Annotated in this window: 53 protein-coding genes and 1 pseudogene; 21 read left to right on the top strand and 33 right to left on the bottom strand. The window is 73.4% G+C overall.

Going from position 1 to position 54,376, the window contains the following annotated elements; genetic code table 11:
* On the top strand, positions 1 to 417 hold a 417-nt coding region (locus tag ACWEQO_RS31470; RefSeq protein ID WP_452986064.1), incomplete at its 5' end, for a hypothetical protein.
* A gap of 46 nt (positions 418 to 463) precedes the next feature.
* On the opposite strand, the gene pgm is transcribed toward ACWEQO_RS31470, so the two are convergent.
* From pgm to ACWEQO_RS31435, 7 genes are all read right to left on the bottom strand, one after another.
* On the bottom strand, positions 464 to 2,104 hold the full coding sequence (gene pgm, locus ACWEQO_RS31465) for a phosphoglucomutase (alpha-D-glucose-1,6-bisphosphate-dependent) (RefSeq protein WP_361460396.1): 1,641 nt from the start codon (positions 2,102 to 2,104) through the stop codon (positions 464 to 466).
* Positions 2,105 to 2,209: 105 nt separating this feature from the next.
* The gene (locus tag ACWEQO_RS31460; RefSeq protein WP_452986063.1) at positions 2,210 to 2,638 is read right to left on the bottom strand and encodes a hypothetical protein; all 429 of its coding nucleotides are present in this window, start codon (positions 2,636 to 2,638) and stop codon (positions 2,210 to 2,212) included.
* Positions 2,635 to 3,543, bottom strand: coding sequence for an STM4011 family radical SAM protein (locus ACWEQO_RS31455; protein ID WP_452986062.1), 909 nt, complete (start codon positions 3,541 to 3,543; stop codon positions 2,635 to 2,637). Before ACWEQO_RS31455 ends, ACWEQO_RS31460 begins: the two co-directional genes overlap by 4 nt.
* A gap of 10 nt (positions 3,544 to 3,553) precedes the next feature.
* The gene (locus tag ACWEQO_RS31450; RefSeq protein ID WP_452986061.1) at positions 3,554 to 4,927 is read right to left on the bottom strand and encodes an STM4012 family radical SAM protein; all 1,374 of its coding nucleotides are present in this window, start codon (positions 4,925 to 4,927) and stop codon (positions 3,554 to 3,556) included.
* Positions 4,924 to 5,745, bottom strand: coding sequence for an STM4013/SEN3800 family hydrolase (locus ACWEQO_RS31445; RefSeq protein WP_361460405.1), 822 nt, complete (start codon positions 5,743 to 5,745; stop codon positions 4,924 to 4,926). Before ACWEQO_RS31445 ends, ACWEQO_RS31450 begins: the two co-directional genes overlap by 4 nt.
* A 31-nt stretch (positions 5,746 to 5,776) precedes the next feature.
* Complete coding sequence (locus tag ACWEQO_RS31440; RefSeq protein ID WP_452986060.1) at positions 5,777 to 7,003, bottom strand: STM4014 family protein; 1,227 nt, start codon at positions 7,001 to 7,003, stop codon at positions 5,777 to 5,779.
* Positions 7,004 to 7,010: 7 nt separating this feature from the next.
* Positions 7,011 to 7,970 (bottom strand): STM4015 family protein, encoded by a 960-nt coding sequence (locus ACWEQO_RS31435; RefSeq protein ID WP_361460387.1) that lies wholly within the window; start codon positions 7,968 to 7,970, stop codon positions 7,011 to 7,013.
* A gap of 221 nt (positions 7,971 to 8,191) precedes the next feature.
* Here ACWEQO_RS31435 and ACWEQO_RS31430 point away from each other — a divergent pair, with 221 nt between their 5' ends.
* The 4 genes from ACWEQO_RS31430 (at position 8,192) to ACWEQO_RS31415 (ending at position 10,774) form a co-directional block, all read left to right on the top strand.
* A complete protein-coding gene (locus tag ACWEQO_RS31430) occupies positions 8,192 to 8,518 on the top strand; it encodes a hypothetical protein (protein WP_361460386.1) in 327 nt (108 codons plus the stop codon).
* 61 nt (positions 8,519 to 8,579) lie between these two features.
* Positions 8,580 to 9,668 carry a DUF6745 domain-containing protein gene (locus tag ACWEQO_RS31425; protein WP_361460384.1) on the top strand — a complete coding sequence of 363 codons (1,089 nt, stop codon included), beginning with the start codon at positions 8,580 to 8,582 and terminating at the stop codon, positions 9,666 to 9,668.
* Positions 9,669 to 9,773: 105 nt separating this feature from the next.
* Positions 9,774 to 9,923: a hypothetical protein gene (locus ACWEQO_RS31420; RefSeq protein WP_361460382.1), complete on the top strand. Its 150-nt coding sequence runs from the start codon at positions 9,774 to 9,776 to the stop codon at positions 9,921 to 9,923.
* A gap of 152 nt (positions 9,924 to 10,075) precedes the next feature.
* Positions 10,076 to 10,774: an adenosylcobinamide amidohydrolase gene (locus ACWEQO_RS31415; protein WP_452986059.1), complete on the top strand. Its 699-nt coding sequence runs from the start codon at positions 10,076 to 10,078 to the stop codon at positions 10,772 to 10,774.
* Positions 10,775 to 10,800: 26 nt separating this feature from the next.
* Here ACWEQO_RS31415 and ACWEQO_RS31410 read toward each other — a convergent pair whose 3' ends face one another.
* The 8 genes from ACWEQO_RS31410 to ACWEQO_RS31375 are packed head-to-tail and all read right to left on the bottom strand — an operon-like array spanning position 10,801 to position 18,494.
* Positions 10,801 to 11,682 carry an SDR family oxidoreductase gene (locus tag ACWEQO_RS31410; protein WP_452986058.1) on the bottom strand — a complete coding sequence of 294 codons (882 nt, stop codon included), beginning with the start codon at positions 11,680 to 11,682 and terminating at the stop codon, positions 10,801 to 10,803.
* Positions 11,679 to 12,194, bottom strand: a complete 516-nt coding sequence (locus ACWEQO_RS31405) for a hypothetical protein (protein ID WP_452986057.1) — start codon at positions 12,192 to 12,194, stop codon at positions 11,679 to 11,681. Before ACWEQO_RS31405 ends, ACWEQO_RS31410 begins: the two co-directional genes overlap by 4 nt.
* 35 nt (positions 12,195 to 12,229) lie before the next feature.
* Complete coding sequence (locus ACWEQO_RS31400) at positions 12,230 to 13,879, bottom strand: phytoene desaturase family protein (RefSeq protein WP_361460375.1); 1,650 nt, start codon at positions 13,877 to 13,879, stop codon at positions 12,230 to 12,232.
* The gene (locus ACWEQO_RS31395) at positions 13,872 to 14,378 is read right to left on the bottom strand and encodes an SRPBCC family protein (RefSeq protein ID WP_361460373.1); all 507 of its coding nucleotides are present in this window, start codon (positions 14,376 to 14,378) and stop codon (positions 13,872 to 13,874) included. The genes ACWEQO_RS31400 and ACWEQO_RS31395 overlap by 8 nt, the downstream gene beginning before the upstream one ends.
* A 58-nt stretch (positions 14,379 to 14,436) precedes the next feature.
* Positions 14,437 to 15,354, bottom strand: coding sequence for an oxygenase MpaB family protein (locus tag ACWEQO_RS31390; protein WP_452986056.1), 918 nt, complete (start codon positions 15,352 to 15,354; stop codon positions 14,437 to 14,439).
* A gap of 49 nt (positions 15,355 to 15,403) precedes the next feature.
* Entirely contained in the window at positions 15,404 to 15,670 is a 267-nt protein-coding gene (locus ACWEQO_RS31385; protein ID WP_361460371.1) for a hypothetical protein, read from the bottom strand.
* A gap of 35 nt (positions 15,671 to 15,705) precedes the next feature.
* Positions 15,706 to 16,293: an AMIN-like domain-containing (lipo)protein gene (locus ACWEQO_RS31380; protein ID WP_452986055.1), complete on the bottom strand. Its 588-nt coding sequence runs from the start codon at positions 16,291 to 16,293 to the stop codon at positions 15,706 to 15,708.
* The gene (locus ACWEQO_RS31375) at positions 16,290 to 18,494 is read right to left on the bottom strand and encodes a SpoIIE family protein phosphatase (protein ID WP_361460369.1); all 2,205 of its coding nucleotides are present in this window, start codon (positions 18,492 to 18,494) and stop codon (positions 16,290 to 16,292) included. The genes ACWEQO_RS31380 and ACWEQO_RS31375 overlap by 4 nt, the downstream gene beginning before the upstream one ends.
* A gap of 380 nt (positions 18,495 to 18,874) precedes the next feature.
* Here ACWEQO_RS31375 and ACWEQO_RS31370 point away from each other — a divergent pair.
* Positions 18,875 to 19,186: pseudogene (locus tag ACWEQO_RS31370) on the top strand (MMPL family transporter); the annotation flags it as partial.
* An 84-nt stretch (positions 19,187 to 19,270) separates the two neighbouring features.
* On the opposite strand, the gene ACWEQO_RS31365 reads toward ACWEQO_RS31370, so the two are convergent.
* Together ACWEQO_RS31365 and ACWEQO_RS31360 are read right to left on the bottom strand one after the other, a co-directional pair.
* Positions 19,271 to 21,217, bottom strand: a complete 1,947-nt coding sequence (locus ACWEQO_RS31365) for a DUF1996 domain-containing protein (RefSeq protein ID WP_452986066.1) — start codon at positions 21,215 to 21,217, stop codon at positions 19,271 to 19,273.
* Between the two features lie 346 nt (positions 21,218 to 21,563).
* Positions 21,564 to 22,196, bottom strand: coding sequence for a GNAT family N-acetyltransferase (locus ACWEQO_RS31360; RefSeq protein ID WP_361460367.1), 633 nt, complete (start codon positions 22,194 to 22,196; stop codon positions 21,564 to 21,566).
* 103 nt (positions 22,197 to 22,299) lie between these two features.
* On the opposite strand from ACWEQO_RS31360, the gene ACWEQO_RS31355 reads away from it, so the two are divergent.
* Positions 22,300 to 23,409 (top strand): YihY/virulence factor BrkB family protein, encoded by a 1,110-nt coding sequence (locus tag ACWEQO_RS31355; protein ID WP_452986054.1) that lies wholly within the window; start codon positions 22,300 to 22,302, stop codon positions 23,407 to 23,409.
* A 48-nt stretch (positions 23,410 to 23,457) separates the two neighbouring features.
* On the opposite strand, the gene ACWEQO_RS31350 is transcribed toward ACWEQO_RS31355, so the two are convergent.
* Positions 23,458 to 23,910 (bottom strand): flavodoxin family protein, encoded by a 453-nt coding sequence (locus ACWEQO_RS31350; protein ID WP_361460364.1) that lies wholly within the window; start codon positions 23,908 to 23,910, stop codon positions 23,458 to 23,460.
* A gap of 144 nt (positions 23,911 to 24,054) precedes the next feature.
* Here ACWEQO_RS31350 and ACWEQO_RS31345 point away from each other — a divergent pair, with 144 nt between their 5' ends.
* Positions 24,055 to 24,732, top strand: coding sequence for a class I SAM-dependent methyltransferase (locus tag ACWEQO_RS31345; protein ID WP_361460363.1), 678 nt, complete (start codon positions 24,055 to 24,057; stop codon positions 24,730 to 24,732).
* Here ACWEQO_RS31345 and ACWEQO_RS31340 read toward each other — a convergent pair.
* The 5 genes from ACWEQO_RS31340 to ACWEQO_RS31320 all read right to left on the bottom strand — a co-directional run bounded on the left by ACWEQO_RS31340 (position 24,704) and on the right by ACWEQO_RS31320 (position 32,939).
* On the bottom strand, positions 24,704 to 25,045 hold the full coding sequence (locus tag ACWEQO_RS31340; protein WP_361460362.1) for an ArsR/SmtB family transcription factor: 342 nt from the start codon (positions 25,043 to 25,045) through the stop codon (positions 24,704 to 24,706). The two genes, ACWEQO_RS31345 and ACWEQO_RS31340, sit on opposite strands and share 29 nt — an antisense overlap.
* Positions 25,046 to 25,230: 185 nt before the next feature.
* Positions 25,231 to 26,967, bottom strand: a complete 1,737-nt coding sequence (locus ACWEQO_RS31335; RefSeq protein WP_452986053.1) for a SulP family inorganic anion transporter — start codon at positions 26,965 to 26,967, stop codon at positions 25,231 to 25,233.
* A gap of 167 nt (positions 26,968 to 27,134) precedes the next feature.
* Positions 27,135 to 27,740 (bottom strand): Rv1733c family protein, encoded by a 606-nt coding sequence (locus tag ACWEQO_RS31330; RefSeq protein ID WP_361460358.1) that lies wholly within the window; start codon positions 27,738 to 27,740, stop codon positions 27,135 to 27,137.
* A 226-nt stretch (positions 27,741 to 27,966) separates the two neighbouring features.
* The gene (locus tag ACWEQO_RS31325; protein WP_452986052.1) at positions 27,967 to 32,334 is read right to left on the bottom strand and encodes an HAD-IC family P-type ATPase; all 4,368 of its coding nucleotides are present in this window, start codon (positions 32,332 to 32,334) and stop codon (positions 27,967 to 27,969) included.
* A gap of 23 nt (positions 32,335 to 32,357) precedes the next feature.
* Positions 32,358 to 32,939, bottom strand: a complete 582-nt coding sequence (locus ACWEQO_RS31320; RefSeq protein ID WP_452986051.1) for a hypothetical protein — start codon at positions 32,937 to 32,939, stop codon at positions 32,358 to 32,360.
* A 294-nt stretch (positions 32,940 to 33,233) separates the two neighbouring features.
* On the opposite strand from ACWEQO_RS31320, the gene ACWEQO_RS31315 reads away from it, so the two are divergent.
* From ACWEQO_RS31315 to ACWEQO_RS31295, 5 genes are all read left to right on the top strand, one after another.
* Positions 33,234 to 33,986 (top strand): nucleotidyltransferase family protein, encoded by a 753-nt coding sequence (locus ACWEQO_RS31315; protein WP_361460353.1) that lies wholly within the window; start codon positions 33,234 to 33,236, stop codon positions 33,984 to 33,986.
* Positions 33,983 to 34,270 (top strand): hypothetical protein, encoded by a 288-nt coding sequence (locus ACWEQO_RS31310; RefSeq protein WP_361460351.1) that lies wholly within the window; start codon positions 33,983 to 33,985, stop codon positions 34,268 to 34,270. Before ACWEQO_RS31315 ends, ACWEQO_RS31310 begins: the two co-directional genes overlap by 4 nt.
* Positions 34,267 to 35,031, top strand: a complete 765-nt coding sequence (locus ACWEQO_RS31305; RefSeq protein WP_361460349.1) for a metallophosphoesterase family protein — start codon at positions 34,267 to 34,269, stop codon at positions 35,029 to 35,031. Before ACWEQO_RS31310 ends, ACWEQO_RS31305 begins: the two co-directional genes overlap by 4 nt.
* Before the next feature lie 392 nt (positions 35,032 to 35,423).
* Positions 35,424 to 36,815: a carbohydrate-binding protein gene (locus ACWEQO_RS31300; RefSeq protein ID WP_452986050.1), complete on the top strand. Its 1,392-nt coding sequence runs from the start codon at positions 35,424 to 35,426 to the stop codon at positions 36,813 to 36,815.
* 157 nt (positions 36,816 to 36,972) lie between these two features.
* Positions 36,973 to 37,509, top strand: a complete 537-nt coding sequence (locus ACWEQO_RS31295) for a hypothetical protein (RefSeq protein WP_361460345.1) — start codon at positions 36,973 to 36,975, stop codon at positions 37,507 to 37,509.
* Positions 37,510 to 37,583: 74 nt separating this feature from the next.
* Here the strand turns inward: ACWEQO_RS31295 and ACWEQO_RS31290 are convergent, their stop codons facing one another.
* The 4 genes from ACWEQO_RS31290 to ACWEQO_RS31275 all read right to left on the bottom strand — a co-directional run bounded on the left by ACWEQO_RS31290 (position 37,584) and on the right by ACWEQO_RS31275 (position 41,094).
* Positions 37,584 to 38,147 carry a hemerythrin domain-containing protein gene (locus ACWEQO_RS31290; protein ID WP_361460399.1) on the bottom strand — a complete coding sequence of 188 codons (564 nt, stop codon included), beginning with the start codon at positions 38,145 to 38,147 and terminating at the stop codon, positions 37,584 to 37,586.
* A 119-nt stretch (positions 38,148 to 38,266) separates the two neighbouring features.
* On the bottom strand, positions 38,267 to 38,800 hold the full coding sequence (locus ACWEQO_RS31285) for a DoxX family protein (protein WP_452986049.1): 534 nt from the start codon (positions 38,798 to 38,800) through the stop codon (positions 38,267 to 38,269).
* 136 nt (positions 38,801 to 38,936) lie between these two features.
* Positions 38,937 to 39,260: a hypothetical protein gene (locus ACWEQO_RS31280; protein WP_361460342.1), complete on the bottom strand. Its 324-nt coding sequence runs from the start codon at positions 39,258 to 39,260 to the stop codon at positions 38,937 to 38,939.
* Between the two features lie 175 nt (positions 39,261 to 39,435).
* Positions 39,436 to 41,094, bottom strand: a complete 1,659-nt coding sequence (locus tag ACWEQO_RS31275) for a catalase (RefSeq protein ID WP_361460340.1) — start codon at positions 41,092 to 41,094, stop codon at positions 39,436 to 39,438.
* A 518-nt stretch (positions 41,095 to 41,612) separates the two neighbouring features.
* Here ACWEQO_RS31275 and ACWEQO_RS31270 point away from each other — a divergent pair.
* Positions 41,613 to 42,233 (top strand): L-threonylcarbamoyladenylate synthase, encoded by a 621-nt coding sequence (locus ACWEQO_RS31270; RefSeq protein ID WP_361460338.1) that lies wholly within the window; start codon positions 41,613 to 41,615, stop codon positions 42,231 to 42,233.
* A gap of 22 nt (positions 42,234 to 42,255) precedes the next feature.
* Here the strand turns inward: ACWEQO_RS31270 and ACWEQO_RS31265 are convergent, their stop codons facing one another.
* Positions 42,256 to 43,266: a TauD/TfdA dioxygenase family protein gene (locus ACWEQO_RS31265; protein ID WP_452986048.1), complete on the bottom strand. Its 1,011-nt coding sequence runs from the start codon at positions 43,264 to 43,266 to the stop codon at positions 42,256 to 42,258.
* A gap of 155 nt (positions 43,267 to 43,421) precedes the next feature.
* Here ACWEQO_RS31265 and ACWEQO_RS31260 point away from each other — a divergent pair, with 155 nt between their 5' ends.
* Positions 43,422 to 44,252: an aldo/keto reductase gene (locus ACWEQO_RS31260; protein ID WP_452986047.1), complete on the top strand. Its 831-nt coding sequence runs from the start codon at positions 43,422 to 43,424 to the stop codon at positions 44,250 to 44,252.
* A gap of 76 nt (positions 44,253 to 44,328) precedes the next feature.
* Here the strand turns inward: ACWEQO_RS31260 and ACWEQO_RS31255 are convergent, their stop codons facing one another.
* Entirely contained in the window at positions 44,329 to 44,658 is a 330-nt protein-coding gene (locus ACWEQO_RS31255) for a DoxX family protein (protein WP_452986046.1), read from the bottom strand.
* A gap of 374 nt (positions 44,659 to 45,032) precedes the next feature.
* Between ACWEQO_RS31255 and ACWEQO_RS31250 the strand changes: the two genes are divergently transcribed.
* Both ACWEQO_RS31250 and hemC read left to right on the top strand, forming a co-directional pair.
* Positions 45,033 to 45,809, top strand: a complete 777-nt coding sequence (locus ACWEQO_RS31250; RefSeq protein WP_361460333.1) for an NPP1 family protein — start codon at positions 45,033 to 45,035, stop codon at positions 45,807 to 45,809.
* 117 nt (positions 45,810 to 45,926) lie between these two features.
* Entirely contained in the window at positions 45,927 to 46,862 is a 936-nt protein-coding gene (hemC, locus tag ACWEQO_RS31245) for a hydroxymethylbilane synthase (protein WP_452986045.1), read from the top strand.
* Positions 46,863 to 46,869: 7 nt separating this feature from the next.
* On the opposite strand, the gene ACWEQO_RS31240 is transcribed toward hemC, so the two are convergent.
* Complete coding sequence (locus ACWEQO_RS31240; protein ID WP_452986044.1) at positions 46,870 to 47,391, bottom strand: hypothetical protein; 522 nt, start codon at positions 47,389 to 47,391, stop codon at positions 46,870 to 46,872.
* Between the two features lie 556 nt (positions 47,392 to 47,947).
* Here ACWEQO_RS31240 and ACWEQO_RS31235 point away from each other — a divergent pair.
* The gene (locus ACWEQO_RS31235; RefSeq protein ID WP_361460328.1) at positions 47,948 to 48,742 is read left to right on the top strand and encodes an RNA polymerase sigma factor SigF; all 795 of its coding nucleotides are present in this window, start codon (positions 47,948 to 47,950) and stop codon (positions 48,740 to 48,742) included.
* On the opposite strand, the gene ACWEQO_RS31230 is transcribed toward ACWEQO_RS31235, so the two are convergent.
* A complete protein-coding gene (locus ACWEQO_RS31230) occupies positions 48,690 to 49,028 on the bottom strand; it encodes an ANTAR domain-containing protein (RefSeq protein WP_452986065.1) in 339 nt (112 codons plus the stop codon). The two genes, ACWEQO_RS31235 and ACWEQO_RS31230, sit on opposite strands and share 53 nt — an antisense overlap.
* Before the next feature lie 249 nt (positions 49,029 to 49,277).
* On the opposite strand from ACWEQO_RS31230, the gene ACWEQO_RS31225 reads away from it, so the two are divergent.
* Positions 49,278 to 50,081, top strand: coding sequence for a VOC family protein (locus tag ACWEQO_RS31225; protein WP_452986043.1), 804 nt, complete (start codon positions 49,278 to 49,280; stop codon positions 50,079 to 50,081).
* 52 nt (positions 50,082 to 50,133) lie between these two features.
* On the opposite strand, the gene glgX is transcribed toward ACWEQO_RS31225, so the two are convergent.
* Positions 50,134 to 52,278 carry a glycogen debranching protein GlgX gene (gene glgX / locus ACWEQO_RS31220; RefSeq protein ID WP_361460322.1) on the bottom strand — a complete coding sequence of 715 codons (2,145 nt, stop codon included), beginning with the start codon at positions 52,276 to 52,278 and terminating at the stop codon, positions 50,134 to 50,136.
* Positions 52,275 to 52,787 carry a pep a2 gene (locus ACWEQO_RS31215; protein WP_361460320.1) on the bottom strand — a complete coding sequence of 171 codons (513 nt, stop codon included), beginning with the start codon at positions 52,785 to 52,787 and terminating at the stop codon, positions 52,275 to 52,277. Before ACWEQO_RS31215 ends, glgX begins: the two co-directional genes overlap by 4 nt.
* Before the next feature lie 402 nt (positions 52,788 to 53,189).
* Between ACWEQO_RS31215 and ACWEQO_RS31210 the strand changes: the two genes are divergently transcribed.
* Complete coding sequence (locus ACWEQO_RS31210) at positions 53,190 to 53,537, top strand: DUF5133 domain-containing protein (protein ID WP_452986042.1); 348 nt, start codon at positions 53,190 to 53,192, stop codon at positions 53,535 to 53,537.
* Between the two features lie 75 nt (positions 53,538 to 53,612).
* On the top strand, positions 53,613 to 54,376 hold a 764-nt coding region (locus ACWEQO_RS31205; protein WP_452986041.1), incomplete at its 3' end, for a maltotransferase domain-containing protein.

Below are 54,376 nucleotides of genomic sequence, written 5' to 3'. Positions count from 1 at the left end.
GCCCGCGACCGGATCCGTACGCGACCGCCGCGTACGTCACCGTCGTCCACCTGGACGAGGTGGCGTACGACGATCCGGCACGGTTGCGACGCGGAGGGGCAGGAGGACGACACCACGGCCTTCGTCGGTGACCTGTGGCACCCCGAGGACCCGTGGGAGGGGCCGTCGTGGCGGAACCTGGACGGCAGGGCCAGGGTGCGCCGGGTCTGCCGGGTGATCGGCACGGCCGCCGCGATCGCGGTGGCCGTGGGCGCCTGGTCCCTGCTGTCCACCGGGGCGGGCACAGCGCGCCAGGAGCCCGGAGAGACCGTGCTGCAGCAGTCGGAGGACATCCCCGCGGAGCTGCCCACGGCGACGTCGCCGCCGACCGGGCTCGCCTCTCCCGCCCCGACCGCGTCGGAGCTCCGGACGGGCTGACGCGCGGCCGGCCCCTCGCATCGAGGAACCGGCCGCACGGGACCGCTCAGCCGCCCAGCGCCGACAGGACCACCGCCTTGGCCTCCTCCTGCACCCGGCGGAGGTGGTCGGGTCCCTGGAAGGACTCGGCGTAGATCTTGTACACGTCCTCGGTGCCCGAAGGGCGGGCCGCGAACCAGGCGCTGTCCGTGGTCACCTTGATGCCGCCGATGGACGCGCCGTTGCCGGGGGCCTCGGTGAGCACCGCGGTGACCGCCTCCCCGGCGAGGGTGTCGGCGGTGACCTGGGCCGGGGAGAGCTGCGCCAGACGGGCCTTCTCCTCCCTGGTCGCCGGGGCGTCGATCCGCTCGTAGGCGGGCTCGCCGAAGCGCGCGGTGAGAGCGGCGTAGTGCTCGGAGGGGGTCTTTCCGGTGACCGCCGTGATCTCGGAGGCGAGCAGCGCGAGGAGGATGCCGTCCTTGTCGGTGGTCCACACCGAACCGTCGCGGCGCAGGAAGGAGGCGCCGGCGGACTCCTCCCCGCCGAAACCGAGGCTGCCGTCCGCCAGCCCGTCGACGAACCACTTGAAGCCGACGGGCACCTCGACCAGTTCGCGCTTCAGGTCGGCGGCGACACGGTCGATCATCGCGGACGACACCAGCGTCTTGCCCACACCGGCCCCGGACGGCCACTGCTCGCGGTGTGCGTAGAGGTAGTGGATGGCGGTGGCGAGGTAGTGGTTGGGGTTCATCAGGCCGGCGTCCGGGGTGACGATGCCGTGCCGGTCGGCGTCCGCGTCGTTGCCGGTGGCGATGTCGAAGCGGTCCCGCTGCGCGATGAGGGAGGCCATGGCGTGCGGCGAGGAGCAGTCCATGCGGATCCTGCCGTCCCAGTCCAGGGTCATGAACCGCCAGGTGGGATCGGTGAGCGGGTTGACCACGGTGAGGTCCAGGCCGTGCTGTTCGGCGATGCGGCCCCAGTAGGCGACGGACGCCCCGCCCAGCGGGTCGGCGCCGATCCGGACGCCGGCCGCCCGGATCGCGTCCAGGTCCAGCGCGCTGGGCAGATCGGCGACGTACGTCCCCAGGAAGTCGTGGCGGCCGGTGCCGGGGGCGGCCAGGGCACGGGCGTAGGGGATGCGACGGACGTCCTTCAGGCCGCCGCGGATCAGGGTGTTCGCCCGGTCCTGGATCCAGGTGGTCGCCTCGGAGCCGGCGGGGCCGCCGCTGGGCGGGTTGTACTTGAAACCGCCGTCGGTGGGCGGGTTGTGGGAGGGGGTGACGACGACGCCGTCGGCGAGGCCCGCGGTGCGGCCCCGGTTGTGGGTGAGGATCGCGTGCGAGACCGCGGGGGTGGGCGTGTACCCGTCGGCGCTGTCGATGAGCACGGTGACGCCGTTGGCCGCGAACACCTCCAGGGCGGTGACCCTGGCCGGCTCGGAGAGCGCGTGGGTGTCGGCGCCCAGGAAGAGCGGGCCGTCGGTGCCCTGCTCCGCGCGGTACTCGCAGATGGCCTGGCTGGTCGCGGCGATGTGGTCCTCGTTGAACGCGCCCGTCAGGGACGAGCCGCGGTGCCCGGACGTCCCGAACGCGACGCGCTGCCCGGCCTCCTCCGGGTCCGGACGCACCGCGAAGTACGCCGTGACCAGCCGAGCGACGTCGACGAGATCCTCGGGGCCGGCCGGGCCGCCCGCTCTCTCGTGCTGCATGTGCCCACTCCTTGGCAGGGGTCGTTTGTGCGCTTGCGGACACATCCTTCCCCTTCGGGGCCGCACCACGCGAGTGGAACCGCGCACCCCCGGCACCGCCCCGGGTCAGATGCGTCCGCCGGTCATCCGGGTGAAAGGCCCCTGGGTGTGGCGTTCCGCACGACGGCCCACCGCGTAGGACGCGGCGCTCAGTACGGTCAGGCCGGCGCCGACACCGGCGGCGACGAACTTGCGGTTCGACAGGACCGTCCAGGCGGTCACCGCGGTGGCGGCGACCTGGCCGGAGGTGGCGACGATCGCCTTGCGGCCCGCCTCGACTCCCCTGGCCGCGCCCTGCACGGCGCCGTTCGCCGCTTCGGCCGCGCGTTCCGCGCCCGACTTGGCCGCTGACGCCGCGTCACCGGCCTTGTCGGCGGCGTCGGAGGCCGCCCGCTCGGCGGGGGCGGTCGCCTTCTTCGTGGCGTTCTGCGCCTTGGACGCGGCGGTCCGGGTGGAAGTGGTCTTCTGATTCGGGCTCTTGTTCTGTTCACTCATGGAGACCGACTTGCCGCTGAGTCCCGCGGCAAACCCGCCCGATCGCCCGGACCGGTCTGCGCGGGCGACGCCGGGATGCGTTCCAGGACACCGCCCGCGAACACGTCGTAGAGCGGCAGTGTCTCCAGGTGGACGTAGCCGATGTGGCAGTCGCAGCTGGGGAGGGGGCAGGCCCGGGGGGCCAGCGCCCGCCGGTAGGTGCCGTCGTAGAGGTTGCCCAGCTCGGTGCGGACGAAGTGGCAGCGGCGGACCGTGCCCTCGCCGTCGACGGAGATCACCGACTCCCCGGTGCGGCAGGGCCGGCCCGCGCTGGCGTGGGGGCGGCGGCTGTAGCCGAACAGCGGGTCCAGTGCCGTCCACACCTTTGCCTCGGCGTCGTCGTAGGTGCGGCCCTCGGCGGCGTTGACCCAGAGGTACACCTGGTCCGGGAGTTCGGCGCGCAGCCGCCGGGCGGGTTCCAGGTGCTCGGGCAGGCCGACGATGCCGACGCTGAACCGGACGCCGAGGCGGGCCAGTTCGTGGCACTTGGCCAGGAAGCGGCCGTACGGCGTCTGTCCCGGGTGGTAGGTGCACCACAGGGCGAGGGTGGCGAGGTCGGCGTCGGCGAGCCAGTCGGTGCGGCAGCTGAGGTTGGTCTGGATGGCGACCCGGCGGATGTGCGGCCGGTGGGAGAGTTCCGTCAGGGCGCGCCGGTACCAGGAGCGGACCAGGCCCTCTCCCCAGGGGGTGAAGAGGAGGGAGAGGCGGTCGCCGGTCTGCGCGGTGGCCCAGTGGGTGAACCGCTCCAGGGCGGCGCGGTCGGCACGCAGTTGCTCCCGGCTGTCACGGCGCTTGGCGAAGGGGCAGTACGGGCAGTCGTAGTCGCACGAGGCGAGCGGGCCCCGGTAGAGCACGGTCAGGTCCATGGGCGGCGTCTCACTTCCGCTCGTAGGCGGCCATGGCGGCCCGTACGGCCGGGGAGAACAGGTCCGGGCCGATGGCGTCGGAGTGGGCCAGCCCTTCCGGGGTCAGGCGCAGCACCGGGGTGCTCGCATCGTCGTCCGCCAGCCAGCCGCGCTCGGCGAGCCGGGACAGTTCGGCGCCGAAGTCGTCCCGGGGGGTGGTGCCGAACCGGGTCCGGTAGTCGGCGGTGGGCAGGCCGTCCGCCTGGAGCAGGGACTGGATGAGGTGGCGTCGGCGGGCCTCGTCGGCGTCGATGCGCCTGCCGTACTCGGCGCGGGCCAGGTCGGCGGCCGGACGGGAGACGTAGTCGTCGATGATGCCGCGGATCTCGTGCATGCCGACGGCGTAGTCGAAGGAGTAGTGCAGGCCGGCGGTGTAGGAGCGGGCGCCGCAGCCGAGACCGATCATGCCGTCGGTCTGGCAGGCGTAGTCGTCGGCGCCCTGCGGCGGGGCGTCGGCACGGCGGAACATGCGCATGGAGTGCTGGGTGTAGCCGTGGGCGAGGAGATGGTCGCGGCCCAGGCGGTAGAGGCGCAGCCGCTGTTCGTCCCAGGCCGGGTCGGCTTCCTGGGCACGGCGGCCCAGGCCGGTCAAGGGGCGTATGTAGAGCGGGTAGAGGTAGAGCTCCTCGGGGCGCCAGGCCAGGGCCGCGTCCAGGGAGCGCAGCCAGGTCCGCTCGGTCTGGCCGTCGATGCCGTAGATCAGGTCGATGTTGAGGACGGGGATGCAGGCGTCGCGGATGCGGCCGAGGGCCGCTTCGACGTCGGCGCGGCGCTGCGGCCGCACCGCGGCGCGGGCCTCGCCGTCGTCGAAGCTCTGGACGCCGAGGCTCAGCCGGGTGGTGCCGCGCGCGGCCAGGACCTCCAGCCGGTCGGCGGTGGCCGTGGCGGGTGATGCCTCCACCGACAGGGGGACGGCACGCAGGTCGGCGCCCATCCGGTGTTCGGCGATGTCGCACAGCCGCTGGAGTTCGGCGGCGGTGAGGAAGGTGGGGGTGCCGCCGCCGAAGGCCGCCGTGGCGAACCGCACGCCGTCCCGCTCTCCGAGGGCCTCCCGCACGGCGGTCGCCTGCCGGTCCAGGGCGTCCAGATAGGCACCGGTCAGGCCGTCCGGGGCGCCGATGCGGGTGAACAGGTTGCAGAAACCGCAGCGGACCTCGCAGAACGGGATGTGCAGGTAGAGGGAGAGCGCGTCCTTGGGTTCGGCGGCCCACAGGGTGCTCAACCGCGGACGGTCGGGGAGCCTGCGGTAGGCGGTCTTGTGGGGGTAGGCGTAGACGTAACTCTGGTACGGGCTCGCCGGGAGCGTGCCGTCGGTGCGGGGGTGGGTGCTGGTGAGGGTGGTCATCGCGCGGCCTCCGCGGGAGTGTGGTCCAGGAGGAAGTGGGCGTAGGGGACGGTCCACACCGAGGGGTGGCCGATGCGGTGGCCGGTGTACCCGTCGTCGCCGTACGCGGTGCCGTGGTCGGAGCAGACGACGGCGAAGCAGGGGCGTCTGCTGCTCGCGGCGGCGAAGAGGCGGCCGATGTGCCGGTCGACGTACTCGAGGGCGGCGGCGTGCGTCGCGCGGGTGTCGCCGTCCTCCCGGGTCGCGCCGGGCAGATGGAACCAGTTGGGCTGGTGCAGGGCGGCCACGTTGACGAAGAGGAACAGACGCTGTTCGTCGGGCAGTTCCCGTACGACTTCTTCCGCGCGGGCCACCTGTGCCTCGAAGGAGGTGGGTGAGGTGACGCCGAACTCCGGTTCCCAGTGGGACTCCTGGAACAGGCCGGGCAGTACCGAGCCGAGGGGCCCCCGCCGGTTGAAGAAGCCGACTCCGCCGATGCACACCGTGCGGTAGCCCTCCTTCGCCAGGCCCGACACCAGGTCCGGGGTGTCGTACACGAAGGTGCCGTCGGCGGTGGTCTCGCTGCCGGCGAAGCGCGCCGCGAACAGGCGGGGGTGCGGGCCGGGGGTGGCGGGTGTCGGCAGGAAGCCGGCGAAGATCGCCTGGTGCGAGGCGTAGGTGAAGCTCCCCGGGGCGTGCCGTTCCTCCCACCGTCCGCCGGGCAGCAGGCGGGCCAGGTTCGGGGTGCGGCCGGCGGCGGCGAGTTCGGCGGCGACGTCGTGGCGGAGGGTGTCGAGCGTCACGAGCAGGATGTCGTGACTGCCGACGATCGCGTTCATGTCCGGCGCGTTCGTCTCGGGCTCGTTCGGATCAGGCGCTGGCATGGGTGGTTCCCGTTCTGTGCTGGTGCTGGTGCTGGTGCTGGTGGTGCTGGTGGTGCGTGTCGTTCGCGTCGTGGGCGTCGTGCGGGAGGTACGGGGGGTCCAGGGGCCCGGGGTCGGTGCGGCGCAGGACCGCGGCGATCTGGGCCGCGTAGGTGTCCAGGCCCTCCGCGCCGCTGCCCGGCAGACCCGTGAGGCGGGGCAGCAGATCGCCGAAGGCGTTGACCTCGCCGACCGCGAACCGGCGCCAGCCGGCGGCCGGGAGCAGGTCGACGCCCACGCACAGGGTGCGCGGGAAGCAGGCCGCCGCCCGCTCGCACAGGTCGAGGGCGTCGGTCCAGCGCCCGCCCGCCGCCCGTACGGCGTCCTGGACCGCGTCGAGATCGCCGCGGGCTCCGCCGAGGTGGAGGTTGGTCAGCGGTGTGCCGCTGGTGCGCACCACGGCGTGGGTGGCGCGTCCGGCCACCACCACGATCCGCAGGTCGGCGACGCGGTCCCGCAACGAGGCCTTGGGCAGCCAGCGTTCGAGGTGCAGACCGTCGGGGGCCAGCGCGTCCACGACGGCGGCGATGTCCCGCTCCTGTTCGTAGCGGCGTACCTTCAGGGAGTTGAACAGGGCTCCGTCCGGGGCGAGTTCGACGGAGGTGGTGGCCCGGACACGGCCGGCGGCCGACGACTCGACGGCGAGGACGCCGGAGGCCGAGGATCCGTGCGCGAGTTTGACGAAGAGCCTCGGCATCCGGTGCCGGCGCATGAGCGCGCGGACGTCGTCCCAGCCCCGGACGGGCGCCGCGGCGGCTCCCGAGGTGGGCGACCGGGGTACGGGCACGTCCGCCGCGGCGAGGGTGGCGTGGCAGCGCCGCTTGTCGAAGAGGACGGCCAGTTCGCCGGGGTCGTCGAGGCGGAGACCGCCGCGCAGTGCGCGCGTGGCCCGGGTGAACCGCGCGTACCAGCGTGCCGAGCCCTCGACCCTCGTGGGGTCCTGGGCGTCCCGCAGCAGCCGGTCGACCTCCGGGTTCTCACCGGGCGAGTCGAGCCGGACGATCTCGTCGGCCGCGAAGTGCGCTCCGCCCGAGCGCAGGACCGCTGCCCAGGGCACGACGCGCGGTGCGGGCAGCCCGGCCGCGCGGACGGCGTCGGCGAACAGGGCGACTCTGCGGTTCTCCGGGTTGCCGACGACGGCGAAGCGCCCGGCCGGCGGCTGGGCCTGCGTCACGCGGTCGTCACTCCCCCACGGACACGTAGCGGTGGACGGTGCCGTCCTCGTCCTCGTCCCACTCGGCGTCGTCCTGGCCGAGATCCACCTCGACACCCGCGGGTTCGAGGGTTTCGCGCAGGCGCTGCCGCAAGGGCTCGCTCAGGTAGTTGTGGTGCAGGTCGAGCCTCTTGAGGTGTGTCAGCGGCTGGCCGCCGAGGAGGGCGACGGCGCCCTCGTCGCCGAGGGTGCCCATGGACAGGTCGAGCACCTCGAGACGGGCGACCACCGGGGCGGACGCCACGGCGGCGGCGACCTCGTCCTGGATCTCGCTGTTGCGCAGGGCGAGGTGGCGCAGGCGTGGCAGCCGGGCGCCGGACAGGATCGGTTCCAGGTCCGCGGCCTCGCTGTCGGCGCCGTACCACGAGGTGCCCAGCCACAGGTCGAGGTGTTCCAGCGCGGGCAGTTCGCTGGCCCCGACGCCCCGGACGACGTCCACCGGGAGACCGCCGGTCTCCATGGTCAGTGTGCGCAGTGCGTCATGGCGCAGGGCGGGGAAGCGGAGCCCCTGGCCGCCCCGCACCGCGAACTCCTCCAGGGCCGGGAAGCCGGCCGGCAGGGGGGTGACGTCGGTCTGGTTGATCCAGGAGATCTCGCACTCCTCGAACGTGATGTCCCCGAGGAACAGTGCCCGCAGGGCGGGCAGGCGGTCGCGTGCGGCCAGCAGCGTCTCGATGATCTCGGACGGGTCCGAGTCGTACGGGTCCTCCCAGGCGCCGACGATCAGGGCGCGCACCCTCGTCGTGTCGACCTGGTCGCAGAACCGGGCGAAGGCCGCCTTCCAGGGCTCCCCGGCCTCGTAGGAGTCGGTGGCGACCCGCCAGGCCACGGCGTCGGGCCCGGGCAGCTCCGCCGTCGTCCCGGACGGTCCCGGCAAGGTGAAGGCGGGAAGTCCGTACAGCTTCTCGAGATGGCCACTGATGGTCATGCGGGCTGCTCCTGACGTGTGTCCGGCGGGTGGGTGGTGCGAGGTCCGGCGCCGTCGCGGAACCCCTGGCTGCGAGCCGTCCGACGGTGCGTACGGCAGTTCTACCAACAGCGACTGACAACGCCCGGCGCCGAGCCCGGCGAGGAGGCGCTGTCAGTGGTGGCCCCTACGGTCCTCGCACGGACTCCGGAGCACCGTGCGCCGGAGTGGAGGGGAGATCCATGTACCGGCAGGGAGACGTGCTGATCGTGCCCGTCGCGGACGAGGCGGTGCCCTCGCACGTCCCTGACGCGCCCAAGGAGCCGCGCGACGCCCGCGGGCGGCTCGTGCTGGCTCTGGGAGAGGTCACCGGGCACGCCCACGCGGTCCTCGGCAAGGGCGAACTGGTCAGTGAGCCGGGTCCTTTCGGACCGCTGCTGCTGCATCTGCCCGAGGGCGGCCGGGTCGTGCACGAGGAGCACGCGACCATCCCGCTGCCCGAGGGGTGGTACCGCGTGATCCGGCAGCGCGAGTACGTCCCCGGCTCGGTACGGCTCGTCGCCGACTGAACGGCACGGGCGATACGGGCTACACGGGCAGAACGAACGGTACGGACAAGGGACGTTGACGATGACGATGACGCAGCGGGACAGCCGAGCGGCGGCCGGGGCCGACGGCCTTGCGCGGGGGACGGGCGAGGCGGGCGGCGGGCACGCGGACCGGCTGGGGCAGTGGCGCGCGTGGGCCGCGAGCGCGGTGCCCGCCGATCGGGCGGCGGCCGAGGAGGGCGTCCGGCTGGCGTACCGGCGTGCCGGGCTGCCGGAGCCGGAGCGGGTGGTCTGGGCCGGTTCGCCGCGCGAGGGCGTGACGCTGGTGCGGCAGGGGACGGACTTCGGGGCGAGCGTGCGTGAGGCGGTGCGCACGGCGCCCTGGGCGGCCGAGCGCGGGCGCCTGCACGAGGAGTTGGGCGCGGTGGGCTGGTCACGGCACTGGTCGGCGACCGGTGGCGCGCTCTGGGACTCCACACAGGCGCTGGTCGACCGGATCCGCACCGGGGTGCTCGACGATCTCGCGGCCGACGACGCCGGCGCCCGGACCGCGATACGGCTGGTCCTCCTGGAGGCGCTGCTCGGGCAGCACGACGCGCCGTGGCTGGCCGCCCTGGACGGCGCCGGGTCCCCGCTCGACGGACTGGCCCGGGTGTGCCGCAGCGCCGGCTGGTGGTGGCCGTTCGAGAAGGTGGCGGTGGTGTGCGAGCGTCCGGTCGCCCTGCACCGTGACGAGGCGGGCCGGCTGGACCACGGCGACGGCCCGGCGCTGGAGTTCCCCGACGGCTTCGCCCTGTGCGCCTGGCGCGGCATGCCGGTGCCGCGTGCCTTCCTGGAGGAGCTGCGCACCCTCACGCCGGAGCGGATCCGGGCCGAGGAGAACGCCGAACTGCGCCGGGTGATGCTCGAGTACTACGGCTACGACCGCTATCTGAGCGACTCCGGGGCCGAGCCCGTGCACCGGGACGAGACGGGCACGCTCTGGCGGGTCGAACTCGTCGGCGACGAGGCGGTCGTGATGGTGGAGGTCGTCAACTCCACTCCGGAGCCCGACGGTACCCACCGCACGTACTGGCTCCGGGTGCCGCCGGCGACGCGGACCGCCCGGGAGGGGGTGGCCTGGACCTTCGGGCTGGCCCCCGAGGTGTACGAGCCGCTGAGGCAGACGTGAGCCCGTACGGGCCTCCGCAGGGCTGATTCCGCCTTCCGGGGGGTAGGCGAGGAGAGCAGGAACGCCGAGGACGTCAAGGGCGCAGGCCCGTGGAAAGGAGCTCTCATGGCCGGCATCGTGGAGCGCATCAAGCGGTTCGCCAGGAGCCCTCAGGGGCAGCGCGCGACCGAGCAGGTACGGCGTGCCGCGGCCGATCCCCGGCGCCGCGCCCAGGCGCAGCACCTGTTGGGCAAGCTCCGCGGCCGTCGCCGTTGACCGTGTCCCCCGCCCGTCGGCACGCGCCCGCGGCGGTGCCCGGCCGGTGGGGGCAGGGACGGCGGCGGAGGGCCGAGCGGGGCCCGTGCGTGCCGGGTCGGCCGGTCCGGCATACGATCGGCCGACCCCGATCCCGCAAGGAGCTCCGCCCGGTGACCGCCGTCCTGCCGCCGCCCCGCACCCCCGTCGGACTGCTGCGCCCGCGCTGCCTGACCCGGGTCGAGGACGGCGAACGGCTGCACTCCCTGCTGTGGATTCCGGGGCCGGGCCTGCGGATGATCAGCAGCGCGGTCCTGGGCGGAGGCATCGGTGAGCGGGCCTGGGTCCTCAACGCCCAGGTCGCCCACGGCTATCGGCGTACCGACCCCGACCGGCACCTCGCCGCCCTCGCCTCCGGGGCGGGTGCGCGCGGTCCGGGGGTGGGACTGATGACGGCCGCGGATGTCTCGGCGTACGCCCACGCGCACGACGGCGGCGCGGAGGCGGTCGTCACGTCGGGCATCGAGGTGCGCGGCTGGGCCGCCGCTCCGGCGGCGGGTGCGGACGGCGCGGATGCCGCAGACCGCACGGCCGCTCCGGGCACGATCAACATCGTCGTCGCCGTGCCGGTGCCGCTCAGCGACGCCGCTCTGGTCAACGCGGTGGCCACGGCCACGGAGGCGAAGGTGCAGGCCCTTCTGGAGGCGGGTCACGACTGCTCCGGGACCCCCACCGACGCGGTGTGCGTCGCCGCCCGCGTCCCCCGCCCCGGTGAGGTGCCGCAGGCCTTCGCCGGGCCCCGCTCCCGGTGGGGCGCCCGGTTGGCGCGGGCCGTCCACCGCGCCGTGCGGGAGGCCACGCCCGCGTCCTGAGGCCGGCGTCACGGCCGGTCCGGGAGTCACCCGTTCTTCCGGGCGGCCGTCCGGTCGGCCTCCCCGCCGGCGCCCAGCAGACCCGTGTGCCGCATCGGGTCCTCCGCCTCCAGGCGGGCCAGCTCGCGGCGGGCGACCCGCAGGACCACCGGCGGCAGCGCGGCACGTGTCGCCTGGGCCAGGCGCAGCCAGCGGGGCACGTACACGGCCGTACTGCGCTGTTCCACCGCCGTCGCCAGCCGGGCGGCGACCTGGTCCACCGGGTACACGCGCCGGGCGGGCGGCGGCATCCGGGCGCGTAGTTCCCGCAGCACGGGGTGGCGGTCGGCGTCGCGGATCATGTCGGTGTCGGTCCAGTTCAGGTATGCGATGCCCACGGCCACGCCGTGGTGCGCCACTTCGGCCCGCAGCGCGTGGGCGAAGGCCTCCACCCCGGACTTGGAGGCGCAGTAGGCGCTCATCATGGGGGCGGCGCCGATCGAGGCGAGCGAGGCGACCTGCTGGTAGTAGCCCCGCGTCGCCAGCAGATCGGGCAGGAAGGCACGGGCCGTCGCCGCACTTCCCGTCAGGTTGACGTCGATGACCCGGCGCCAGTCGGCGGGGTCCGAGGTGGCGAACGGGCCGCCTTCCGCGACACCCGCGTTCGCCACGACGGCGGAGGGTGTGCCGAGGCGCGTCCGCACCAGTGCGGCGGCGTCGCCGAGGGCGGCCTCGTCGGTGATGTCGACCTCGCAGACCAGTGTCGCCGTGGGCAGGCCGGCCGCCACCGCCGTCAGCGCCGCCTTCTCGTGGCCGAGCAGGGCGAGCCGGGCCCCCCGCCGGGACAGGTCGCGGGCCAGGGCCGCTCCGACTCCCCGCGCGGCGCCGGTCACCACGACGGTACGGCTGTGGAGCGGGTTGGCTTTCATGGCCCCTCCCTCCGGGACTCCCGGGCGCGGTCCGCGCGGTTGTGCTCCTGCGCCCGTGCCCCGGGCTGCGGGGTGGTGCCGGGACGGGCGGTGTGGTCGGGGTGGCCGACGGTACGACGGGCTTCCTTCATCTCCGCCTCGTAGAGGTGGTCGTGTCCCTCGGCGAGTTCCTCGACGGCGGCGCGTTCGAACTCCTTGAACGGCTCGTAGTACGTGTGGTCGTAGGCCTCGACGATCTGGAACGTCCAGTGGCCGGGAATCACGTTCCGGCCCAGGACCTGGGTGCGCACCGCCTCGGCCCATTCCGGGTGCCCGGCCTCGCGAAGGAGTTCGACCGCCCGGTCCAGTTCGAGGTCGGCGGTGCCGGTGAGCTGGTGGAAGCTGTAGAGGTGGCCCCGGGCACGCTCGGTGGTCTCCAGTGCCTTCGACAGCAACCCCAGGGCTTCCACGGTGGCGCGGCTGACGCCTTCGGGGCGCCGGTGGGCGCGGTCGGGACCGTCGTGGCTGGTCATCGTCTCGCCTCCGCCTGTGGTCGTCGGTGTTCCGGTCATCCGCCGTCGGCCCGGGCGCCCGGGCCGGGTTGTCTGCGGCCGGTGCGGTCCCGGCGGGCCAGCAGGCGTTGCACCCGTGCCAGATCCGGCGTCAGGTGCCGGCGCAGGGCCACGCGGGCAGCGTTGGCGCCCGGCGCGCCGTGGACGCCGCCGCCCGGATGTGCTCCCGCGGACGCCAGGTACAGCCCCTTCACGGGGGTCTCCGGTCGTCCGGTGCCGGGTGTCGGGCGGAAGAAGAGCTGCTGGTGCATGGCCGTGGTGCCGCCGTTGATGGCGCCGCCGTGAAGGTTCCGGTCGAGGGACTGGAGTGTCGGCGGGGCGAGCACGCGCCGGGCCCGGATCCGGGAGCGGAACCCGGGTGCGAACCGTTCGACCTGGCGCTCGACGCGGTCGGCCATGACCTCCTGCTCCCCGGTGTCCCAGGTACCGGTGAGTCCCTCGTCGCCCGCGTCGCCGGCGACGGTGTGGGGCACGTGGGTGTAGGCCCACGCGGACTCGGTGCCCCGGGGGGAGCGGGTGGGGTCGGAGGTCGTCATCTGCCCGAACAGGCAGAAGGGGCGGTCGGGGACCCGGCCCATGGCGAGCTGGGCCGCGAACCGGGTCAGTTCGTCGACGCCGTCCGAGAGGTGGACGGTGCCGGCGCCCGCGGCCTGCTCGGCCTGCCAGGGCACCGGGCCGTCGAGTGCCCAGTCCACCTTGAAGGTGGCGAAGTCCCACTGGAAGCGCCGCAGATCGGCCACCAGCTGGGCGGGAAGGTGCACGGCGTCGACGAGTTCGCCGTACAGGGCCGGTACGGACACGTCCGCGAGGACGGCCCGCCCGGCGCCGATCGTCTCGCCGTCCGCGGTGCGCACCCCCACCGCCCGGCCCTCGCGCACGACGATGCGGTCGACCCGCCGGCCGCAGTGCAGCAGGCCACCGCGTGCGGCCAGCCGGCGGGAGAGTGCCTCGATGAGGGCGCCGGAGCCGCCGGACGGCACGGGGAAGCCGTAGGTCTGTCCGAGCATCGACATCAGCCAGCCGAAGCCCCCGCTGCCCGCGGCCTCCGGTGCCAGGTCGGCGTGGAGCGCGTTGCCGGCCAGCAGCAGCCCGCCGCCCTCGCCCCGGAACTCCTCCTCCCCCAGGCGGCGGACGGGCAGTACCAGGGTGCGGGCCATCCGCAGGCCGCCCGCGCCGCGCAGCCGGACGGCGAGCCGGGCGGCGGAGCGGACCGGGGGGAACGGGGTGAACAGGGAGTTCAGGAGGTCGGGGCGAAGGTCCTGCCACACGTCGTGCAGCCGTCGCCAGGCGGCTCCGTCGCCCGGCGCGAAGGCATCCAGGGAGTCGGCGGTGACATCGACCCTGCGGTCGAGCACCGCACACCTGCCGTCGCTCAGCGGGTGGGCCAGGACGTGCGGGGCATGGCTCCAGCGCAGTCCGTGGTCCTCCAGGCGGAGCCCGCCGAGCACCGGGGAGGCGGCGGCGAGCGGATAGAAGGAGCTGCAGAGGTCGCTGACGAAGTCCGGGTCGACGCCCCGGTCGTGCCGTACCGCGCCGCCGGGTTCCGGCTGCTCCTCCAGCACTTCCACACTCCAGCCCGCGTCGGCCAGGAGGTTCGCCGCCACGAGTCCGTTGGGGCCTGCCCCGATCACCACGGCGTCAGGCACGAGCTCCTCCCGGGCCGGGTTTCGGCGACACGACCTGACCGAGGGGGCGGCGACGTTCCTCCTCGGCGGCCTCGGCCTCGCAGAGCTTCGCCAGCCTGGCGAGCATGGCGCGGTGGCGGACCTGGAACAGGGCTTCCACGGCCGCGTTGTGCAGGCGGCCGCCGACTCCGCGCAGTGGATGCTCGTCCACGAGCACCAGGCACTGGTCTCCCCACGGCCGCAGCTCGATGGCGATGCGCGCCGTGCCGAGGGGACCCGCGTTGGCTTCGAGTTCCAGTGCCTCGCCCTGCTCACAGCGTCGGACGACCGTCTCGTTGGACAGGCGGAGGGGCCCCAGCCGCACCTCGTAGCGGATCGCCGCGCCGAGCCGGGGCCACTGGCCCCGGACCGGCTCCGAGGCCGAGGTCCCCACCACCCACTGTGCGTAGCGACGGCCGTCGGCGAGGACGTCCCAGACCGTCTGCGGACTCGTACTGATCAGACGATGACGAACCGCCACTTCGACCTCCCGTGTCCGAACGGCGCCAGCCAGCACTGAGTGCCCCGAATCAAAGGTGTCAACCGGCGACGCCCTGCCCCGGCCGGGGCGGACGAGCACGCTGTCCGACCGGGCCGGGGGGCGGAGCCAGCGCCCAGCGGATGCCCGCCGTGACGGCGGTGCCGAACGGGCGGACGAGCACGCCCTCGGCGGATGCCGCCCGGGGCAGCCACAGCGCGCGGGACGCCCAGTTCGGCAGCAGGGACACGGCGCCGGCGGCGAGGGCGCCGTAGGGCAACCGGGCGAGGACCGGAACGGGCGGGTGGAACAGCAGGAAACGCGCCGCGCCGCGTGCCTCGGGGGTCGAGCGCAGCTCCCCGCGGTAGTCCGCCATCCGGTCGGCGAGTTCGGCCCGGCTCCCCGGCGGGTCGGGCACGCCGAGCGCGGTGGCGATGCGCGCCATGTCCGCCACGTAGCCGTCGCAGCCCTCGTCGTCCAGCGGACGGGCGCCGTAGCGCTGGTGGGCGCGGAGGAACATGTCGACCTCCGCGATGTGCACCCAGCACAGCAGGCGGGGGTCGGCGGCGTGGTACTCGTGGCCGTCGGCGGTCGTGCCGCGCACCGTCTCGTGCACGGCCCGTACCCGGTCGACGGCCTGCTGGGCGCCGTCGGCCGGGCCGTAGGTGGTCATGGCGAGGAAGGTGCTGGTCCGCTGCAGGCGGCCCCACGGGTCCCCGCGGAATCCGGAGTGCCCGGCGACGGCGGCCATGGCCAGCGGATGGAGCGACTGGAGGAGCAGGGCCGACAGCCCGCCGATGAACATCGAGGCGTCCCCGTGCACCTGTCTGACGGGCCGTTCGGGACCGAACCAGCGCGGTCCGGGCGTGCCGTGGATACGGGCACGGTTGTCCCGGCCGTCCGGTCCCGCCACCCGGGAGAAGATCGCCTCACCGATCCGGCCGCGCACCGCCCGGCCACCGTCCGAAAGGAGTCCCATGGCTCACTCCCGCCTCCTCGTGCCCGCGCCGGCCGGCGCGGGCACGTGTTCAGGGAACATCGCCCTTCCAGTCGAACACACGCCCGCCCCTGCCGCGGGGCACGTACAGGGCGCGGCCGCCCGCGCCGTAGCGGCCTATCTCGGTGGGCAGCCCGACACCGCCCCGCAGCTCCCCCTCGGAACGGTCCGTGATGTCCAGCAGGAGACCGTCCAGCGGTCCTCCCGCCAGCTCCGCGTACGACCGCCCGTCGCGCGGCCCCGGATCGTCGTGGTCCGCTCCGTAGACCCTGCCGCGCATGAACTCCAGCTCGTCCATACCGGCAGGGTGGCATCCGCCACTGACAATCGCGTTCAGCCCGCGTCCGTCCAGCCGTGGGCGACGTCGATCACCAGGCGGTCCGGGAGCTGCAGCACCCTGAACGGCAACCGGGTGCGCACCCCGAGCCCGATCTGGGTGTCGCCCTCGAAGCCGGCTGCGAACCGCGCGTCCCTGAAGGTGCGGTACCCGGTCAGGTCCACTCCCGGCAGAGGCTGTCCGGCGCGCGCGGGGTAGGTGGGCCTGCCGGTCTCGGGGTCGTACGGCGGAGCGGCCACCCGCACTTCCAGGACGGCGCCGCCGGCGACGGGGACGGGCCGGCCGGAGCCGTCCTGGTACAGCCGGTCGACGTACCGGACCGTGTACCCGATGCCGCTGCCGCCCGCTCCCGGCAGGTCGACGACCATCCGGTCGTAGCAGGTGTGGTGTCCGGTCCTGACGTCCCGGACCGATGTCGTCGTGGCCGCGGGAGCGGTTTTCACCAGGCTGCCCCAGCCGGTGGGGCACGCCGCGGACCGGGACGTCGCGGCCTGCGGGGAAACGGCCTGGGCGGGGACCGCCGCCGCCCCCAGCATGCCGCCCACGAGCGCCAGCGTCATCCACATTGCTCTTGTTTTCGTCATTTTCGCCCCCAAGGGTCGCCTCCTGCTGATATCGGGTGAGACGAGCGGGTCGCGCCGAAGGTTGCACCGGGGACGCCCTCGCCCTGTTCCGTGGCCCGCAGGAGGAGGACGGTGATGTCGTCGGCGGACTGGCCGGTGCGCTCCGTGGGGTGCAGGAGGCGCTCGATGAGCCGGTGCAGGTCCAGGTCGGCGCCCGCCGCCAGACGTTCGGCGAGCCGCTCGGTGGCCTGGGTGGCGTCGGTGCCGGGGGCCTCCACCAGGCCGTCGGTGTAGAGGGCGAGGACGGCGCCCGGGGGAAAGCCGACGGTGGTGACCGGATAGTGGCCGCCGGTGCCGATGCCGAGCAGCGGTCCGGGTTCGAGGTGCACCGCGTCGGCCCGTCCGGGGGCACGGCGCAGCATCGGCGGGACGTGGCCGGCGTTGGTCAGGGTCACTTCGTGGCGTGCCAGGTCGATGTGGGCGTAGAGGCAGGAGACGAGCAGCTCGGAGTCCAGGTCCGCGAGCAGCCGGTTGGTCCGGGCCAGGATCTTGTCCGGGGCCGCGCCGGCTGCGGCGTGCGCGTGGACGGCGAGACGGACCTGGCCCATGAGGGCCGCCGCGGTGACGCCGTGGCCCTCCACGTCCCCGATGACGGCGGCCACGGTGGCGTCGTCGAGGGGCAGTACGTCGTAGAAGTCGCCGCCGACGTCGAGGCCGGGCCCGGCGGGCAGGTAGCGGACGGCGACGTCGAGGCCGGGCACGGTGGGCAGGGCGCGTGGCAGCAGGGTCCGCTGCAGGGCGGCGACGAGGTGGTGCTGGGTGTCGTAGAGGCGGGCGCGGTCGAGGGCCTGGGCTATCAGGCCGGCCAGGGAGGTCAGGACGGCCCGTTCGTCGGCGGTGAAGGTGTGCGGCCGGTCGTAGGACAGGACGCAGCAGCCCACCGGTCGTCCCGAGATGGTCAGCGGGAGGAAGGCCCAGGCCGTCTTGTCGCTGAGGTGGACGGCGCCGGGATACCCGGCGGCGATCTCGTCCCGGCTGCCGAAGAAGGCGGCCGTGCCGCCGGCCAGGACATCGCCCGCGGGGGTGAGTTCCGTGTCCAGGTCCAGGGCGTCGAGCCGTTCCACGACGTCGCCGGGGTAGCCGTGGTGGCCGACGATCCGCAGCCGGCCGGCCTCGGCCGAGGTGAGCATCAGGCCCTGGGCCCCGAAGGCGGGCAGTATCTGGTGGGCGATCAGGTCCACGAGGTCCCGCACGGTCACCGTCTCGGTGAGCGCGGCGGCCAGATGGACCAGCTGGTGCAGGCGTCCCATGGGGGCCGGCTCGGGGCGCGGCAGGTCCGCGGGCAGCGGCAGGACCGCGGTGTACTCCTTCCGGGGGGTGACACGGACGCTGATGCCACTGCTGCCCGGATGGAGTTCGAAGGTCAGCCACTGGTCCGGGGGGCGGCAGGCGGCATAGGTCACGGGTACCCGGCTGACCACCGCAGTGCGGTAGTGGTCCTCGTAGACCGGGTCGTCCAGCCAGGGCAGGGACTGCCAGGGCCTGGTGCCGAGGAGCTGTTCCGTACGACGGCCGAGCAGGCGGGCGGCGTCGGTGGTGAGGAAGGTGATCCGGCCCTCCAGATCGAGGGACACCGCTCCTTCGGGCAGCCGCTCCAGATAGTCGCGGGCGGCCGGCTCGGTCTGCGCCGGGCCGGCCACGGCGCCCGGGGTGACGATCTGCGGCCGGTCGTGGAGGGTGGGCGGCCGGGAGCTGTCCTCCAGGAGACGTGCGAGGTGACGCGCGCTGGCCGTGATGTTGTGCCGTTCGCGGTCCGTGACGTGCTGCGGGTGGTCGGCGGGCCACATCAGGCCGATGGCGCCCCAGCAGCGGCGGGCCCCGGTCAGGGGCATCGCGGCCATCGCGAACGGGTACGGCAGGACCGCGGCGATCCGGGGGTATCTGCGCACCATCTCGTCCTGACCGCCGATCCAGACCAACCGGTCCTCCCGGACCGCGTCGGTGACGGGAGTCTGTGAGATCGGGGAGAGCCGCTGCCACGGGGTGCTGAAATCCTCCGGGATCCCGCTCAGCCACCCCAGGCGCAGCACCCCGGCCACCGCGTCCAGCAGGTAGAGGGCCCCGGCCGAGGCCCCGGTGCGCCGCACCGTGGCGGCCAGACCCGCGCCCAGCGCCTCGTCCAGCGACGCGGCGCCCAGGAGAGGCTCGTTCATCCCGGACATCACGGCCTCCGCTCCGGCGGCAGGAAGGCTGCCCGCCCGTCAGCGAGGGCGCGCGGGCGCCCGCTGTTCCCCTCAGGGAGGTACACGTTCCCTACCCGGACGGTACGCCCGACCCGCCCCGCGGGCATGTCCTGGCGGCCCGTACCGCGCGGTCCGAGATGCCGGGGTGATCCTCTCCCCATGTAATGGGGAGAGGCCAGGACCGGCTCGGCCTCGGCACAGGACGGGCCGGAGAGCCGGGCAGAGGAGACCACGCCCATGCCTGCGAAGCACGGCGGAGACGAAGCGCGGGGCGGGCACGGGGCGGGAATGCTGCGGCGGCTGGGCGAGTGGTGCGCGCGGCACTTCGTGATCGTCCTCGTGGCCTGGCTGGTGGCCCTGGTGACGCCGAGGACGCGGTCGCCCACGCCCTGGAGATCACGGCGCGGGTCGTCACCTGCGCCGCGCTGATCATGGTGAGCGTGTTCGCGGCGTTCATCATCAGCGAGAACATCGTGGTCAAGATGCCGGGTCTGGGCCTCGCCGTCAGCGTCCTCATCGACGCCACCGTCGTACGCCTGCTGATGGTGCCCGCCGTCATGATCCTGCTCGGCCGGCACGCCTGGTGGACACAGCGGTGGCTGGATCGGGTCCTGCCCCGCATCGACACGGAGGGCGAGGGCGCGCCGGCGCCTTCCCGGAGGCCCGGATGACGGGACCTACGCGACGGCGGCAGGCCCCCGCGGGAGCCTGCCGCCGTCATGCCCACCCGCGCCTCGCCGCGCGGGACGCCCGGGTCAGGTGCGGCGCACTCGGCGCAGCATCACGAAGCCGGCGATGACCAGGACCGCGCCCGCGGCCGCCGGCCAGAGCTGGGCACCCGTCTCGGCCAGACCGCCGCTCACGGTCTGCGGCTCGGTGGCGTCGGCCGCCGCGGTCTGCCGGCCGCCGTCGTCGGTCGCCGTGCCGATGCCCGGCGTCTCCTGGCCGGCGCCGTCGCCCTTGGGAGCGGTCGAGGCCCGGACCTCGGGCTGCTTGTCGCCGGGCGGGGTGGTGGCGTCGTCACCCGCGGGCTCCTCGGTGGCCGGGGCGTCGGCCGGGGGCTCCGAGGGGTTCTCCTGACCGCCGTCACCGGCGCCGGGCTTGTCGCCCTTACCGCCCTCGTCGCCCTTACCGCCCTTGTCGCCCTTGTCGCCCGGCTGGGCGGCGCCGTCACCGGGCTGCTCGGCGCCGTTGTCGTTGCCGCCGTTGCCGTTGCCGTTGCCGTTGCCGTTGCCGGGAGCCTCGGTGGGCTCCTCCGACGGGTCCTCACCCGGCCGGCCACCGCCGTCGCCGGCGCCGACGCCGCAGGTGCGGCCGCTGTTGATGCAGTCGACCATCTCCTCCATCAGGTCCTCGTCGAAGACGTTGATGAAGTCGCCGTGGTCGGTGCCCGGCTTGTGCAGCTGCTCCGGGAAGGAGTCCACGGCGAACAGCGGGGTCGTCGCGCCGCCGTCGTTCAGGCTCGGCGCGTCGACGTCGTAGACGATGCGCTGGACCAGCTGCGGCACGGGCGTGAAGCCGGACGGGCAGTTGCCCTGGGCGTCCATGAACGCCATGTGCGTACGGTGGTTGGCGCTGTCGGTGTTGCGGCCGTCCCAGCAGCTCTGGAAGTCGAAGGTGCGCACCACGTCACTGCCCTGCGGGCACAGCGGGTACTTGTCCTCGAGCTGCCGGTCCTCGAAGCCGGTGCAGCTCCAGGACGCGTTGGCGTTGGCGGGGCCGTTGACGAACGACTTGGCGTCACCGGTGATGATGCGCAGCAGCCGCGGCATGGCCGTGACCTCGCCCCGCGGGTTGCCCACGAACGTCAGCGTGACCTCCTTGGGGGTCACGATCTCACCGACGTTGCCCTCGATGCCGCCGCCGGGGGAGTTGGCGTCCCGCTCCTCGGTGCCGTTCTGCAGCCGCAGCACGGGCCAGTAGTACGACGACTTGTCGCCCTGGTCCTCACAGCTGGTGTCGGCCGCCGCCAGCTGGTCGTCGGTGGAGAAGGCGTTGGTGGCCTGGTTGCCGATGTAGTCGTGGAAGTGGTGCGCGCCGTTGGCGACACCGGGGGCCGCGATCACGTTGTCCGAGTTGAACAGACCGTTCTCGTTGACTCCGCAACTGCTGACGAAGGTGCCCTTCGAGGCGTCCGCCGTCAGGTCGGGCTTGACCACGTTGGGCTGGACGCTCGTGATGTCCACGAAGTCCGCGGCGACGGGCCCGTTGCCCGCCTGTCCGCCGTTTCCTCCGCCCTGGTCCTGGCCTTCGCCGCCCCCTTCGTCCTGGTCGCCCTCCTGGGCGTTCCCGTCCTGGCCCTCTCCCTGCTGGGCGGACGCGTTCCCGGAGTCACGGACGGAGCAGCCGGCGAGTTCACCGAGGCCCTCGGGGCGCTCGCCCTCCTCCTCCATGGCGGCCGCGATGCGTCCGAGAGTCGCGGAGCGCTCCTTCTCGAGCGGGTCGATGACCTTGTCGTCGGCGACGCCGGGGTCCTGCTGAATGGCCTGCGCGGACTCCCCCAGACGTTGGTAGGCCTGGGCGATCTGCTCGTCCAGCGCGGCCAGTTCCTTGTCGACGTCCGGCCGCGCCTTCTCGGGGACCGTGGTCAGCTCGGTCGCCACGTCGGGGCAGTCGATGGTGGTGCCGCCGAGGACACGCGCCTGACCGGCCCCGCCCACGGCGTCGTCCTCCGTGGCGGAAGCGTAGACATTGGCCGCCATCAACCCCCCTCCGCCCAGGATCAGCGCGACCGCGGCGAAGGTCGCGCGCTGTGGACCTCGTGGGCGTCTGCGTGTGTTGCGTGCCAAGGCGGTACTCCTACGCTTCTGTCGCGGGGTGGGCATGGGATTCCCACGCCCCATACGTAGGTGCGTCGCGGTGTGTTCAAGTGCCTCACTGTTTCTTCGGGAATTCTCATGAACTCCCGGGAACCGCAGGGGCGCCCGGGCACCCCTGCGGTTTCCGCCCGACTCGGCCTGTACGACGTGGAGTTGGGAGACCGGACGGCTGAAGCAGCCACGGGACCAAGGAAGTTCTCGTCCGCCGGCTGCCCGGCGCACGGTGCCCTCAGAGCCGGTCGTGGTCCCGCGTCGAGCGCCCGAGGCAGGTGACGGAAGCGTCGAGGAGCACCTCGATCTCGTGGAAGCCCATCCGGTCGTAGAAGGCCCTGGCGGAGCCGTTGGCCTTCGCCATCACCAGGTGGACCGCGGGCACCCCGCGGTCGTGCAGCGCCTCGAGGAACGTCCGCATCAGCTCCCGGCCGTACCCGCACCCCTGCCACCGGGGCAGCAGGTCGATGTGCAGGTGGGCGGGGTAGGCCGCCAGTTCGGGGACGGTCATCCGCTCGGGGTGGTGCAGGAGCCAGGCCATCTCCTCGTCCGGGTTCCCGGGCAGCCCGTCCGGCTCGGGGTACCGATCGGCGACCAGCGGCAGCCACGCGGCACGGAAGTCCCGCGCGAAGCGGGGCGTGTCGGCGGCGCCGAGGACGTAACCGACCGCGCGCCCCTTCCCGTCGTCCAGGACGAAGACGAGTTCCGGCTCCAGGTGGACGTAGGGGGCGGCGAAGACCGCCGGGAGGATGCCGGGGTCACGGTAGTGGGGGCGGGCGTCCTGACCGTTGTGCGCGGTGCGGACGCAGATGTCGTCGAGGGCCGGCCGGTCCTCGCGGCGGTACGGACGAATCACGGGAGAGGAGACCATGCCCGGCATCCTGCACGCTCTGGGAGCGCTCCCACAACCTTGTTCCGTTCCCGCGGCCGCTCGTGCGCGGAGTGATCTCCCGTTCCGTGGTTACCCGGAGGTCATGAAACTGAATGTCCCGGGACGTCACAAGCGGTCCGTCGGTGACGCTCCGGACCCGAAGCACCCAGGCCCGGACCCGAAGCACCCGAGCCCGGATCCGGAGCTTCCGGACCGGGAACCGGCGGAGCGAGGACCGAGTGACCAGGTGGAGCGGTCGGCACCGGACACACCGGCCAAGCTCCCGAAGGGGGCCTGGGGTGCCGCGCTGAAGGGCGCGCTGCGCGAGTTCAAGGACGACGAGCTGACCGACCGGGCCGCCGCGCTCACGTACTACGGCGTGCTGGCGCTGTTCCCGGCACTGCTGGTGCTGGTCTCGCTGCTGGGCATCACGGGCCGCTCGACCACGGACAAGGTGATGGAGAACGTCCAGCAACTCGCCCCCGGGGCGGCCCGCGACATCATCACCCGGGCCGTCGACCAGCTCCAGGGCAACGCGGGTACCGGTTCGGTCATGGCGATCGTCGGTCTCGTGCTCGCCCTGTGGTCGGCGTCGGGCTATGTGGCGGCGTTCATCCGCTCGGCCAACGCGGTCTACGACATACCCGAGGGACGTCCGGTGTGGAAGGTGCTGCCGGTGCGGCTCGGGATGACGGTCGTGCTGATGGTGCTGGCCGTGGTCAGTGCGCTCATCGTCGTCTTCACCGGTGGTCTGGCCCGGCAGGTGGGCGGCACCCTGGGCATCGGGGACGCCGCCCTGACGGTGTGGTCGATCGCCAAGTGGCCGGTGCTGGTCGTCCTGGTGACGATCATGATCGCGCTGCTGTACTGGGCCGCCCCGAACGCCAAGATCAGGGGGTTCAGGTGGATCACCCCCGGCAGCTTCCTGGCCCTGCTGATCTGGCTGGCCGCCTCCGGCGGGTTCGCGTTCTACGTCGCCAACTTCGCCTCGTACAACAAGACGTACGGCACGATGGCCGGTGTCATCGTCTTCCTGGTCTGGCTGTGGATCACCAATCTGGCGATCCTGCTGGGTCTGGAGGTCGACGCGGAGATCGCCCGGCAGCGGGCCATCGCCGGTGGTCATCCGCCGGACGCCGAGCCGTACACCCGGCCTCGGGACACCCGCGCCTGGGACGAGCAGGCCCGGCGCCGGGTGGAGGGAGCGGACTGATTCCGCCCCTGAAGCCCGAACGAACCAGTCCGTCACTCCATCAGCCGGTCACTCCATCAGTCCGGCGGCGAGCGTGGCGCCCAGTTCCCAGCACCTCTCGACGGCGGCCTTGTCGGGTTCGCCGGTGACGGTCACCGCGTCCGCGGCACGCCGCCAGCCGAGGCCCTTGGTGATGGACTCGATGCCCCGCACCGCCCCGGTGACGTCGTTGCCGCCGTGTACGTAGTAGCCGAACGGCCGGCCCCGGGTGGTGTCGAGGCACGGGTAGTAGACCTGGTCGAAGAAGTGCTTGAGCGCCCCCGACATGTAGCCGAGGTTCGCCGGGGTGCCGAGCAGATAGCCGTCGGCGTCCAGGACGTCGCCGGCCGTGGCGGAGAGCGCCGCCCGCCGGACGACCCGGACGCCCTCGATCTCCGGGGCGCCGGCCCCGGACAGGACCGCTTCGAACATCGTCTGGCAGTTGGGCGAGGGCGTGTGATGGATGATCAGCAGAGTCGGCACACCCCGACCCTGCCGTGCCGGCCGGAGCCTTCGCAAGCCGGTCCGGGGGCGGGAGAAGCGCCGGAAGGAGCAGCGGGAACGGTTGTGGGGGCGGCTCGGGGGTGGCACGATGCCCGGCATCGACACGCGGAGGCGGGGTGCGTCTTGGCCGAAGGGGATCGCAGGTCACCGGCGGCGGCGGTGTTCGACGCGCTGGGCAGCGACTACGAGAGGGCGTTCGCCGCCTCCGAGGCGCACCGGAGCTCGCTGGCGTGGCTGCTCGAACGGCTCACGCCCGGCAGCCGGGTGCTGGACGTGGGCAGCGGGACGGGCCGGCCCACGGCCGCCGCGCTCGCCGCGGCCGGTCACCGGGTGCTGGGGGTCGACGTGTCGCCGGTGATGGTGGAGATCGCGTCCCTGCAGGTGCCCGGGGCCGAGTTCCGCTGCGGTGACGTCCGCGAGCTGCCGCTCGAGGACGGTTCCCTCGATGCCGTCTGCGTGTACTTCGCCCTGCTCCAGATGTCCCGTGCGGAGCAGACGGAGCTGGTGCGGCGGCTGGCCCTGGCTCTGCGTCCCGGCGGGCTGTTCGCGCTGGCCACCGTGCCCCTGGACGTCGAGGGCCTCGACGGTGTCTTCATGGGGCAGGGCGTGCGGGTCACCAGCTTCACCGCCCAGGCCGTGACCGCGCTGGTGCGCGAGGCGGGGCTGACGGTGCTGTCGCAGGAGAGCGTGCTGTTCGTCCCGGCCCACCCCGACGCCGTGCCGGAGCCCCAGCTCTTCCTGCACGGCCGCCGCGAGGGCCGGGAAGCCGGGGCTACGGAAGCGGTTTCGACTCGCTCCTGAGGTCGGCGAGGAGTTCGGCCTGGCCGGCCAGCACTCCGGACAGGATGGTGCGGGCCACCCGGAGCAGCTCCGCCACGTGCGGGTTGGTCAGCGAGTAGTACACGGTCGAGCCCTCCTTGCGGCTGACCACGAGGTTCGCCCGGCGCAGTACCGCCAGTTGCTGGGAGAGGTGGGCCGGTTCGATACCCACCTGGGGCAGCATCTCCGAGACGGCGTGCTCGCGCTCGCTGAGGAGTTCCAGGACCCGGATGCGGGCGGGATGGCCCAGGGTCTTGAAGAACTCGGCCTTCAGCTGGTACAGCGGCATGGTCATCGTGCCGTCCCCTCTCCGGTTCCCGGTTTCCGGCGCGCCGCCCCGGCCCCGTCGTCCGGTCCGAGGTCCCTCGCCCCACCTGTGCGTCGTCGGCACCCGACCTCGCCGTTCTCTGAGCTTTCCGACATTAGCAACTCCGTACATCCCCGTGTTCCGGTGGCTCTGCCGGCCGGTTCCCCGGTCGGTCAGGGCCTGTTCGGCGGCCCGGTGGGCGCGGCGGCCGACTGCGGGGCCCTGGGCGCGGGCAGGACGCCGGCGAGTTCCAGGTGGTCGCGGGCCGCCCGGATCGCCTCCGGCGTCGTGGCGTACTCCCGGCCCTCGCTCCGCAGCGACTCCAGCGTGCCGACGGATTCGAGGACCTTGCGGTGCTCGGGCCGGACGCCCGAGATCATGACGACGATGCCGCGGCGCCGCAGTTTCGCCACCGCGTCCTTGAGCACCAGGGCGCCGGTGGCGTCGATGACGCTCACGTGGGAGAGGCGCAGGATGACCACCCGCACGTCGGCGAGTTCGGTCAGTTCCAGCAGGAAGCGGTGGGCGGCGGCGAAGAACAGCGGGCCGTCGACGCGGTAGGCGACGATGTGCTCGGCCAGCAGTTCGCGTTCCGCCTCCGTGTGGTCGCCCCGGTCGAGCGGGAGCGGGGCGAGGCGCGCCTGCCGGGCGACGGCACTCAGCGCGAGGAGGCCCGCGACGGCCAGCCCGATGATCACGGCGAGGACGAGGTCGAGGGCGAGGGTGGCGACGGCCGTGAGGACGAGGACCAGCCCGTCGGAGCGGGTGGCGCGGGCCATCGCGCGCAGCGAACCGACCTCGATCATGCGGACGGCGGTGGCCAGGAGGACGCCCGCCAGCGCGGCGAGCGGGATCTTCGACACCAGCGGGGCGGCCGCGAAGACGATCACGGCGAGGACCGCAGCGTGCGCGAGGGCGGCCAGTCGCGAAGTGGCTCCGGTGCGGACGTTGACCGCGGTGCGGGCGATCGCGCCGGTCGCGGGGACGCCGCCGAAGAGCGGCGAGGCGATGTTCGCCAGGCCCTGGCCGAAGAGTTCGCGGTCCGGGTCGTGCCGTTGGTTGACGGTCATGCCGTCGGCCACGGAGGCGGACAGCAGTGACTCCAGGGCGGCCAGCGCCGCCACGGCCACGGCGGGTGCGATCAGTCCGGCCAGTGCGCCGGTGTCGAGGAAGGCGAGCGAGGGGGTGGGCAGGCCGGAGGGCAGGTCGCCGATGGGGCGTACCCCGTCCAGTCCCGCGACCTGGACCACGAGCGTGGCCGCGATCACGGCCAGGATGGAGAACGGGACGGTCGGCCGCAGGCGCGCCCCGATCAGCATCACGGCGGCCACCGAGAGGGCCAGGGCGACGGCGGTCCAGTCGGGCGTGCGCGCGAACTCCTCGAACGCCCGCCAGGCCACCACCAGCACCCGGTCGCCCTCGGGTATGGGGACGCCGAGGGCGTTGGGGATCTGCTGCAGTGCGATCACGCACGCGATGCCGAGTGTGAAGCCCTCCACCACGGGTGCGGGCACGTACCGCATGCTGCCCCCGGCCCGCAGCAGCGCCAGCACGACCAGGATCACGCCCGCCATCAGTCCGACCGTGAGCACGCCCGACGCGCCGTGGTCGGCGACGATGGGGACGAGCACCACGGTCATCGCCCCGGTCGGGCCCGAGACCTGGAGGTTGGAGCCGCCGAACACGGCGGCCAGCGCACCGGCGATCACCGCGGTGGCCAGTCCCGCCTCCGCGCCGAGCCCGGAGGAGACGCCGAATCCGAGGGCGAGCGGCAGCGCGACGACCGCGACGGTCAGTCCGGCGAGCAGGTCGCGGCGCGGATCGCGCCGCATCTGGTCGAGGTCGCCACGGGCGGGCAGCAGCGACGTGATCCGGGTCCAGACTCCGGCGAGCAGCAACGGCACCGACACAACCCCTCGACTTCCCGATGGTTCGGAGTCCCGTCGCAGGGCGTGCCCAGGGGGTCACGACGACGGGTACACCAGTCAATGATGTAGGCAATTGCTAATTTTTGCAATTCAGCAGATCGTGAATGCCGCACATGGTCTGTGCGTGTCCCGCTCGGAGCGCGCGTCCGTCAGCCCGTCATGCGCTTCCGCCAGGTCGGCTCGACCAGCCGCCACTCGGCCTCCCAGGCCGCCGCGCACCGACGCTGGAGCCGCCCCTGGACGAGTCGTCCACCGAGCAGAACCAGCCCTCCGCTCGCGGCCGCGACCGTGAGGCCCGCCATGACGATCTGGAACCGGGCGTCCGCTCCCCCGGGCGGTTCGGAGACCAGGTGCCCCCTTCCGTCCGTCCACACGGTGACCACGCTGCCGGCCCTGCTCCCGGAGTCGGTCTCCGCCCGGCCCGTGCGGACGGCGCCGTCGGGGGCGGTCCACCGGACCTTGGCCCACACGCGACCGCTGCCGTCACCGTTCTCGGCCACCGGAGCGGGCAGCGCCCGTGCCGCGTCCCCGACCAGTGTGGCCTGGACGGTACGGGCCTGGGCGCGGCGCTCCGCGAGGGAGCCGTCCACCGCCCCCGCCGCCGCCAGGCCGGTGAACACCCCGGCCAGGAGGGCGAGGACGAGGGTGGCGAGCAGCAGCCAGGCCTCTGTCAGATCGCTGCGACGCCGCAGCGGGTTCTTGCGCCAGCGCCACGACCACGCTCTGCGTGGCCGCGCACCACGCGTCCGCGCCATGGGATGCCACCTCCTCGCGCGGGTGCCGGGGGCCACGGCGTGCCGCGCCGGTGTGTCGGACCGGCCGGTTCGTCGGGCCGCGACGCCTCCTCTCCAGGGTCCGTCACCGGGGCCGTTCGACGCATGGGCCGAACGGCCCCGCCCTTCCAGTCTGAGCGCATCCGGAGGGTTCCGCTCGGGCCGCCGCCGTCCCCGCCGGCGGCCGCTTCCTCCTGGAGGAGAGCTCCTACGCCACCACCGGCCGCGCGATGCCGCTGCGCAGCAGGGGCCGGACCTGCCGGGCGCCGTCCCTCAGGCTCAGGGCGAGGCGGGAGAGCAGCTCGTACAGGCGCCGGACCGTCTCCAGGCGTTCCAGGCGCGGTGCGAGCGCCGAGAGGGCGATGGCCAGCGTCACGCCCGTCAGGGCCACCGGGCCCAGCGGGGTACAGCCGAAGAAGTGGCTGACGCCGGGGGTCTGGACGAGGGCGGCGAGCACCGCGGCGGAGCCCAGGGCCGTCGTCCACACCAGGAGGCTGTGCCGGCGGCCGGAGAGGGTCTGCACGAGTTGGGCGCCGACCACGCCGCACAGGGCCATGGTGGTGGAGCGGCGGTTGCTGCCGGGGGTGAGGCGGCCGATCAGGTACGCGGTGACCGCGCCGAGGCAGGTGGTCACGCCCCGGCGCCGGATGGCGCGCAGCAGGGGGGCGCCGAGGACGTCGAGGCCCATCGGGCCGGTTTCGGCACGGGCCGCCGTCGACGGGTCGTCGCTCGGGGTCACCGCCACCGCCATCGCCGGGAACATGTCCGTGAGCAGGTTGACCAGCAGCAGCTGACGGGTCGACAGCGGTGAGGAGCCGGCGAGCAGGGTGCCCAGCACGCTGAAGCCGACCTCGCCCGCGTTGCCGCCGATGAGGATGCTCACCGCGTCGGCGACGCTGCGCCACAGCGCGCGGCCCTCGCGGACCGCGTCGACCAGGACCGACAGGTCGCCGGTGGTGAGGACGAGGTCGGCGGCGTTGCGGGCGGCGGCCGAACCGCGCGCCTCGATGCCGACGCCCACGTCGGCGGCGCGGATCGCCGCGGCGTCGTTGGCGCCGTCGCCGGCCATGGCCACCACCCGGCCCGCCTGTTGCAGCGCCTCCACCACATGGAGTTTCTGCTCGGGCGCGACCCTGGCGACGACTCCGGCGCCGTGCAGGGCGCGGACCCGGTCGCGGCGGCCCATGGCGACCAGTTCGTCGCCGGTGACCACCTCGGTCTCCTCCGGCCAGCCCAGTTGCAGGGCGATCGCGCGGGCGGTCTCCGGGTGGTCACCGGTGAGCATGACGGGCAGGATGCCGGAGCGGCGCAGCTCCGTGAGGAGGGCCTGCGAGGTGTCGCGCGGGACGTCCGCCAGGGCGATCAGCCCGACGAACTCCAGATCCGCGAGCTCGGCCTCGAGTTCGGCGGTGGCGTCCGGGCCCCGGCACGGCCGCCGGGCGACGGCGAGAACGCGCAGCCCCTGCCCCGCGAGGGTGTGGGCCGTTCCGGTCGTGTCGTCGGGCAGGTCCCGGCAGGCCGGGAGGACCGTCTCGGGGGCGCCCTTGACCACGAGGAGGTCACCGGCGCCCGGGTGGGCGCCGCCGTTGTCCCGGCCGACGGCCGCGGCATAGCCCCGGCTGGCCTCGAAGGCGAGCTCACCGCTGGGCGCCCAGTCCTCGTCGGGCGGTGCGGCGTCGAGGACCGCCTCGTCGGTGGCGTGCGCGACCCGGCGCCCCTGGTCCGTCTCCACCTGCGGGCAGGCGCGGGCGGCCAGCCGTACCACCGCCACGGCGGGCTCGGCGTCCGGGGCGAGGACGGTGCCGTCGGCGGTGGCGGCCCGGACCAGGCGCAGCCGGTTCTCGGTGAGGGTGCCGGTCTTGTCGAAGCAGACGGTGTCGACCCGGCCGAGCGCCTCCAGGGTGCGGGGCGTGCGCACCAGGACGCCCCGCCGGGACAGGCGGCGGGCCGCCGCCATCTGGGCGACGGTCGCGACGAGCGGCAGTCCTTCGGGGACGGCGGCGACGGCCACCGCGACCCCGCCGCTGACGGCCTGCCGCAGCGGGCTGCCGCGCAGCAGCGACAGCCCGGTCACCAGGGCGCCGCCGGTGAGGGTCACCGGCAGTGCCTTGCGGGTCAGTTCCTGCAGCCTCGCCTGGACCCCGGCGGGCGGTGGGGTGCGGGCGGCGAGCGCGACGGCGCGGCCCGCCTCGGTACGGTCGCCGGTGTCCACCACCAGCGCGACGGACCGGCCGGCCACGACGGTGGTGCCCTCGAAGACCATGCAGGTCCGCCCGCTCACCGGCGCGCCGGGGGTGGCGTCGACGTCCTTGGCCACGGGCAGGGACTCGCCGGTGAGCGCCGACTCGTCGACCTCCAGCCCGTCCACCTCCAGCAGTCGTGCGTCGGCCGGCACGACGTCGCCGGCGGCGAGGCTGATCCGGTCGCCGGGCCGCAGCCGGACCGCGTCGACGGTGGTCGTGCGCCTGCGGGCGTCCTGCCGGCGTGCCTTGGGCTGCTGGCGGGCGGCCAGCCGGGCGAGCGCCTGTTCCGCGCGCAGCCGCTGGAGTCCGCCCGCCACGGCGTTGAGGTCCATGGCGCCGACGACGAGCAGCGCGTCGACGAGCGAGCCGAGCAGTGCGGAGGCGAGCGCCCCGGTGGCCAGGACGGGCGTGAGGGGGTCGTCGAGTTCGCGGCGGACGGCACCGGCCGCCTGCCAGGTCCAGCGGGCCGGGGCCGCCGCGGGGGTACGGGCGAGCCGGGCCGCCCGTCGGCGGGACCGGTCGGCGAGCAGGGCGAGACCGCGGGGTTCGGCGTCGGTCGCGTGGCTGCTCAGCCGGTCGCGCGCCTCGTGGGGCTCCAGCGCGTGCCAGGGCACGTGCAGCCGGGGTTCGGGCGGCGTGGCGCGGGCCACCCCGACGGCCTCGGCCCAGCCGGAGAGCAGGGCGCCCGCCGCGGCGGTGTTCACCGGGGCGTGCCGGGTGAGCCGCCGCCAGGCGCGGCCGCCGGGTGTGCCGCCGCGGGCCACCATGAGCCCCGACAGGGCGGCGCCCGCGCGGGCCAGGACCTGCGAGCGGCGGCCGACCCGGCGGACCGCCGGAATGGCCGTCAGCAGCCGCCACACGTCGGCCGTTCCGCCCGGGGCGAGCACGTCGGCTCCCCAGGTGATCGCCGCCCGGGTGTCGGTGAGGGCGACGGCCACGTCACCGGCGGACAGCCCGTCCGCCACCTCGCCGTCACCGCCTTCGGCCACCCGGGCGACGCTCACCACGATGTGCCCGTCGTTCTGCAGCGCCCGGACGACGTCGCCGAGCGGCATGTCCGCCGGGGCCGCCTCGTCCGCGAGCCGGGTGATGTCCTTCAGGTCGGGGCCGCCCGTGATCACGACGTACAGCCCGGCCCGGCGGGCCGCGTCGAGGACGGCTTCGGCGAACGGGTCGACCGGGTCGTCGAACGCGGTGGTCCCGCCGTCGGCGTCCGGGGTGTCCAGGGTGTCCGGGGTGTCCGGCGGGCGGCTGCGCAGGGCGTCGGCGTGCAGGACGAGGGAGTCGGCGATCTCCAGCTGCCGCAGGCGCTCCCCACTGCGTACGAGCATCCCGGACCGGGCGAGGAAGGTGCCGAGGGCCGCCTGGAAGGCGGCCGGGCCGTAGCGTGCCGCCTTGGGGGACCCCGCGAGGACGGCCTCGGCCGCCTCCTGGGTCTCGTGCGTGACGAGGAGGGCGGCGGCGGCGCCGGCCAGGCTGCCGGTGCCTGCGTGGGCCGCGTAGGCCTGGGCGGGAGTGACCCGCAGCGGTGGGCGGCTGTCGGTGAGGCCGGGGATGCTGACGCGTTCCTCGGTGCAGAGGTCGTCGTGCAGCGCCTCGAAGGCCGCGGCCCGGGCCACCGCCTCGGTCAGCTGGCCGGCCCGCAGCAGTCCGTCGAGGAGCAGGGACATCGGGGACTGCCCGGCTCCGTGGGCGGCGGCGTTGGCGGCGGCGAGGAGGAGCTCCATGCCGTTCCGGCCGAACCGCTGCCGCAGCAGGGCGCGGAAGCGGGGGTTCTCACGCATCAGCGTGACGGCGGCGGTGACCGCCCTCGGGGTCCGCGGCAGGCCCAGCGAGCGTCCGGCGAGGGCCCCGGCCGCGCCGGTGGCGTCCAGCAGCAGCGCGGCGGCGCTGACCCGCACCTGGCGGGGGTCGCCGGGGTGCGGGGTCCCGTCCTCCTCCGGATCGGCGTCCTCGCTCAGCCCGAGGCGGGCCGCGAGCGCGACGGCCCGCTCGGTCACCCGGTCGCCGGCCGCGTCCTCCGCCGCCGTCACGACGAGGCGGGCCAGCCCCTCGTCCCAGTACGCCGTCAGCACGTCGGGATGGTCGAGGAGTTCGGCGGCCACTTCGCGGGCGAGCGGGCCGGCGTCGCCACGGGGATCCCGCAGCGCCAGGTGGACGCGGTGTCCGGCCCGCCAGTGCCGGCCGCCGCCCAGTGCGTTGCGGGCGACGTTGCCGATGCGGCGCGTCGTGTCGTGGACGGACGTCACGCCCCGGGCCGCGCTGCGGGCGGCGCCTGCGGCGGCCCCCGCCGCGGTCCCGGCGAGGGGAGCGAGGTCGAAGCGTGTGAGCATCTGAGGGTGTCCCGTGGTCTGGATCAGCCGGTCTGCGGGTCGTGTGCGCCGTCCCGGCCCGAGGGACGGTCGGTGTGCGGTCCGTGGTGCGCGGTGGCTTCGGCGACCTGCTTGAGCGCGGAGGCCGTCGCGGTGTCGCCCACCTTGGCGGGCTGTTCGCGTACAGGGGGTTCCGCCGGCTCGTGCCGGTGGCGGGAGAGGTCCAGCCGGTCGCCGGGGCCCTGGTCGGCGGGCGGTCCGGGCGCGGGCTCCGGTTCCGTTCCGGTCTCCGGACGGCGCGCCCCGTCTTCGCCGGACGGTGCCGTGCCGTCCGGCGACTCCGTCCCCGGCTGCCGGGCCGGCCGCTGCTGGGTGAGCCAGGCGACGGCCGCGCCGGTCAGCGCCACCGGCCACTCGACGACTCCGGCCACACCGAGCACTCCGGCTCCGGCGTAGACGGCCATGCGGCGACCACGCGGGGAGACCGCCCCGATCGCGTCCAGCGCGCCTCCGGCCGCCTTCCCCACCTGTTCCGCGCCCGGCACATGCCGCAGACCCGACACCACGGCCTGCAGGGGCTGCGGAAGATCCGACGAACGAGACGTGTCCGGGTTCGTGTCGGTCATGCCGTTCATATCGACCTCCAAAGCGCGTCCCCCAGGGCCACCCACCGGTTTCCCCGCCTTGTGGCCCATATTCAGCCGTGAACGGCCGGAGCGCTTTTCCTGTTCACCCGAGGCGCTCCCGCCGACGGCCCGCCGCACGGACGGCGGTCCGCGCGTACCGCGCCTTCGCCGGTGTCGGGCCGGGCACCCCGGGTACTCAGTGCGGACACAGCGGCCGACCCGCCCCGGGGCAGGGGCGTGAGGCCGTGTCCGCGCGGACCGTCCGGTCGGGTGAAGGGGAGAGGACGAGAGGACATGACGGAGAACGGCGGCGACGCCCCGCTCGTCCGGGGCCCGGGGGCCCCCGGCGTCCGGCCGACCGCGGACGCGCCCGCCCGGACGCCGGCCCCCACGGCACGCATCGGGGAGGAGCACACCGAGCTCCCCCGCGACCGCAACCAGGCCATCCTGGAGGCGGCCAAACAGGTCGGGGCGATCCTCAAGCGGAACGGGCACCGTTTCGCACTGGCCGGCAGCGTCGCCGTCCACGCCCACGGCGGCAGTGGGAACCTCCAGCACGACGTCGACTTCTGCGTCCGCCCCGAGGACGCCGATCCGGTGGCCGCCACCCTCCACGAGGCTGGGCTGACGGTGTACACCCCGCCGGAGGACTGGCTGCTGAAGGCCACGTGTTTCGGCCAGGAGGTCGACATCATCTTCGAGCTGGCGCACCGGCCCGTCTCCACGGAGATGCTCGACCGGGCGGAGGAACTCCCGGTGGAGTCGGTGCGCATGCCCGTCCTGGCGCCGACCGACCTGCTGTGGAGCCTGATCGCCGCCTTCTCCGAGCACCACGTCGACTTCGGCGCGGTCCTGCCCATCGCCCGGGCCCTGCGCGAGAAGGTCGACTGGGACCGGGTGCGGCGCGACTGCGGGGACGAGCCCATGCCGGCCGCCTTCTTCTTCCTGTTGGAACGTCTGGACGTCATCCGGGCGCCCCGTCCCCCGGACGCCCCGTCGTCCGGGGAGACCGTCGCCCGTGAACCCGCGGAAGGAGCGTCCCCATGAGCAGCCGAGGTGCCGGGCCGGCGGGTGGCGAGCCGGCGGCGCAGAGCCGGGAGTACCGTGTCGCCCATCTCCAGGACCGTCTCGCCGCCGGGGAACTCGGTGAGCTCGGCGTGCGGATCGAGGTCCGCGGCGAGGCCGTGCTGGTCACGGGGACCGTCCCCTCGGCCCCCGCCCGCGAGGAGGTCCTGCGCACCGTGCGCGAGGAGCTCGCCGGGCTTGCGGTGCACTGCGACGTCGTGGTCAACGAGACGTCGTCGCCCGACGGGGCGGAGGAGCTGACATGATCCGGATCGCCGCCGTCGGGGACATCCACATGGGACCGGACAGCCAGGGGCTGCTCCGTCCCGCGTTCGACACCCTGCCCGACTGCGCCGACCTGCTGCTGCTGGCGGGCGACCTCACCCGGCACGGCACCCCGGAGGAGGCCCGGGTGGTGGCCGAGGAGATCCGGGGGCTCGCCGTCCCGGTGGTCGCCGTGCTCGGCAACCACGATCACCACGACGACCACCCGGACGAGGTCACGGCCATCCTGCGGGACGCCGGGGCCCGGGTCCTGGAGGGCGAGGGGACGGTCGTGCGCAGGGGCGGGACACGCGTCGGGGTGGCCGGCACCAAGGGGTTCGGGGGCGGGTTCGTCGGGCGCAGCGCCGGTGAGTTCGGCGAGCCGGTGATGAAGGAGTTCGTCCGGCACTCGCGCCGGTGCGCCGACGGGCTGCGGGCGTCCCTGGAGCGGCTGGGCGCGGAGGGCTGCGACCTCCGGATCGCCCTCACCCACTTCTCCCCCGTGCCGGAGACCCTGGCCGGGGAGCCGCTGGAGATCTATCCGTTCCTGGGCAGCTACCTGCTGGCCGAGGCGATCGACACGGCCGGCGCCGACCTCGCCGTGCACGGGCACGCGCACGCCGGCACGGAGCACGGCATGACCGGCGGAGGCGTCAGGGTGCGCAATGTCGCCCAACCGGTCATCGGTCGCGCCTTCCACGTCTACCATCTGCCGGTCCCTGAACGCATGAGCACGTCAGCCGGTACCGAGGCGCCCGGCTGAGCACGGCCGCAGACCCCGCTCGTCCCAGCGCCGCCGGCCGACTGCCGGCGGCGCTTCCCGTCCGCCCACGCCCGGCGTCCGCCGTCGCGTCCTGGTACTGCACATGGCGCGTTCGCCTCACCAAAGCGCGAAACGGGCGCGCTCCTGACATCGCATCGGGCGCCGCGGGCAAGACCTAGGTCCTGTCCGGCGTTCCGTGCCGGACCGGTCCGCGGGCTCCGGCGCCGGGGCACCTCCCACGTCTTTCAGGCAGCGAGGCACCGCAGGACGGCCCCCGGCGGCGTGGCGGGGTGCGCCGGCGGGTCAGGGGTGCGGCGGCGGGCCCGGCGGAAACCGCCGGACGGACCCCGGGGCCCGCGGCAGCCGGCCCCCGAACGAAGGAGACGTGCCGAATGGTCCTCAGACATGCCCGGACCGCGCGCCGAGCGGCCCTGGCCGCGCTCGGCGGTCTCGTCCTCGCCGGTCTCCCCTCCGTCACGGCGGTCGGCCTCCCGCCCACGGCGGAACCCGCGCCCGTCGCCGCCCGGCCGCCGGGCGCCGACGCCGGCGGGTCGTCGGCGCAGCTGCTCGGCGCCCTGCGGCGCGATCTGGGGCTGACCGAGGCCCAGGCGTCCGAACGACTGGCCAACGAGGCGGAGGCGGGCGCCCGCGCGGGCCGTCTGCGCATCGCCCTGGGCGAGCGGTTCGCCGGCGCCTGGGTGCACGGCACGGCCTCCGAGAACCTCACGGTGGCGACCGTCGACGCCGGGGCCGTCCCCGCCATCGAGGCCCAGGGGGCGACGGCCGCGGTCGTCCGGCGGACGCTGTCCGAACTCGTGGCGGCCAAGGCGAAGCTGGACTCGGCGGCCACCCGCGTCCAGACCCTGGACACACCCGTGTGGTACGTCGACGTGCCGGAGAACCGCGTCCTGGTGCAGGCGAGGAGCCGGGCGGCCGGTGCCGCCTTCGTCGAGGCGGCGGGGCTGCGGGACTCGGACGTCGGTGTCCGCACGACGACGGACTCGCCGCGCCTGATGCAGGACATCACCGGCGGCGACGCCTTCTACATCGACGACGCCGCCCGCTGCTCCGTCGGATTCTCCGTCACCGAGGACGAGCAGCAGGGCTTCGTCACCGCGGGCCACTGCGGCGCGCCCGGAGCGGTGACGACCGGCTACGACCGCACCGCCCAGGGCGCCTTCCGGGAATCGACGTTCCCCGGCAAGGACATGGCGTGGGTGGCCACCAACGACCGGTGGACGGCCACGCCCGGCGTCACGGCGCAGGACGGTCAGGAGGTGCAGGTCGCCGGATCGGTGCAGGCACTCGTCGGTGCCGCGGTGTGCCGGTCCGGTTCGACCAGCGGCTGGCGCTGCGGAACGATCCAGCAGCACGACACGAGCGTCACCTATCCCCAGGGCACGGTCGGCGGGCTGACCCGGACCACGGCGTGTGCCGAGCCGGGCGACTCCGGCGGGCCGTTCGTCGCGGGCGTCCAGGCGCAGGGCGTCACCTCCGGCGGCACCGGTGACTGCGCCCGCGGCGGTACGACGTTCTACCAGCCGGTCAACCCGATCCTCAGCGACTTCGGCCTCGTCCTCACCACCACCCAGACCACGGCCCCGGCCACGACACCGGCCCCGGCCCCGCAGGACGGCGCCGCCCAGGAGTGGGCCGAGGGCCGGGTGTACGAGGCCGGGGCCGTGGTGACCCGCGACGGCGTGCGCTACCGGTGTCTGCAGAGCCACCAGGCCCAGAGCGCCTGGGCGCCGGCCGACACCCCGGCCCTGTGGCAGCGCGGGTGACCGCTTCACCGGGGCCGCGGTGAAGCGCCGGGCGGCCCCGGCCGGTGTGGCCGAGGCCACGTCCCGGAGGAGACCGGGGCCATATCCGGCCGGGTGCGCCGGAAGCTACCGTTTCCGGGCAGATGTCCTCGACCCCATCAGCTCGGACGGCCCGGCAGTGACAGCAGACCTCTCCCCGGTCATCGCGGCGACCACGCAGTGGCTGACCCTCTCCTTCCCCGCCTCCGGCGGGGCGCTCGCCTCCGCCCTGTGCGAGGTGCAGGCACGGCAGGCGGTGACGGTCGCCGCGTGGCTCCGGTATCCGACGGCGATGGACGCCGCCCTGGTCGGCCTGGCGGGCCCGGGCGGTTCGGCCCGGCTCGACGGGGTCACCGGCGCCGACGCCGCCCCGGACGTCCACGCCGACCCGGACGGTACGGCCGCCTGGCGCACCTGGGTGGACGAGGTCGTGACCAGCTGGGCGGCCTGCCTGCTCGCCGACCCGGACATGGCCTCCCGCGCCGTGGCCGCGCTCTCCGGGGGAACCCACACCACCGGTGCGCCGGCCGAGTTCCGGCGGCTGCTCGCACCCGACGAGACCGACCGGAGGGCAGCGGCGCTGCTGCGCCACCCCGATCTGCTGGCGCCCGTGGCCGAACTGCACCGCTCCCGTCTGCTCGACCGTCTCCGTCCGGACCACACGCTCACCGCCTGACGCCGGACCCGTACACGCCCGCTGCCCGGGCGGTTCGACCCGGGCAGCGGGCGTGTCGGACCCGTCGGACGGCGTCAGTCGAGCTTGCCCCGACCGCTCAGCGCGTCGCGGAGCCGGTCGACCAGGCCCGCGCCCGGAGCCAGAAGTTTGTTGGCCGGGGGCTTGTCCGGGGCGGCGGGGTGCGGCCGGGTCGGGGCCGTCTTCTTGGCCTGCCGGACCTTGTCACCGAGCCGGTCGAGCTGTTCCGGGGAGCAGGAGGCGCGCAGCTTGGGGAACAGGTTCTGCTCCTCGTCGGCGATGTGCTCACGGATCTCGCCCATCAGCATGCCGACGAGCCGGTCGAACTCGGCCTCCTGCGCATCGAGGCTCTCCAAGTCCTTCATGATCTGCTCGGCCTTGGCGTGGTCCTCGAGTTCGCTGTCGGCCAGGGTGTTCCCGTTCTCCACGTGCTCGCGCACGGCCGGGTAGAGATAGGCCTCCTCCGCCACCGAATGCCGGACGAGTTCGATCGTCGCCCGGTCCGCGTACACCTTGCGGTCCTTGTGGCCGGGGGGCAGGTCCTCGATCTTGCCGAAGAGTTCCTCGACTTCCCGGTGATCGGTCACCAGTTCGTCGATGACGTTGCCTCCGTGTCCCATGTTCTTCACCTCCGGATCGTGGTGGCACCCGGCCGGGTCCACACGCCCCCGGGTTCCCCGGGCTCCGGGCGGCTAACGCGATCCGGTCCCGGCCGGCCCGCTCACCGGCGGGTCCCGGGTCAGCCGGGCAGCTTGGCCCGGAGGCGGGCGGCCGCCGCGGCGGGGCGGGCTCCCGCCCGGGCGGCGTGCCGTACCAGGTGGGCGTCGCGCCGCAGTTCGCGGGCCGTGTGACGGCCTCGCCACAGCAGCGAGGGTGCGGCCCCGGTGTCGTCGGCGGTGATCAGCAGACCGCCGAGCATGGCCAGGTTCTTGAGGAAGTGGATGCGCTGCTGGACACGCTGGGAGGCGTCCTCCTCCTCCCAGAAGCGGTGTCCGGCGAGTGTCGTGGGCACGAGCGTGGCCGCGAGCGCGAGCGCGGCGGTGCGGGGAAGGCGTCCGGTGGCCAGCAGCAGCCCGGCCACGACCTGTACGGCGCCGTTGAGCCGTACGGTCTGCTCGGTGCGGTCCGGGAGTACGGCGACGCGTTCGGTGACGGGCCGGACGACGGGCTCGGCGACCGGGGCGACGGCCTCGGGGTGGCGAACGGATTCCAGACCGCCCGCGACGAACATCGATGCCAGCATCGGGCGGCCGACGGCGCGCAGCAGACTCATGGCCTTCTCCTGGTGGGTCTCGGGGGTGTCCCGGGTCTCGGGGTGCTGCCGGTGGGGTCCGTGGTACGGATCGCCGGGTTCCCCCGCGGGGGCGGGCCATTCGGCGACGCCCGCTCCGGTGACGGCGGACGGTGTCTCACCAGAACCGGTTCGTGAGTGCGGGCCGGCGGACCGCCTGGGCGGCGTCGCGCAGGCTCAGGGCGACGCTGATGGTGGCGCGCAGCGCCGACGGCCGTACCGTCTGGGCGGTCTCGGTGGCCAGGACGAGCAGGCAGGACGCGGCCTGTTCCACCACGGAGACCGGGAGCGTGTAGTCGCTGTCGGCGGCCGCGCGGAACGCCTTCAACGGGATCCCGGCCCCGTCGACGGTCCGCTGGGCGGCCTGCTCCAGGTGCTGTGCGGCCTGGTCGCACACGGAGGCGGGCAGGGTGAGGGTGCGTTGGAACGATGCGCTTGTCATGACTCGACTGGTCCCCGGGAACCGGCCCGTTCGATCGGCGGGCGGCGCGTTTTCACCGTCCTGCGCGACGAGTCGTGACAAGCCGGGTGCCGGGTGCCGGATGCGAAGGGGCGTACGACGCGAACGCCCCCGGGCCGGCCCCCTGGCGGGGCCGGCCCGGGGGCCGGTGACCTGTTCAGCGGTTCACCACGTGCCGTGCGTTGGGGACGCAGTGGGTCATCGTCAGTCCCCGCACGTCACGCGGCGGGTTGTCGCCCAGGTTGGCCAGCCGCTTGCGGTCCTCGTCGGTGAGGTCCTGGTCCGCGAGGGGTTCCAGACCGGCGACGTCCTTCGGAGCGATGCCGAGTCCGTCGCCGACCCGACGGCCGAGGTCGTTCTCGACCAGCAGGAAGTGCCACACCATGCGCTCCTGCACCGGCCGGTCGCACTCGGAGAGCAGGTCGGTGAAGTTCTTCACCAGGTCGTCGCGCTCCCAGTCCTCCATGAGCATGTAGCGCTGGCCCGCCTGGAGGTAGTCGTTGGTGCGGGGGATGCGCTTGCGGGTGAGGTAGCCCCGGATCTCCGGGCCCTGCTCGTCGTGCGACGGCTCCTTGGCCTCGCGCAGGCCGCCGATGAGCGATGGTTCGTAGTTGACCTCGGGGTGCTCCCCCGCCTGGTCCACGAGGTAGGTCATCTGGCCGTCGCGCTGGTTGGTGTTCACCTCGGCGGCCTTGGCCTGGTTGACGGGGAGCTGGAGGTAGTTCGGGCCGACCCGGTGGCGCTGGGTGTCGCTGTAGGAGAAGGTCCGGCCGACGAGCATCTTGTCGTCGGAGAAGTCCAGGCCGTCGACGAGGACACCGGTGCCGAAGGAGATCTGCTCGTTCTCGGCGAAGTAGTTCTCCGGCATCCGGTCGAGCACCATCCGGCCGACCGGCTTCGGCGGGAAGTCCTGCTCGGGCCAGGTCTTGGTGTCGTCGAGCGGGTCGAAGTCCAGTTCCGGGTGGTCGTGGTCGTCCATCATCTGGACGAGCAGTTCCCACTCCGGGTGGTCGCCGCGCTCCACCGCCTCGTAGAGGTCCTTGGTGGCGTGGCCGAGGGAGCCGGCCTGGACGTTCGCGGCGTCCTCCTCGGTCATGGAGCGGACGCCCGCCTTGGGCATCCAGTGGTACTTGACGAGCTTGGTCTCGCCCTCGGTGTTCACCCATTTGTAGGTGTTCACGCCGAAGCCCTGCATGTGACGGTAGTCCGCGGGGATGCCGCGCGGACTGAACAGGTTGACCAGCATGTGCATGCACTCGGGCGTCTGCGACATGAAGTCGAAGATGCGCCGCGGCTGCTGCTCGAAGGTGACGGGATCGGGCTTGAGGGCGTGGATGACGTCCGGGAACTTGATCGCGTCCCGGATGAAGAAGACACCGAGGTTGTTGCCGACGAGGTCCCAGTTGCCGTCCTCGGTGTAGAACTTCACGGCGAAGCCGCGCGGGTCGCGGGCGGCCTCGGAGGAGTCGCGTCCGCCGATGACGGTGGAGAACCGGACGGCCACGTCCGTACGCTTGCCGCGCTCCTGGAACAGCAGGGCCCGGGTGTAACGGCTGATCGGCTCGTCGCCCCAGGTGCCGTAGGCCTCGAAGTGACCGTACGCGGTCACTCCCCGGGCGTGCACGACGCGCTCGGGGATGCGCTCCCGGTCGAAGTGGCTGATCTTCTCCAGGAACTGGTAGTTCTCCAGCGTGGCGGGCCCGCGGGCGCCGACCGTGCGCTGGTTCTGGTTGTCGTGGACCGGATGGCCCTGCCGGTTGGTGAGTACCTTGCGGTCGTCGCCCGGGGCAGGACCCCGGCTCGAAACGTCCGTCATGTCCGTGGACTCCTTCGGCTGCTCGTGACTGGTGGCGGGCCGGGACACGGCGGCGTGTGGCCGAGGGCCGGTCGTCGAGGCCGGTCCGGGTGGTGTGGTCCTCCGGCTCCCGGGCTCCCCGGCTTCCGGGGCCCGCTCGCGGAACCTCCCGCCGCCGGACGGCCTGGCCGCGCGCATCCCGCGCGTCCCGCCGGTGGCGTGCGTACGAGGGCCATGCTGCCGTGCATCGCGGAGAGCGGCGACTCGAAGCGGCGGCGCGCGGCGGCGCGCAGGCGGTGCGCGGCGGCGTGCGGGCCGGTGCACGGGCGGCGGGGCCGTCCGCGGCCGCCAGGGCTGTCGTGAAATGGGCCGGCGGCGGGTTCCGCCGGGCGTCCTCCGCCCGGCCCCGGACGTCACCCCACCGATGCGCCGAGCTCACCCCGGCGGACACGGCCAAGGCGCCCGGCGCCCGGCCGGGGCGCGGGCGGGCACCGGGTGGGGTGTGCGGCCCTGCCACCCCGGCGGCATAAGCTCGGTGAATGGCGAAGTACTTCGACGTGCACCCCGACAACCCCCAGCCGCGCATCATCGCCCAGGTCGCCGCCAGCATCCGCGCCGACGCCCTGGTCGCTTACCCCACGGACTCCTGCTACGCGCTCGGCTGCCGGCTGGGCAGCCGGGAGGGCATCGACCGGATCCGTACCATCCGCAAGCTGGACGACCGCCACCACTTCACTCTGGTGTGCCGGGATTTCGCGCAGCTCGGTCAGTTCGTACGGATCGACAACGACGTGTTCCGCGCGGTCAAGGCGTCCACGCCGGGCAGCTACACGTTCATCCTGCCCGCGACGAAGGAGGTGCCGCGCATGCTGCAGCATCCGAAGAAGAAGACCGTCGGCGTGCGCATCCCCGATCACGTCGTCACCCAGGCGCTGCTGGCGGAGCTCGGCGAACCCCTGCTGTCCAGCACCCTGCTGCTGCCCGGTGAGGACGAGCCGATGACCCAGGGCTGGGAGATCAAGGACCGGCTCGACCACCAGGTGGACGCGGTGCTCGACTCCGGGGACTGCGGCACCGAGCCGACCACGGTGATCGACTTCTCGGGCGGGGAGGCGGAGATCGTACGGCGGGGCGCGGGCGACACCTCACGGTTCGAGTAGGGGCGGTCGGCCGACCGGCCGGTCACCAACGCCCCGGGGCGGTTCCGGTGATCGGCTCCGAGGGGCGGCCGTCGACGCCCACCGGCACGTCACCGGTCAGCATCACCCGGTGCATGATCCGCGGGTGGTCCAGGTGGGCGGCGTCGCTCGGAGCCAGGTGGATGGTGGCGCGGTTGTCCCAGAACGCCACACTGCCCGGCTCCCACCGGAAGCGCACCGTGTACTCGGGCCGGGTCGCCTGCTCCAGCAGCATCTCCAGGACGGCGCGGCTCTCCGGCCGGGACAGGCCGGTGATCTGCTCGACGTAGTAGCCGTTGACGAACAGCACCCGCTCGCCCGTCTCCGGATGGACCCGCACCACGGGGTGCTCGGAGGCGGTCTGATGGTCCAGCAGGTGCCGCAGGTACGCGTCGTCGCCGGGGCGGGGCTGGTAGCCGACCCCCAGTCGGTGCTCGGCACGCAGCCGGTCGGCGAACTCCCGTACCGGAGCGGACAGTCCGGCGTAGGCGGCGGCCAGATTCGACCAGGTGGTGTCGCCTCCGTGGGGCGGGACGGCCTCCGCCCGCAGGATCGTCGCGGCGGGCGGATCGACGCGGGCGCCGTGGTCGCAGTGCCAGCCGCGCAGCAGGGTGTGGCGGCGGCGGCGCAGCCATTCGTCGTGCTCCATGCCGAACCGTCCGCCGAGCTCCAGCCGGTCGGCGGTCGTCTCGATCTCGGGGAAGCCGGGCGGCGAGGCCTTCCCGCGCCGGGGCAGGACGACCGGCTCACCGAACCTCCGCGCCAGCGCCACATGGCCGGCGTGGTCCAGGCGCTGTCCGCGGAAGAACACCACCTTCCAGCGCAGCACCGCCGCCCGGACGGCGGCGATCACGGCGTCGCCGGGCTCGTCGGCGAGGTCGACGCCGGTGATCTCGGCACCGATGTGCCCGGCGACCGGGCGCACCTCGATCCCCGCGTTCCTCCCGACGTCCTCCCCACCGCCCATCCCGCTCTCCGCGCTCCCACCGCCCGCCCCGCCCACGTCCGTCGTCATGTGCGCCCTCTCCGTCGATCCGGGTCGATCCGTGCCGATCCCTGCCGGTTCACACGCGTGCGTGTCGCCCGTCCGGCCCGCCCGTCGGGTTGATCACCGGCCGTCCTGTCGGTGAGGCTGGAGGGTGACGACACCGTCCCTGGGAGGGTCCCCGCGTGATCAGCATCCCGAACCACACACTCAACGACGGCACGACGATCCCCGCCCTCGGCCTGGGCACCTGGCCGATGGACGACACACAGGCGGAGCAGTCGGTGACGACGGCCCTGGAGATGGGCTACCGCCTCGTCGACACGGCGGCGAACTACCGCAACGAGACCGGTGTCGGCCGTGCCGTGGCCCGCGCCGAGGTCCCGCGCGAGGAGGTCGTCGTGACGACGAAACTCCCCGGCCGCCACCACGGCTACGAGGAGACCCTCGCCTCCTTCGAGGAGTCCCGCACGCGTCTCGGGCTGGACCACGTCGACCTGTACCTCATCCACTGGCCGCTCCCCCGGGTCGACAAGTACGTCGACTCCTGGAAGGCCATGATCAAACTGCGCGAGGACGGGCTCGTACGCTCGATCGGGGTCTCCAACTTCACACCCGCCCACATCGAACGGCTGGAGAAGGAGACCGGGGTGCTGCCGTCGGTCAACCAGGTCGAGCTGCACCCGTTCTTCCCCCAGGAGGAGCTGCGCTCCTACCACGCGGACAAGGGTGTGCTGGTCGAGAGCTGGAGCCCGCTGGGCCGGGGTTCACAGGTGCTGGACGACCTGACCGTGGCCTCGGTGGCCGAGGCCCACGGGGTCACACCGGCCCAGGCGGTGCTGCGCTGGCACATCCAGCTCGGCGCACTGCCCGTGCCCAAGTCGGCCGATCCCGGACGGCAGCGCGCCAACCTCGACGTCTTCGGCTTCGAACTGGACGCCGCCCAGATGCGGGCCATCGCCGACCGGGCCCATCGGCGCATCGGTGGGGACCCGGAGGTGCACGAGGAGTTCTGACCGCCCCGCCCCACCCCACTTCGCCGGCGGGCTCCGCCCGTCGGCCCGTGCCGTCACCGCCGCCGCGGTCGCCCCTTCACGACGTGCCCGCCGCCCCCTTGGCGACTCCACGCGCCCACAGCACCAGGGGCACCTGCAGAGACAGCCGTCCCCAGGCCGCGGCCCGCTGCGGGGCGGGGCGGCGGTTCCAGTCGACGGCCGTCTTCACATTGGCGGAAAAGACTCCGACGAAGAAGGCGGCCGTGGCCGGCGCGGCCGCCTTGCGGGTCTGCGGCAGCGCCACTCCGGCGGCCGGCGCGAGTTCCGCGGCACCGCTCGCGTAGGTCCGGGTCCGGGGCGAGCCGGGCAGGGAGCGCGGCACGAGGTGGTCGAACCGGCGCGGGACCGCGATGGGGGCACCGCCCATGCCCTTGAGGCTATGGGGGGAGGGTGGCGCCCGCGACGACCGGCAGGCCCGCGAGCAGCAGGGACGAACGGTCGGACCGGGACACGGTTCCTCCTCTGACGACCTCTGCCTGCCATACGGCCTTACCGGACAGTAAGTACGCCGGGAATGCCGGGCTTCGCCGTTCGCGCCGCGTCCTGACCGCACGCCCGGGAAGGCGGCCGCCGGCGTTCCGGACGGCAGGGAGTGATCCGGTAACGGCTCGTCAAGTGTTGGGCGGCGCTTCACCATCGGTACGCCCGTGACCCCTTGGCACGGAAGTGCACAGCCGGGATGCTGAACGCCCTTGCCCCCCACAGCCGTTGAGGCTGCGCCCGAACCATGAGGAGGACGCAGTGTCGTCGAGCACGTCCCGATCGCACCGCAGGAGATGGCTGACCGGTCTCGCCGGCGCCGTCGCTCTCGTCGTCGCCTTCCCCGCCACCGCCTTCGCCGCTCCGCCGCCGGCCCTGCCGGCGAACGCGGACAGCCTCGACCGGACCTTCCAGCCCGCCTACGACTACGACACCGACGGGTGCTACCCCACACCCGCGATCGGCCCGGACGGAGCGGTCAACCCCGGACTCAACCCGACCGGTGCCCTCAACGGCAACTGCCGTGACGCCCCGGACCTGGACAACACCAACGGCTACTCACGCTCGAAGTGCAACAACGGCTGGTGCGCCGTCGTCTACGCCCTGTACTTCGAGAAGGACCAGGCGCTGCCGGGTGTCAGTCTTGGCGGCCACCGCCACGACTGGGAGCACGTCGTGGTGTGGGTGCAGAACGACACGGCTCAGTACGTCGCGACGTCCAACCACGGCTCGTTCTCGATCCACGCCCGGTCGGCGGTCCGCTTCGAGGGGACGCACCCGAAGATCGTGTACCACAAGGACGGCATCAGCACGCACTGCTTCCGGCTCGCCGGTCCGGGTGACGAGCCGCCGGAGAACCACAAGGGCAGCTGGCAGTTCCCGCCGCTGGTCGGCTGGAACGGCTATCCGGCCGGGCTGCGCGACAAACTCGCCGCCCACAACTTCGGCAGTGCGAACTTCGGCCTCAAGGACGGGAGTTTCGCCTCCCATCTGGCCGCGGCGAAGCCGTCGGGCATACCGTTCGACCCGAACGCCTGACGGCGGCTTCCGGGCAGTGGACCACCCGTCACCGGGAGTCCGGACGGATCCGCCGTCCGGACTCCCAACCGGCCTGTCCGGCAGGGGAATTCGGGCAGAAGGGTCTATCGTGTCGCCATGCCGGTACCCGAACTGATCCGAATCGTCTCCCGCGACTCACCCATGGCGCTCGCTCAGGTAAGGCGTGTCCAGGACGAGTTGGCGGTGGCCCTGCCCGGTGTACGCACCGAGGTCGTCCCCGTGCGGACCACCGGGGACAAGTGGCTGGGCGACCTGTCGCAGGTGGAGGGCAAGGGCGCGTTCACCAAGGAGGTGGACGCCGCGCTGCTGGCCGGGGAGGCGGATGTCGCGGTGCACTGCGTCAAGGACGTGCCCGCCGACCGCCCGCTCCCGGCGGGCACCGTTTTCGCCGCGTTCCTGAAACGGGACGACGTCCGTGACGCACTCGTGCACCCGGGCGGACTCACCCTGGACGAACTCCCGGCCGGGGCCAGGATCGGCACTTCCGCGGTGCGCCGGGTCGCGCAGCTGGCGGCCACCCATCCGCACCTGCGGTGCGTGCCGTTCCGCGGCAACGCCAACCGACGGCTGGCGAAGCTCGCCGCCGGTGAGGCGGACGCGCTGCTGCTCGCGGCCTCCGGTCTGGAACGCATCGGCCGGGGTGACGTGATCAGCGAGCTCCTCTCCCCCGAGACGATGATGCCGCCCATCGGCGCGGGCATCCTCGCCCTGCAGTGCCGTGAGGGCGACACCGGTCTCATCGACGCGGTCAGCGTTCTCGGCCATCCGGACACCCACCGGGAGGCCACCGCCGAGCGCATGTTCCTGCACGTGCTGCAGGGGCACTGCAACAGCCCGATCGCCGGGTACGCACGGGTCGACCGGAGCGGCGAACTGTCTCTGCGGGCCTGCGTCTTCACACCGGACGGCAAGGTGCGGCTGAACGCCCACGAGTGGGCGGGCCGACTGGATCCGGCGACGCTCGGCACCTCCGTCGCCGTGGCCCTGCTGCGTCAGGGCGCCCGCGAGATCATCGACGGGATCGCCCACTGACGGCGGATCAGGCGGTCCCCTCTTCCGCCTGGTCCCGGAGGAAGGCGCTCAGCTGGTGCGCGAGGCCCTCCCTGGCCCCGCCCCCCGGGGCCCCGGGGGTCCCGTCGTGCACGGCGATGGCCCCCGACCACAGGCGGCGTCCGCTCCACTCCTCGTCCGCCCGGAGCTGGACCTGGACATCGACATGGCTCAGGGACGCCTCGGGGGCCGCCGCGTAGAGTACGGCGGTGGCGCGGCGCAGCGGATAAACGTCGAATCCCTCGATGAACTGTGAGTTGCGCCAGTCGATGAACGCGCTCTCCCCGTCGGGCCCTGTCCGTACGTCGACCTGACCGTCCTCGAGATGAATCCCGAATTTCCGCTCACCGCGGTTCTCGACGGTCACCCGGACACTGAAGTACGTCAGCCCTTGGGCGGCGTCGTCCCGTCCCCGGGGCGGTTCGCCCGATTCCAGACGGTGGACGCGTACCCGCAGACCGGCATGCTCGTCGTACTCCTGCCAGTCCCCGACCACGTTCGGCTCGTACACGGTTCACCTTTCCACTTCCGTCGCTGCTTCCTATCCGTGGGCTCCCGGCACTGTCAAATGCGCGGAATGCACTGTGGTCAGGTGGTTCATCCCCGCTGATCGCCGATCAAGCGCTGCGCTGGAACAATCCGCCGGACCGGCCGTCCGGCCCGGACCGCGGCGTGCCGTACATCACGTCCGGTGTCGCGAGCGCGCCGATCACGTCGATCACGTCGCCGGCCCGGGGCCGGGCCGTGCCACCGGCGTACGGAGCGAACCCGCCCGCGTCCCGCCCGCCGGCCGGCTTCCCGGGCCTTCCGGAACTTCACACCATGAATTTCCGCGATTTCGCAGCGTGCGCCTCCCGTGTATTCCCTCGTTTTCCGCGCATTCCCGCCCCGGAAATTCAGAAATCAGTTTCACCGGCGCGGAGCGGGGGAATGAAAGGGCCAGTGCTTCGGACCGGAGGCACGACCGTGGGAACCGGCTCGCCGCCCCCGGGGTCGCCTCCGTTCGGTCCGAGCCCGCGCTCCCACGGTGCCCGTCCACCCGGCACCTGCTCAGGGAGGTGCGCCTCATGCGTATCGCCGGCAGCACCACGAAGCCGCATCCCCACCACGACGCACCCGACACCGCCGAGGACTTCCTCCGCCTCGCCCGGCTGCCCGAAGGGCCCGAACGCAAGGCGCTGCGGGACGAGCTCGTCCGTTCCTGGCTGCCCATGGCCGAGCGGATCGCCGTCCGTTTCCGGGGGCGCGGTGAGGCTCTGGAGGATCTGTACCAGGTGGCGGCCCTGGGCCTGGTCAAGGCGGTCGACCACTATGATCCGGCGCGCGGCAACGCCTTCGAGGCGTACGCCGTGCCGACCGTCACCGGCGAGATCAAGCGTCACTTCCGGGACCACATGTGGACCCTGCACGTCCCCCGCCGGGTCCAGGACCTGCGCAACCGGGTGCGGCACGCCGTGAAGGAGCTGGCGCAGACCACTCCCGGCCGGGCCCCGACGACCGCCGAGATCGCCGTGTACGCCCAGTTGACCGAGGAGGAGGTGCGCACCGGTACAGAGGCCCTCGAGTGCTTCTCCGCGCTGTCGCTGGAGGCGGAGATGCCCGGTACGGACGGCTACTCGCTCGGGGACTCGCTCGGCGGCCCGGACCCCGCCTACGACACCGTCGTCGACCGGGTGGCGGTCCGGCCCTGTCTGGAGGCACTTCCGGAGCGCGAGCGGCTCATCCTCTATCTGCGGTTCTTCCGGGGCATGACGCAGAGCAGCATCGCCGAGCTGCTCGGCATCTCGCAGATGCACGTGTCCCGGCTGCTCAGCAGCTGTTTCGCCCAGGTGCGTGAGGAGCTGCGGACGGAGGCCGGCTGATCCGGTCCAGGACCTTCTCCAGCTCGGCCCCCGTCTCCGGCGGCAGCACACCGGTGCTTCCCCATCCGACGATCGTCCCGGCGATGTCGCGGAGTTTGACGTTGGTGTGCTGGGAGACCTCCTTCAGCACCGTCCACCCCTGGTCGGGTGAGACCCGTCCGACCGCGACGATCACACCGATCGCCTGGTCCACCACCGCGTGCGAGACGACCGCCTCCTTCAGCTGCTGCACCTCTTCCTCCAGCCGGAGGATCCGCTCCGCGTCCGCGTCCCCGTCCGTGGGCATGGTCACCTCCGCCTCCGGTGTGCCGCTCTCGTGGTGTCTTCACCCAGTGCTCGGGGGCCTTCACCCAGGGTCCCGCCCCTCCATCGTCGTCACTCGTCCCGTCCGGTGCCACCCGGACGGGACGGAGATGTCCCGGTCACCGTTTCGGCGCCCTCGTCCGGGTACTCGGCGGGCGCCCGGAGCGGTACTGGCCGGACACTGGAGTCCTGCAGACGGCTGCCAGGCCTACGAGATCAGGACGCGACTGCCATGAACCACGACACGCCCTCCCCCGCCGGTACGACGGACGCCCCCTCCGCCCACTCCGTGTACGGGACACCCTGCTGGGTGAGCCTGACCAGTCGCGACATCAGGACGACCGAGGATTTCTACACCGCCGTGCTGGGCTGGCGGTGGCGCCCCGCCCAGCTGGGCGAGCGGTTCAGGATCGCCCTGATGGACGGCGTGCCGGTGGCCGGCCTCGCCGGGGTGGCCGACATGTGGCGGATGGCCGTGGCCTGGACCCCGTACTTCGCCGCGCGCAGCGCGGACGAGGCGGTGGCGCGGGTGCAGGAACGAGGCGGCACCCTGGCGGTCGGCCCCCTCTCCCTGCCTCCGGGGCGCGCGGCGCTGCTGGCCGACCGGGACGGCGCGACCTTCGGTGTCTGGGAGGGCGAGCTGTTCATCCACTGGCTCAACTGGCGCCGGTCGCAACCCGCCTTCGTCAGGCTGCACACCCGTGACGCCTTCGACGCCGCGATCTTCTACGGCGAGGTCTTCGACTGGGGTGCGGCGGGGGACGGCCGCACCGAGGTCGTCTACGAGGGCGACGAGGTGGTGCTGCGCAGCGACGGGCACGTGGTCGCCTGCATCGAGTCGGGGGCGCTGGGATCGGCCCCCGATCCCGCGATCCGGCCGCGCTGGCAGGTCCACTTCACCGTGGCGGACGTGGCCGCGTGCGTCCGTGCCGCCGAGCGGCACGGCGGCAGTGTGCTGGCCCTGCGGGAGGACGAGGCCGTACTGCGCGACAACGAGGGCGCCCAGTTCACGGTGACCGCGCGCCACGGCCGCTGAGCCGGATGAGCCGGGCCTGCCGGGCGGTGCGCCCTGCAGGCCCGGCCGTGCCTCATTTCGCGGTGAGCGAGGGCCTGGACAGCAGCACCAGACTGCGTGGTCCGACCGTCAGCCGGGTGTTCGCCTTGTGCTCCGACTCCTCGGGGACGCCGTCCGGGTCGGTGGTGTCGATCAGCGCCGTCCAGCGTTCGCCGTAGGCGGCCTTCGGGAGGCGGAAGTCCACCGGTTCCCAGTGACTGTTGAGCAGCAGCAGGAAGGAGTCGTCGACCAGGCGCCGGCCGCGCGGATCGGGTTCGGCGATGGCGTCGCCGTTGAGGAAGACGCCGACGCTGTGGGCGTCGGAGCGCTGCCAGTCCTCGTCGGTCATCTCCTCGGCGTTCGGCAGCAGCCATGCCAGGTCGGGCAGGCGCCGGCCCGCGCGGCGCGTGCTCTCACCGCGGAAGAAGCGGCGCCGCCGCAGCACGGGGTGGGCGGTCCGCAGGGCGATGACCCGCCGGGTGAAGTCCAGCAGGGCGCGCTGCTCGTCGGTCGGCCGCCAGTCTATCCAGGAGATCTCGTTGTCCTGGCAGTAGGCGTTGTTGTTGCCGCGCTGGCTGCGCCCCACTTCGTCGCCGTGCGAGAGCATCGGGATGCCCTGCGAAAGGAACAGGGTGGCAAGGAAGTTGCGCTGGCGGCGGGCCCGGAGTTCGAGTACGGACGGATCCTCGGTGTCGCCCTCGGCGCCGCTGTTCCAGGACCGGTTGTGGTTCTCGCCGTCCTGGTTGCCCTCACCGTTGGCCATGTTGTGCTTGTCGTTGTACGAGACGAGGTCGCGCAGGGTGAAACCATCGTGCGCGGTGACGAAGTTGACGCTGGCGCGGGGCTTGCGCCTGCTGTGCGCGTACAGGTCGGAGGAGCCGGTGAGCCGGGAGGCGAACTCGCCGAGCGTGTGCGGCTCGGCGCGCCAGAAGTCCCGCACGGCGTCCCGGTACTTGCCGTTCCACTCCGACCACAGTTGCGGGAAGTTGCCCACCTGGTAGCCGCCCTCGCCGAGGTCCCAGGGTTCGGCGATCAGCTTGACGCGGCTGATCACGGGGTCCTGCTGAATGAGGTCGAAGAACGCCGACAGCCGGTCCACCTCGTGGAACTGCCGGGCCAGGGTGGCCGCGAGGTCGAAGCGGAAGCCGTCGACGTGCATCTCGGTGACCCAGTACCGCAGCGAGTCCATGATCAGCTGAAGTACGTAGGGGTGGCGCATCAATAGGCTGTTGCCGGTGCCGGTGGTGTCGTAGTAGTGCGACCAGTCACCGTCCACCAGGCGGTAGTACGAGGAGTTGTCGATGCCGCGGAAGGAGAGGGTGGGGCCCTTCTCGTTGCCCTCGGCGGTGTGGTTGTAGACGACGTCCAGGATCACTTCGAGCCCTGCCGCGTGCAGGGTCCGCACCATCGTCTTGAACTCGGTGACCTGTTGGCCGCGGGTGCCGTGGGCGGCGTAGGCGTTGTGCGGGGCGAAGAAGCCGATGGTGTTGTAGCCCCAGTAGTTGGTCAGGCCGCGGCCCTGCAGCACACCGTCCTGGACGAACTGGTGGACCGGCATGAGCTCCACCGCGGTGACCCCCAGCGAGGTCAGGTGGTCCACCACCGCCGGGTGCGCCAGTCCGGCGTAGGTGCCGCGCAGTTCGGCGGGGACGTCGGGGTGGGCGCGGGTCATGCCCTTGACGTGGGCCTCGTAGATCACCGTGTCGGCGTACGACCGGCCGGGCCGGCTGTCGTCACCCCAGTCGAACGCCGGGTCGGTCACCACGCCCAGCACGGTGTGTCCGGCGCTGTCGGCCCGGTCGGGGCCGTCGGGCCGGCGCTCGTAGAGCGAGGGGTGGTTGTCGATCTGCCCGTCGACGGCCGTGGCGTACGGGTCGAGCAGCAGCTTCGCCGGGTTGCAGCGGTGCCCGGCCTCCGGTGCCCACGGCCCGTGCACCCGGTAGCCGTAGCGCTGGCCGGGGCCCACACCGGGCAGGTAGCCGTGCCACACCGATCCGTCGACCTCGGTCAGCGGGACACCCGTGTGCCGGCCGGCGTCGTCCACCAGGACGAGTTCGACGTGTTCGGCGACCTCGCTGAACAGTGCGAAGTTGGTGCCCTCGCCGTCAGGGACCGCACCCAGCGGGTAGGGGCGCCCGCTCCATGCGGGCGCCCCTTTCCGGTTGTTCCGTCGGGTCACCGGGCCGCCTCCAGGAGGCCGGCCGGGGTGCGCACCAGCCCGGTCAGCTGGGCGACGCTGATCACGCGGGGCAGGTCCAGGCCCTCGCTGACCCTCGGGCCGGGCGCGGTCGGCACCAGCGGGACGCGTTCGCCGGCCCGGGCCCGCCGCGAGAACCAGATGACCCTGCTGCCGGTCTCGGCGGCACAGCACCCCCACCCGTCGCTGCTGGCCGCGATGTGCTCCAGACAGCCGCGCAGTTCCTGGTCGGGTCGCAGTGCGCGGTCATGGTCCCCGACGGCCGTGATGAGGTGCTGGCCGTTCCACCACATCTCGATCGACGTGTTCTTGTCGGTGGCGTGCTCGTCGATGGCGCGCAGCAGCATCTCGGTGCCCCGGCAGACGGACTCCATCAGGTTCTCCAGGTCCCAGTGCCGGAGATGGGCGGCCAGGATGCGGCTGACCTGCCCCACCCGCTCCGGGCTCACTTCCACGTCGAGGTGGTAGTAGCAGGGCACTGTCGTCTTCATCGTCGTTGGCTCCTCACCGCGAAGCTCCCGGTTCCCCTCGCCCCTGCGGGACGAGCCCCGAACACGAAACGTGAGCGGCTGGCGCTTCTGAGTCACCCTCAGCGTGACCCGGTTGGACCATCCGTGCAACACGAGCGCACGGCCGAGGCCCTCGGGGCGGCAGTCGCGCACGGGGCGCCCCGCACCGGGCCCCGCCGCCGAGCCGCACCCGGTCCGCGCCCGGCCCGCACACCGGCCCCTGGTGATTGAAAAACCAACAAGACGCGGAGTTACCGGACGTGCACCATGTGTGAACACCCTCGATCGCCGTCACGGGTCCGTGCCGCCGTACGCGTACGCACGACCGTCACCCTGCCGTCGGGAGTACGTACCCCATCGAGCCACGGAAAGGTGAACGGCGCCATGCTGCTACCCGCCAGAGCCGAAGTCGCCCGGCAGTTGCGTCGCTACCGGGCCTGGGAACGCGTGATGCTCGCCGCCCCGACGGACCGCACGGTCCGCACCACGTTCGAGGATTCGGGATACACCCTCTGTGTGCTGATGGGCAAGCGCTGCGCGCGGGAGGCGGCCGACGCCGCCGAACGGTACCTGCGTACCGGTCCCGTCACCTACCTGCAGGAACAGAACGAGTGGACTCGTCCGGCCGCGAGCGTGCGGCCCGGTCCGGTGACGAACGACAGGCCGCGTCCGGCCGCCCCGGCGCGACGGGTCCCACCGTCGATCGAGCGGCGCTCCCCGGCGGGAAGGTAACGGACCTTCCCGCCTCAGTTTGGTCCCCACGACCGGGCGCCGGCCCGGCGTCGAGCACGGCGGAGGTGCAGACCCATGAAGACGACGCGGACCATCGGACGTATCCCCGTACGGGACGTCCGACCGGCCGTCGAATGCGGCAGACGGCCGGCGAAGGCCGTCGTCGGCGAGACGTTCGAGGTGACGGCCACCGTGTTCCGTGAGGGGCACGAGGCGGTGGCCGCCAACGTCGTCCTGAAGGACCCCGAGGGCCGTCGGCGGCCGTTCGTCCCGATGCGGGAACTGGCGCCGGGCACGGACCGGTGGGGCGCGGAGATCACCCCGGACACCATGGGCCGGTGGACCTACCGCGTCGAGGCGTGGAGCGACCCCGTCACGACCTGGCGCCGCCACGCACGGCTCAAGGTGCACGCCGGCATCGACGCCGGTCTGGTGCTGGAGGAGGGCGGCGACCTGTACGAACGGGCCGCGGCCAAAGTGCCCAAGGGCGACGGCCGCTCCGCCGTGCTCGCCGCGGCGAAGCGGCTCCACGACGACTCCCTGCCCTGCGCCACCCGGTTGGCGGCGGCGTTGACGCCCGAGGTGGACGCGGTCCTGGCCCGCCACCCGCTGCGCGACCTGGTCACCCCCGGCGACCCGATGCCCCTGCTGGTGGAACGCGAACGCGCCCTGTACGGCTCCTGGTACGAATTCTTCCCCCGCTCCGAGGGCACCCCCCAGCAGCCGCACGGCACCTTCACCACTGCCGCCCGCCGGCTGCCCGCGATCGCCGCCATGGGCTTCGACGTCGTCTACCTGCCCCCCATCCACCCCATCGGCACCACCCACCGCAAGGGCCG

It is taken from the genome of Streptomyces sp. NPDC004051 (genome assembly GCF_053604275.1).
The sequence above is the reverse complement of the archived record's forward strand: the minus strand, read 5'-3'. Positions and strand labels throughout refer to the sequence as shown.

Bases quoted from the DNA above. Each gene is read 5' to 3' on its own strand.
- pgm (WP_361460396.1), bottom strand. From the start codon at position 2,104: ATGCAGCACGAGAGAGCGGGCGGCCCGGCCGGCCCCGAGGATCTCGTC.
- ACWEQO_RS31460 (WP_452986063.1), bottom strand. From the start codon at position 2,638: ATGAGTGAACAGAACAAGAGCCCGAATCAGAAGACCACTTCCACCCGG.
- ACWEQO_RS31455 (WP_452986062.1), bottom strand. From the start codon at position 3,543: ATGGACCTGACCGTGCTCTACCGGGGCCCGCTCGCCTCGTGCGACTAC.
- ACWEQO_RS31450 (WP_452986061.1), bottom strand. From the start codon at position 4,927: ATGACCACCCTCACCAGCACCCACCCCCGCACCGACGGCACGCTCCCG.
- ACWEQO_RS31445 (WP_361460405.1), bottom strand. From the start codon at position 5,745: ATGAACGCGATCGTCGGCAGTCACGACATCCTGCTCGTGACGCTCGAC.
- ACWEQO_RS31435 (WP_361460387.1), bottom strand. From the start codon at position 7,970: ATGACCATCAGTGGCCATCTCGAGAAGCTGTACGGACTTCCCGCCTTC.
- ACWEQO_RS31430 (WP_361460386.1), top strand. From the start codon at position 8,192: ATGTACCGGCAGGGAGACGTGCTGATCGTGCCCGTCGCGGACGAGGCG.
- ACWEQO_RS31425 (WP_361460384.1), top strand. From the start codon at position 8,580: ATGACGATGACGCAGCGGGACAGCCGAGCGGCGGCCGGGGCCGACGGC.
- ACWEQO_RS31420 (WP_361460382.1), top strand. From the start codon at position 9,774: ATGGCCGGCATCGTGGAGCGCATCAAGCGGTTCGCCAGGAGCCCTCAG.
- ACWEQO_RS31410 (WP_452986058.1), bottom strand. From the start codon at position 11,682: ATGAAAGCCAACCCGCTCCACAGCCGTACCGTCGTGGTGACCGGCGCC.
- ACWEQO_RS31405 (WP_452986057.1), bottom strand. From the start codon at position 12,194: ATGACCAGCCACGACGGTCCCGACCGCGCCCACCGGCGCCCCGAAGGC.
- ACWEQO_RS31390 (WP_452986056.1), bottom strand. From the start codon at position 15,354: ATGGGACTCCTTTCGGACGGTGGCCGGGCGGTGCGCGGCCGGATCGGT.
- ACWEQO_RS31385 (WP_361460371.1), bottom strand. From the start codon at position 15,670: ATGGACGAGCTGGAGTTCATGCGCGGCAGGGTCTACGGAGCGGACCAC.
- ACWEQO_RS31380 (WP_452986055.1), bottom strand. From the start codon at position 16,293: ATGACGAAAACAAGAGCAATGTGGATGACGCTGGCGCTCGTGGGCGGC.
- ACWEQO_RS31375 (WP_361460369.1), bottom strand. From the start codon at position 18,494: ATGTCCGGGATGAACGAGCCTCTCCTGGGCGCCGCGTCGCTGGACGAG.
- ACWEQO_RS31365 (WP_452986066.1), bottom strand. From the start codon at position 21,217: ATGGCGGCCAATGTCTACGCTTCCGCCACGGAGGACGACGCCGTGGGC.
- ACWEQO_RS31360 (WP_361460367.1), bottom strand. From the start codon at position 22,196: ATGGTCTCCTCTCCCGTGATTCGTCCGTACCGCCGCGAGGACCGGCCG.
- ACWEQO_RS31355 (WP_452986054.1), top strand. From the start codon at position 22,300: ATGAAACTGAATGTCCCGGGACGTCACAAGCGGTCCGTCGGTGACGCT.
- ACWEQO_RS31340 (WP_361460362.1), bottom strand. From the start codon at position 25,045: ATGACCATGCCGCTGTACCAGCTGAAGGCCGAGTTCTTCAAGACCCTG.
- ACWEQO_RS31330 (WP_361460358.1), bottom strand. From the start codon at position 27,740: ATGGCGCGGACGCGTGGTGCGCGGCCACGCAGAGCGTGGTCGTGGCGC.
- ACWEQO_RS31325 (WP_452986052.1), bottom strand. From the start codon at position 32,334: ATGCTCACACGCTTCGACCTCGCTCCCCTCGCCGGGACCGCGGCGGGG.
- ACWEQO_RS31320 (WP_452986051.1), bottom strand. From the start codon at position 32,939: ATGACCGACACGAACCCGGACACGTCTCGTTCGTCGGATCTTCCGCAG.
- ACWEQO_RS31315 (WP_361460353.1), top strand. From the start codon at position 33,234: ATGACGGAGAACGGCGGCGACGCCCCGCTCGTCCGGGGCCCGGGGGCC.
- ACWEQO_RS31310 (WP_361460351.1), top strand. From the start codon at position 33,983: ATGAGCAGCCGAGGTGCCGGGCCGGCGGGTGGCGAGCCGGCGGCGCAG.
- ACWEQO_RS31305 (WP_361460349.1), top strand. From the start codon at position 34,267: ATGATCCGGATCGCCGCCGTCGGGGACATCCACATGGGACCGGACAGC.
- ACWEQO_RS31300 (WP_452986050.1), top strand. From the start codon at position 35,424: ATGGTCCTCAGACATGCCCGGACCGCGCGCCGAGCGGCCCTGGCCGCG.
- ACWEQO_RS31290 (WP_361460399.1), bottom strand. From the start codon at position 38,147: ATGGGACACGGAGGCAACGTCATCGACGAACTGGTGACCGATCACCGG.
- ACWEQO_RS31285 (WP_452986049.1), bottom strand. From the start codon at position 38,800: ATGAGTCTGCTGCGCGCCGTCGGCCGCCCGATGCTGGCATCGATGTTC.
- ACWEQO_RS31280 (WP_361460342.1), bottom strand. From the start codon at position 39,260: ATGACAAGCGCATCGTTCCAACGCACCCTCACCCTGCCCGCCTCCGTG.
- ACWEQO_RS31275 (WP_361460340.1), bottom strand. From the start codon at position 41,094: ATGACGGACGTTTCGAGCCGGGGTCCTGCCCCGGGCGACGACCGCAAG.
- ACWEQO_RS31270 (WP_361460338.1), top strand. From the start codon at position 41,613: ATGGCGAAGTACTTCGACGTGCACCCCGACAACCCCCAGCCGCGCATC.
- ACWEQO_RS31265 (WP_452986048.1), bottom strand. From the start codon at position 43,266: ATGACGACGGACGTGGGCGGGGCGGGCGGTGGGAGCGCGGAGAGCGGG.
- ACWEQO_RS31255 (WP_452986046.1), bottom strand. From the start codon at position 44,658: ATGGGCGGTGCCCCCATCGCGGTCCCGCGCCGGTTCGACCACCTCGTG.
- hemC (WP_452986045.1), top strand. From the start codon at position 45,927: ATGCCGGTACCCGAACTGATCCGAATCGTCTCCCGCGACTCACCCATG.
- ACWEQO_RS31235 (WP_361460328.1), top strand. From the start codon at position 47,948: ATGCGTATCGCCGGCAGCACCACGAAGCCGCATCCCCACCACGACGCA.
- ACWEQO_RS31230 (WP_452986065.1), bottom strand. From the start codon at position 49,028: ATGCCCACGGACGGGGACGCGGACGCGGAGCGGATCCTCCGGCTGGAG.
- ACWEQO_RS31225 (WP_452986043.1), top strand. From the start codon at position 49,278: ATGAACCACGACACGCCCTCCCCCGCCGGTACGACGGACGCCCCCTCC.
- ACWEQO_RS31215 (WP_361460320.1), bottom strand. From the start codon at position 52,787: ATGAAGACGACAGTGCCCTGCTACTACCACCTCGACGTGGAAGTGAGC.
- ACWEQO_RS31210 (WP_452986042.1), top strand. From the start codon at position 53,190: ATGCTGCTACCCGCCAGAGCCGAAGTCGCCCGGCAGTTGCGTCGCTAC.